The sequence below is a fragment of the Pseudomonas sp. GW823-FHT06B06 genome (assembly GCF_058795195.1).
This window is the reverse complement of record NZ_JBXAHO010000042.1, coordinates 1-54,112: the sequence shown is the minus strand read 5'-3', so window position 1 is coordinate 54,112 and position 54,112 is coordinate 1. Positions and strand designations below refer to the sequence as shown.

The 54,112-nt window shown below is 59.8% G+C and carries 48 protein-coding genes; 27 read left to right on the top strand and 21 right to left on the bottom strand.

Going from position 1 to position 54,112, the window contains the following annotated elements; all coding sequences use genetic code 11:
* Positions 1–199: 199 nt before the first annotated feature.
* A complete protein-coding gene (locus tag AC1Q8Q_RS27300; protein ID WP_020800725.1) occupies positions 200–1,168 on the bottom strand; it encodes a LysR family transcriptional regulator in 969 nt (322 codons plus the stop codon).
* Between the two features lie 181 nt (positions 1,169–1,349).
* Here AC1Q8Q_RS27300 and AC1Q8Q_RS27295 point away from each other — a divergent pair, with 181 nt between their 5' ends.
* From AC1Q8Q_RS27295 to AC1Q8Q_RS27280, 4 genes are all read left to right on the top strand, one after another.
* A complete protein-coding gene (locus tag AC1Q8Q_RS27295; protein WP_033044517.1) occupies positions 1,350–2,849 on the top strand; it encodes an efflux transporter outer membrane subunit in 1,500 nt (499 codons plus the stop codon).
* A gap of 139 nt (positions 2,850–2,988) precedes the next feature.
* On the top strand, positions 2,989–5,181 hold the full coding sequence (locus tag AC1Q8Q_RS27290) for an FUSC family protein (RefSeq protein ID WP_151140498.1): 2,193 nt from the start codon (positions 2,989–2,991) through the stop codon (positions 5,179–5,181).
* The gene (locus AC1Q8Q_RS27285) at positions 5,171–5,371 is read left to right on the top strand and encodes a DUF1656 domain-containing protein (protein ID WP_007896379.1); all 201 of its coding nucleotides are present in this window, start codon (positions 5,171–5,173) and stop codon (positions 5,369–5,371) included. The genes AC1Q8Q_RS27290 and AC1Q8Q_RS27285 overlap by 11 nt, the downstream gene beginning before the upstream one ends.
* Positions 5,372–5,395: 24 nt before the next feature.
* A complete protein-coding gene (locus AC1Q8Q_RS27280; protein ID WP_020800722.1) occupies positions 5,396–6,250 on the top strand; it encodes an efflux RND transporter periplasmic adaptor subunit in 855 nt (284 codons plus the stop codon).
* Between the two features lie 3 nt (positions 6,251–6,253).
* On the opposite strand, the gene AC1Q8Q_RS27275 is transcribed toward AC1Q8Q_RS27280, so the two are convergent.
* From AC1Q8Q_RS27275 to yaaA, 16 genes are all read right to left on the bottom strand, one after another.
* Positions 6,254–6,643, bottom strand: a complete 390-nt coding sequence (locus AC1Q8Q_RS27275) for a DUF4440 domain-containing protein (protein WP_168757258.1) — start codon at positions 6,641–6,643, stop codon at positions 6,254–6,256.
* 104 nt (positions 6,644–6,747) lie between these two features.
* Positions 6,748–7,572 (bottom strand): SDR family oxidoreductase, encoded by an 825-nt coding sequence (locus AC1Q8Q_RS27270; protein WP_151140504.1) that lies wholly within the window; start codon positions 7,570–7,572, stop codon positions 6,748–6,750.
* 33 nt (positions 7,573–7,605) lie between these two features.
* A complete protein-coding gene (locus AC1Q8Q_RS27265) occupies positions 7,606–8,070 on the bottom strand; it encodes a hypothetical protein (RefSeq protein ID WP_033044341.1) in 465 nt (154 codons plus the stop codon).
* Positions 8,071–8,361: 291 nt separating this feature from the next.
* Positions 8,362–9,813, bottom strand: coding sequence for a mannose-1-phosphate guanylyltransferase/mannose-6-phosphate isomerase (locus tag AC1Q8Q_RS27260; protein ID WP_020796872.1), 1,452 nt, complete (start codon positions 9,811–9,813; stop codon positions 8,362–8,364).
* 219 nt (positions 9,814–10,032) lie between these two features.
* On the bottom strand, positions 10,033–10,689 hold the full coding sequence (locus AC1Q8Q_RS27255; RefSeq protein ID WP_042955313.1) for an alginate O-acetyltransferase AlgF: 657 nt from the start codon (positions 10,687–10,689) through the stop codon (positions 10,033–10,035).
* 17 nt (positions 10,690–10,706) lie between these two features.
* Entirely contained in the window at positions 10,707–11,882 is a 1,176-nt protein-coding gene (locus AC1Q8Q_RS27250; RefSeq protein ID WP_020796870.1) for an alginate O-acetyltransferase, read from the bottom strand.
* An 11-nt stretch (positions 11,883–11,893) separates the two neighbouring features.
* The gene (locus tag AC1Q8Q_RS27245; protein ID WP_020796869.1) at positions 11,894–13,459 is read right to left on the bottom strand and encodes an MBOAT family O-acyltransferase; all 1,566 of its coding nucleotides are present in this window, start codon (positions 13,457–13,459) and stop codon (positions 11,894–11,896) included.
* Between the two features lie 199 nt (positions 13,460–13,658).
* Positions 13,659–14,783, bottom strand: coding sequence for a mannuronate-specific alginate lyase (locus tag AC1Q8Q_RS27240; RefSeq protein ID WP_020796868.1), 1,125 nt, complete (start codon positions 14,781–14,783; stop codon positions 13,659–13,661).
* Between the two features lie 8 nt (positions 14,784–14,791).
* On the bottom strand, positions 14,792–16,255 hold the full coding sequence (locus AC1Q8Q_RS27235; RefSeq protein ID WP_020796867.1) for an alginate O-acetyltransferase: 1,464 nt from the start codon (positions 16,253–16,255) through the stop codon (positions 14,792–14,794).
* A gap of 10 nt (positions 16,256–16,265) precedes the next feature.
* The gene (gene algG / locus AC1Q8Q_RS27230; protein ID WP_492615735.1) at positions 16,266–17,870 is read right to left on the bottom strand and encodes a mannuronan 5-epimerase AlgG; all 1,605 of its coding nucleotides are present in this window, start codon (positions 17,868–17,870) and stop codon (positions 16,266–16,268) included.
* A gap of 26 nt (positions 17,871–17,896) precedes the next feature.
* Positions 17,897–19,387, bottom strand: a complete 1,491-nt coding sequence (locus tag AC1Q8Q_RS27225) for an alginate export family protein (protein WP_020796865.1) — start codon at positions 19,385–19,387, stop codon at positions 17,897–17,899.
* On the bottom strand, positions 19,384–20,763 hold the full coding sequence (gene algK / locus AC1Q8Q_RS27220; protein ID WP_020796864.1) for an alginate biosynthesis TPR repeat lipoprotein AlgK: 1,380 nt from the start codon (positions 20,761–20,763) through the stop codon (positions 19,384–19,386). The genes AC1Q8Q_RS27225 and algK overlap by 4 nt, the downstream gene beginning before the upstream one ends.
* A gap of 138 nt (positions 20,764–20,901) precedes the next feature.
* The gene (locus AC1Q8Q_RS27215; protein WP_020796863.1) at positions 20,902–22,071 is read right to left on the bottom strand and encodes an alginate biosynthesis protein Alg44; all 1,170 of its coding nucleotides are present in this window, start codon (positions 22,069–22,071) and stop codon (positions 20,902–20,904) included.
* A 36-nt stretch (positions 22,072–22,107) separates the two neighbouring features.
* Positions 22,108–23,589, bottom strand: a complete 1,482-nt coding sequence (alg8, locus tag AC1Q8Q_RS27210; protein ID WP_492615734.1) for a mannuronan synthase — start codon at positions 23,587–23,589, stop codon at positions 22,108–22,110.
* A 169-nt stretch (positions 23,590–23,758) separates the two neighbouring features.
* Positions 23,759–25,075, bottom strand: a complete 1,317-nt coding sequence (locus AC1Q8Q_RS27205; RefSeq protein ID WP_020796861.1) for a nucleotide sugar dehydrogenase — start codon at positions 25,073–25,075, stop codon at positions 23,759–23,761.
* Between the two features lie 820 nt (positions 25,076–25,895).
* Entirely contained in the window at positions 25,896–26,675 is a 780-nt protein-coding gene (yaaA, locus tag AC1Q8Q_RS27200; RefSeq protein ID WP_168757260.1) for a peroxide stress protein YaaA, read from the bottom strand.
* Between the two features lie 254 nt (positions 26,676–26,929).
* Here yaaA and AC1Q8Q_RS27195 point away from each other — a divergent pair, with 254 nt between their 5' ends.
* The 6 genes from AC1Q8Q_RS27195 to AC1Q8Q_RS27170 all read left to right on the top strand — a co-directional run bounded on the left by AC1Q8Q_RS27195 (position 26,930) and on the right by AC1Q8Q_RS27170 (position 32,270).
* On the top strand, positions 26,930–28,054 hold the full coding sequence (locus tag AC1Q8Q_RS27195) for a polysaccharide deacetylase family protein (protein WP_492615733.1): 1,125 nt from the start codon (positions 26,930–26,932) through the stop codon (positions 28,052–28,054).
* 336 nt (positions 28,055–28,390) lie between these two features.
* The gene (locus AC1Q8Q_RS27190) at positions 28,391–29,785 is read left to right on the top strand and encodes a PhoH family protein (protein WP_020796858.1); all 1,395 of its coding nucleotides are present in this window, start codon (positions 28,391–28,393) and stop codon (positions 29,783–29,785) included.
* Positions 29,786–30,018: 233 nt separating this feature from the next.
* Positions 30,019–30,492 carry a cyclic pyranopterin monophosphate synthase MoaC gene (moaC, locus tag AC1Q8Q_RS27185; RefSeq protein WP_020796857.1) on the top strand — a complete coding sequence of 158 codons (474 nt, stop codon included), beginning with the start codon at positions 30,019–30,021 and terminating at the stop codon, positions 30,490–30,492.
* The gene (moaD, locus tag AC1Q8Q_RS27180; RefSeq protein ID WP_020796856.1) at positions 30,489–30,731 is read left to right on the top strand and encodes a molybdopterin converting factor subunit 1; all 243 of its coding nucleotides are present in this window, start codon (positions 30,489–30,491) and stop codon (positions 30,729–30,731) included. Before moaC ends, moaD begins: the two co-directional genes overlap by 4 nt.
* Positions 30,732–30,734: 3 nt before the next feature.
* Positions 30,735–31,187 carry a molybdopterin synthase catalytic subunit MoaE gene (gene moaE / locus AC1Q8Q_RS27175; RefSeq protein WP_033042207.1) on the top strand — a complete coding sequence of 151 codons (453 nt, stop codon included), beginning with the start codon at positions 30,735–30,737 and terminating at the stop codon, positions 31,185–31,187.
* 306 nt (positions 31,188–31,493) lie between these two features.
* Positions 31,494–32,270 carry an ABC transporter substrate-binding protein gene (locus tag AC1Q8Q_RS27170; RefSeq protein WP_020796854.1) on the top strand — a complete coding sequence of 259 codons (777 nt, stop codon included), beginning with the start codon at positions 31,494–31,496 and terminating at the stop codon, positions 32,268–32,270.
* 21 nt (positions 32,271–32,291) lie between these two features.
* On the opposite strand, the gene AC1Q8Q_RS27165 is transcribed toward AC1Q8Q_RS27170, so the two are convergent.
* Entirely contained in the window at positions 32,292–33,227 is a 936-nt protein-coding gene (locus tag AC1Q8Q_RS27165) for a DMT family transporter (protein WP_083348248.1), read from the bottom strand.
* A gap of 121 nt (positions 33,228–33,348) precedes the next feature.
* On the opposite strand from AC1Q8Q_RS27165, the gene AC1Q8Q_RS27160 reads away from it, so the two are divergent.
* The 7 genes from AC1Q8Q_RS27160 (at position 33,349) to cyoE (ending at position 40,504) form a co-directional block, all read left to right on the top strand.
* On the top strand, positions 33,349–34,242 hold the full coding sequence (locus tag AC1Q8Q_RS27160; protein ID WP_020796852.1) for a LysR family transcriptional regulator: 894 nt from the start codon (positions 33,349–33,351) through the stop codon (positions 34,240–34,242).
* Between the two features lie 107 nt (positions 34,243–34,349).
* A complete protein-coding gene (locus AC1Q8Q_RS27155; RefSeq protein ID WP_033038505.1) occupies positions 34,350–34,859 on the top strand; it encodes a disulfide bond formation protein B in 510 nt (169 codons plus the stop codon).
* An 815-nt stretch (positions 34,860–35,674) separates the two neighbouring features.
* The gene (gene cyoA, locus AC1Q8Q_RS27150) at positions 35,675–36,610 is read left to right on the top strand and encodes a ubiquinol oxidase subunit II (RefSeq protein WP_033038503.1); all 936 of its coding nucleotides are present in this window, start codon (positions 35,675–35,677) and stop codon (positions 36,608–36,610) included.
* 3 nt (positions 36,611–36,613) lie between these two features.
* On the top strand, positions 36,614–38,644 hold the full coding sequence (gene cyoB / locus AC1Q8Q_RS27145) for a cytochrome o ubiquinol oxidase subunit I (RefSeq protein ID WP_020796848.1): 2,031 nt from the start codon (positions 36,614–36,616) through the stop codon (positions 38,642–38,644).
* A 3-nt stretch (positions 38,645–38,647) separates the two neighbouring features.
* Positions 38,648–39,271, top strand: a complete 624-nt coding sequence (locus AC1Q8Q_RS27140) for a cytochrome o ubiquinol oxidase subunit III (protein WP_033038499.1) — start codon at positions 38,648–38,650, stop codon at positions 39,269–39,271.
* Positions 39,271–39,606 (top strand): cytochrome o ubiquinol oxidase subunit IV, encoded by a 336-nt coding sequence (gene cyoD, locus AC1Q8Q_RS27135; protein ID WP_007916940.1) that lies wholly within the window; start codon positions 39,271–39,273, stop codon positions 39,604–39,606. The genes AC1Q8Q_RS27140 and cyoD overlap by 1 nt, the downstream gene beginning before the upstream one ends.
* A 10-nt stretch (positions 39,607–39,616) precedes the next feature.
* Positions 39,617–40,504 carry a heme o synthase gene (gene cyoE / locus AC1Q8Q_RS27130; RefSeq protein WP_020796846.1) on the top strand — a complete coding sequence of 296 codons (888 nt, stop codon included), beginning with the start codon at positions 39,617–39,619 and terminating at the stop codon, positions 40,502–40,504.
* Between the two features lie 98 nt (positions 40,505–40,602).
* Here the strand turns inward: cyoE and AC1Q8Q_RS27125 are convergent, their stop codons facing one another.
* Positions 40,603–42,021, bottom strand: coding sequence for an aminotransferase-like domain-containing protein (locus AC1Q8Q_RS27125; RefSeq protein WP_492615732.1), 1,419 nt, complete (start codon positions 42,019–42,021; stop codon positions 40,603–40,605).
* A gap of 148 nt (positions 42,022–42,169) precedes the next feature.
* Here AC1Q8Q_RS27125 and AC1Q8Q_RS27120 point away from each other — a divergent pair, with 148 nt between their 5' ends.
* The 10 genes from AC1Q8Q_RS27120 (at position 42,170) to AC1Q8Q_RS27075 (ending at position 51,478) form a co-directional block, all read left to right on the top strand.
* On the top strand, positions 42,170–43,267 hold the full coding sequence (locus AC1Q8Q_RS27120) for an MFS transporter (RefSeq protein ID WP_020796844.1): 1,098 nt from the start codon (positions 42,170–42,172) through the stop codon (positions 43,265–43,267).
* Between the two features lie 42 nt (positions 43,268–43,309).
* Positions 43,310–44,590, top strand: coding sequence for an ATP-grasp domain-containing protein (locus AC1Q8Q_RS27115; RefSeq protein ID WP_083348251.1), 1,281 nt, complete (start codon positions 43,310–43,312; stop codon positions 44,588–44,590).
* A 48-nt stretch (positions 44,591–44,638) separates the two neighbouring features.
* The gene (locus AC1Q8Q_RS27110) at positions 44,639–45,133 is read left to right on the top strand and encodes a RidA family protein (RefSeq protein ID WP_020796842.1); all 495 of its coding nucleotides are present in this window, start codon (positions 44,639–44,641) and stop codon (positions 45,131–45,133) included.
* An 84-nt stretch (positions 45,134–45,217) separates the two neighbouring features.
* On the top strand, positions 45,218–45,703 hold the full coding sequence (locus tag AC1Q8Q_RS27105; protein ID WP_020796841.1) for a cupin domain-containing protein: 486 nt from the start codon (positions 45,218–45,220) through the stop codon (positions 45,701–45,703).
* Positions 45,704–45,913: 210 nt separating this feature from the next.
* Entirely contained in the window at positions 45,914–46,570 is a 657-nt protein-coding gene (gene yfcF / locus AC1Q8Q_RS27100; protein WP_020796840.1) for a glutathione transferase, read from the top strand.
* Between the two features lie 34 nt (positions 46,571–46,604).
* A complete protein-coding gene (locus AC1Q8Q_RS27095; RefSeq protein ID WP_492615731.1) occupies positions 46,605–47,957 on the top strand; it encodes a KamA family radical SAM protein in 1,353 nt (450 codons plus the stop codon).
* Positions 47,958–47,988: 31 nt separating this feature from the next.
* The gene (locus AC1Q8Q_RS27090) at positions 47,989–48,861 is read left to right on the top strand and encodes a branched-chain amino acid aminotransferase (RefSeq protein WP_168757267.1); all 873 of its coding nucleotides are present in this window, start codon (positions 47,989–47,991) and stop codon (positions 48,859–48,861) included.
* Positions 48,862–48,882: 21 nt separating this feature from the next.
* The gene (locus tag AC1Q8Q_RS27085; RefSeq protein ID WP_083348252.1) at positions 48,883–49,641 is read left to right on the top strand and encodes a TauD/TfdA family dioxygenase; all 759 of its coding nucleotides are present in this window, start codon (positions 48,883–48,885) and stop codon (positions 49,639–49,641) included.
* 62 nt (positions 49,642–49,703) lie between these two features.
* On the top strand, positions 49,704–50,663 hold the full coding sequence (locus AC1Q8Q_RS27080) for a diiron oxygenase (protein ID WP_168757268.1): 960 nt from the start codon (positions 49,704–49,706) through the stop codon (positions 50,661–50,663).
* Between the two features lie 14 nt (positions 50,664–50,677).
* Positions 50,678–51,478 carry an N-acyl homoserine lactonase family protein gene (locus AC1Q8Q_RS27075; protein ID WP_020796835.1) on the top strand — a complete coding sequence of 267 codons (801 nt, stop codon included), beginning with the start codon at positions 50,678–50,680 and terminating at the stop codon, positions 51,476–51,478.
* 92 nt (positions 51,479–51,570) lie between these two features.
* Here AC1Q8Q_RS27075 and AC1Q8Q_RS27070 read toward each other — a convergent pair whose 3' ends face one another.
* Both AC1Q8Q_RS27070 and AC1Q8Q_RS27065 read right to left on the bottom strand, forming a co-directional pair.
* On the bottom strand, positions 51,571–53,001 hold the full coding sequence (locus tag AC1Q8Q_RS27070) for an aminotransferase-like domain-containing protein (protein ID WP_492615730.1): 1,431 nt from the start codon (positions 52,999–53,001) through the stop codon (positions 51,571–51,573).
* Positions 53,002–53,200: 199 nt separating this feature from the next.
* Positions 53,201–53,905, bottom strand: a complete 705-nt coding sequence (locus AC1Q8Q_RS27065; RefSeq protein WP_020796833.1) for a hypothetical protein — start codon at positions 53,903–53,905, stop codon at positions 53,201–53,203.
* Between the last annotated feature and the right edge of the window lie 207 nt (positions 53,906–54,112).

The window sequence follows — 54,112 nt, the reverse complement described above, 5'->3', positions numbered from 1 at the left end:
GCCTTTTGGTTCCTTTTTGCTGGGCCGGCACTCCGGCGTTTGAAAAAGGGACTCGCCGTAAGGGCGAAACCATAAGCGGCCGTTACCGCAGCAATGGATATCCCCCCAATCCAGTCCTTAAATACAACCCCATGCTTAAGTGAACAGCAGCTTTACGGACCAGGTCCGGGTTTTTAATCGCCATTCGTTCAAGTACGTCTCAGTTTGCCACTCGCGCCCCGGCGAGACTGCCGCTCAATTCATACGCCGCCAATTCCGCCTGATGCGCCGCCAGCAGCTCCGGCAACGACCCGCGCAGGTACTCCACCCAAGTCTTGATCTTCGCATCCAGGTACTGCCGCGACGGATAGATCGCGTACAGGTTCAGCTCCTGCGAGCGGTACTTGGGCATCACCCGCACCAGCGTGCCGTTACGCAAACCGTCGATCGCGGCGTACAGCGGCAGTACACCGACGCCCATGCCACTGGTGATCGCGGTTTTCATCGCATCGGCCGAGTTCACCAGAAACGGCGAGCTGTTGATGGTGACCATTTCCTGCCCGTCGGGACCGTCGAAAGCCCATTTTTCCAGGGGGATGACCGGGCTCACCAGGCGCAGGCACGCGTGGTTCAGCAGGTCGCTGGGTTTTTGCGCGCAACCGTTGGCTTTAACGTAGGCCGGCGACGCGCAAACGATGCTGTAGGTGATTCCCAGGCGCTGGGAGACGAAGCCCGAATCCGGCAGTTCGCTGGCGAGCACGATGGACACGTCGTAGCCCTCGTCGAGCAGGTCCGGCACTCGGTTGGCCATGGTCAGGTCGAAGGTCACGTCCGGGTGAGTCTTGCGATAGCGTGCGATAGCGTCGATCACGAAGTGCTGGCCGATGCCGGTCATGGTGTGCACCTTGAGCTGCCCGGCCGGGCGCGCGTGGGCATCGCTGGCTTCGGCTTCGGCTTCTTCCACGTACGTCAAAATCTGCTCACAGCGCAGCAAATAGCGCTTGCCGGCTTCCGTCAGGGCGATGCGTCGTGTCGTTCGGTTGAGCAGACGGGTTTGCAGGTGGGCTTCCAGGTTGGAGACCGCGCGCGAGACGTTGGCCGTGGTGGTGTCCAGTTGCACTGCGGCGGCGGTGAAGCTGCCGGCCTCGGCCACGTAACTGAAGGCGCGCATGTTTTGCAATGTGTCCATGGGGTGCTCTCGGGTTCGATGGCAAATTGTGACACGAAGTTTCAGGGGCGGAGACCCCTACAAAGGGATTATCGCGTTAACGGTAACAAAGATTCACAGGAATCCCAGCTTATCGCGTTGAAAACCCACCCCTAGAATTGCGCCGTCCCTCCTATGTTCCCCACCTCAGGAATTTTCAGCAGTGCCGCGTCGCATCAGCAGAGCGCTTCAACCCCTCAGTATTCTGGCTTTAACCCTGGTAATCAGCGGCTGCATCGGAACCGGAGGTATCGCCCCGCAGGGCAAGGCGCTGGAGGCTGATTCGCTGGCCACCGACGAAGCCATCCAGAGCGCCGCGCAGGATGCGCATTGGCCCACCGCTCAATGGTGGCAGGCTTATGGCGATCCGCAACTGAATCGCTGGATCGACCTCGCCGTGCAAGGCAGCCCGACCATGGCCATGGCCGCCGCGCGGGTGCGTCAGGCCAATTCCATCGCCGGTGTGGCCGAGTCGGCCGAGTCGTTGCAGATCAACGGCCAATCCACCCTCAAGCGCCACAACTGGCCCACCGATCAGTTCTACGGCCCCGGCGATCTGGCCAACAGCACGACCTGGGACAACAACGCCGCGCTGGGCTTCAGTTACGCCCTCGACCTCTGGGGTCGTGAAAGCAATGCCACCGAGCGCGCCGTGGACATGGCCCACATGACCGTCGCCGAAGCGCGTCAGGCGCAGCTCGAATTACAGAACAACATCGTGCGCGTCTACATCGAGCTCTCGTTGCATTACGCGCAGCGGGACATCGTCGAAGCGACATTGAAGCAACAACAGCAAATCCTGGATCTGGCGCACAAGCGCCTGAACGGCGGCATCGGGACCCATTTCGAAGTCAGCCAGGCCGAGACGCCCCTGCCGGAAACCCATCGCCAGATCGATGCTCTGGACGAGGAAATCGCCCTGAGCCGTAACCAACTGGCCGCACTCGCAGGCTTTGGGCCGGGGCAGGGGGCGCAATTGCAACGGCCGACCCTGTCACTGGGTGCAGCGCTCAAACTGCCGTCGTCGTTGCCGGCGCAGTTGCTCGGGCAACGTCCGGACGTTGTCGCCAGCCGCTGGCAAGTGGCGGCGCAAGCACGGGGCATCGACGTGGCGCATGCAGGCTTCTATCCCAACGTCGATCTGGTCGGCAGCCTGGGCTACATGGCCACCGGTGGCGGGGCGCTGGAGTTCCTGACCGGCAGGAAGCTCAACTACAGCGTCGGCCCGGCGATATCCCTGCCGATCTTCGACGGCGGCCGTTTGCGCGCGGAGCTGGGCGAGGCTTCGGCGGGTTATGACATTGCCGTGGCCAAGTACAACCAGACCCTGGTCAATGCCCTGAAGAACATCTCTGACCAGTTGATTCGTCGCGAGTCCATGGACAAGCAGCAGGCCTTCGCCGCCGAGTCGGTTGCCACTGCACAGAGAACCTATGACATCGCGACGATCGCTTATCAGCGCGGGCTCACCGATTACCTCAACGTGCTCAATGCGCAGACGCTGTTGTTCAAGCAGCAGCAGGTGCAGCAGCAGGTGCAGGCAGCGCGCCTCAGCGCCCATGCCGAGTTGGTGACGGCGTTGGGCGGCGGGCTCGGTGCAGGCAACGATGTGCCGAAAGACAGCCAGACCGCTGCACCGAAAACCCCGGTCCTTTTGCGTTGAACATAACCCCAGTGGGAGCGAGCCTGCTCGCGAAGAGGCCTTGTCAGTCAAAGAAGTTGTCGCCTGACACACCGCTTTCGCGAGCAGGCTCGCTCCCACAGGTACTGAGTCTGACCTTTTATCCAATGAGCAGGATCTGATGACGCCCTTGCCCGCACCCTTGCGCTGGCTGTACTCCCTTGAATGGCGCCGGGGTTTCTTCGACTGGGCACGCAGCGACGGCGTGACCTGGGTCTACATTTTCAAGGTATTGATCGCAGCCTTCCTGACCCTGTGGCTGGCCATGCGCCTGGAATTGCCGCAGCCGCGAACGGCGATGATCACCGTGTTCATCGTCATGCAGCCGCAAAGCGGCCAGGTGTTCGCCAAGAGTTTCTATCGCTTTCTGGGCACCTTGGCCGGTTCGACGGTGATGGTGGCGTTGATCGCCCTGTTTGCGCAGAACACCGAACTGTTCCTCGGTTCGCTGGCGATCTGGGTGGGTATCTGCTCGGCCGGCGCGGCGCGTTGCCGCAACTTCCGCGCCTACGGCTTTGTGTTGGCCGGCTACACCGCCGCGATGGTCGGGTTGCCAGCGCTGGCCCATCCAGACGGTGCGTTCATGGCGGCGGTCTGGCGGGTGCTGGAAATCTCCCTGGGGATTCTCTGCGCGACCCTGGTCAGCGCCGCGATCTTGCCGCAAACCGCCAGTGCCGCGATGCGCAATGCCTTGTATCAGCGCTTCGGGGTATTTGCCCTGTTCGTCACCGATGGTTTGCGCGGTCGCAGTCAGCGCGAGGCCTTCGAGGCCGGTAACGTGCGCTTCATCGCCGAAGCGGTGGGCCTGGAAGGGCTGCGCAGCGTCACCGTGTTCGAAGACCCGCACATGCGTCGGCGCAACGGTCGGCTCAGCCGCTTGAACAGCGAGTTCATGGGGATCACCACGCGTTTCAACGCCTTGCACCAGTTGCTCGAACGCCTGCGCAGCAGTGACACCGATCACGCCGTGGCGGCCATCAAACCAGGCTTGCAAGACCTCGCCGAACTGCTCGATGGCTTTAGCGGCCGTGCGCTGACCAGTGCCGACGCGGCGCGCCTGGTCACTGCGCTGACAGCCTACAAGGCCGGTTTGCCGGCGCGGGTACGAAGCCTGCGCGCGATCTTCCAGGAGGGCGGTCCGAGCGATGCCGAGCTGCTGGACTTCCACACGGCGTACGAATTGCTCTATCGCTTCGTCGACGACTTGCACAGTTATGCACAGACCCACGCATCCCTGGCCGATCACAGCCATGAACGCGAGCGCTGGGACGAACCGTTCACACCGCAAACCAACTGGCTGGTGTCGGCCGCCTCGGGGATTCGGGCCGCATTCATCCTGGTGGTGCTGGGCAGTTATTGGGTGGCGACGGCATGGCCGAGCGGGGCGACCATGACATTGATCGCCGCCGCCACCGTCGGCTTGTCCGCCGCCACGCCGAACCCCAAGCGCATGGCGTTCCAGATGGCCTGCGGGACGTTTCTCGGGGCGCTGATCGGTTTCGTCGAGATGTTTTTTATCTTCCCCTGGATCGACGGCTTCCCGTTGCTGTGTGTGATGCTCGCACCGGTGATCGTGCTCGGTTCATTCCTGAGCTCGCGGCCGCAATATGCCGGTGTCGGCCTCGGCTTGCTGATCTTCTTCAGCACCGGTTCGGTGCCGGACAACCTCACGGTCTACAACCCGTACACCTTCATCAACGACTACATCGCCATGGTGCTTGGCATGCTGGTGTGCGCGGCGGCCGGCGCGATCATTCTGCCGCCGAACAGTCGCTGGCTGTGGCGGCGCCTGGAGCAGGACTTGCGTGGCCAGGTGGTCTACGCCATCAGCGGCAAGCTCAAGGGGCTGGCGTCGCGTTTCGAAAGCCGCACCCGCGACCTGGTGCATCAGGCCTACGGCTTCGCGGCGGGGCAGCCACAGGTCCAGCGCGATCTGCTGCGCTGGATGTTCGTGGTACTGGAGGTCGGGCACGCCATCATCGAGTTGCGCAAGGAGCAGGCGATCCTGCCGGTGCATCCGGCGTACGCCGAGTCCCAGCCATGGCGCCAGTCGATCCGTGTGATGGGCCGTTCGCTGGTGCGGCTGTTCCTGCAACCGGGCCAGAGCAATCTGGAGCGCGCCCTGATCGCCGTCGATCACGCCATCAGCCGCGTACAAGCTACCGACGAACCCTTTGCCCCGCACTTCGACACGTCGGCGCTGCGCCGGGTCAAGAGCTACCTGCACTTTATCCGCACCTCGTTGCTCGACCCGCAATCACCGCTCACCGCCTACGCCAATACCAAGCCCAAAGGACTTGAACATGCCTCGTGAAATCGCCTTCCACGGCGTGTACATGCCGACCATGACCCTGATGTTTTTCATCGCGGCGGCGTTGGCCTGGGCACTGGACCGATTTTTGTCCGGCTTCGACCTGTACCGCTTCTTCTGGCACCCGGCGCTGCTGCGCCTGAGCCTCTTTACCTGTCTGTTCGGCGCCCTGGCGCTGACTGTCTACCGTTGACTCTCTACCACTGAGAATGCCCTGATGAAAAAGCTTTTCAGCCTACTCGCGACCTTGTTGGTGCTGGCCCTCGCGATATGGATCGGTCGCTCCCTGTGGGAGCACTACATGAACACCCCCTGGACCCGCGATGGCCGGGTGCGCGCCGACATCATCAACGTTGCCGCCGATGTCACGGGCGAAGTAGTGAACGTGCCCGTGCGCGATAACCAGTTGGTGAAGAAGGGCGACTTGCTGATGCAGATCGACCCCGAGCACTACCGCCTCGCGGTCAAGCAGGCGCAGTCATTGGTGGCGTCGCGCAAGGCCACCTGGGAGATGCGCAAGGTCAATGCCCATCGCCGCGCCGATATGGACAACCTGGTGATCTCCAGGGAAAACCGCGACGACGCCAGCAACCTCGCCGACTCGGCCCTGGCCGACTACCAGCACGCCCAGGCCCAACTGGAAGCCGCCGAACTCAACCTCAAGCGCACTGAAGTGCGTGCAGCCGTCGACGGCTACGTGACCAACCTGAATGTGCATCGCGGCGATTACGCGCGCATCGGCGAAGCGAAGATGGCCGTGGTCGACATGAACTCGTTCTGGGTCTACGGCTTCTTCGAAGAAACCAAACTGCCCCACGTGCGCGTGGGCGATAAGGCCGACATGCAACTGATGAGCGGTGAAGTGCTCAAGGGCCATGTGGAAAGCATCTCGCGAGGCATCTACGACCGCGACAATCCGGAAAGTCGCGAGCTGGTTGCCGACGTGAATCCGACCTTCAACTGGGTGCGCCTGGCGCAGCGCGTGCCGGTGCGGATTCACATCGATGAAGTGCCGGAGGGCGTGCTGTTGGCGGCGGGGATTACCTGTACGGTGGTTGTCAACGCATTGTAGGTTTCAACAAAACGTCTCATGCAGATGCCGCCAAAGAATCTTGCCTTCTACCTTCTCGAACACCACGGTCGAGCGGCGATCGGAATGCAGGCCGGTGGCATCGGTCTGTTGTTCTCGGTAACTCACGATTGCGCCGCCGTTGTGCAAGGCAATGCCGCTCAACTCGCCAAGTTCGATGCGCAACCCAAGCTTCTTGCCTGCGGCCATCAGGAACAACTCGTTCAACGCATCGAAATCCAGCACCCGGCCCAACGGCGAGACCATGGAAAACTGTGGCGAAAAACGCCTTAGTAATTGTTCGAGTTCGGCCGGGTCGCGTTCCTTGGCCAGCCATTGTTCGATGGCGACGTGCGCCTGGATCACTTCGTCGAAGTATTCGTTGTAGTCGGTCATGTTTGATTCCTTGAATTCTGTGGAGTCTGTTTTGGCGCCTTCGCGAGCAGGCTCGCTCCCAGAGGTCATGCACAGGGCTTGCCCGCGAAGGTGTCGACCCGGGCTCAGAGCTGCCCGCGCAAGCCGAACCGCTTCATCAACGCCGACTCCAGCAAGCCCTTGGGCAACAACCCTGCCATCAACGGCAATGCCCGGCTGCCATTGCCCAATCGAAGCAGGCGCGGTGGCTTGCTCTGCTGCACGGCCTTGAGCAATCCGGCGGCAAACTCACTGGCCGGTGTCGGGTTGTCCTGGGAGGCCTTGGCCCGTGCCCGGATACCTTCGCGCAACGGGAACCACGGCGATTGTTCGCTGATCAACTGCTCGGCTTCGTGGCCGGCATTCTTGGCGAAACTGGAGGCGATGGCACCGGGCTGGACTTCCATGACCCGCACCCCAAAGGGTGCCAGTTCCATGCGCAAGGCATCGCTCAGGGCATGCACCGCGGCTTTGGACGCGCAGTAAGCACCTGCAAACGGCGTGACCAGCACCCCCGAAACGCTGCCGATGTTCACCACGATGCCTTTGGCCCGTCGCAACACGGGAAACAACGCACGGGTCACGCCAACGATGGCGAACACGTTGGTTTCGAACTGACGCTGCATCGCCTGCACACCGCCATCGAGCAACGGCCCCATGGCGCCGTAGCCGGCGTTGTTGACCAGCACATCGAGGCCGCCATGTTGCTGGTTGATGCGTTCGCTCAACTGTTCGAGTGCCTGGCCATCGTTGACGTCCAGTTGCACGGCGATAAAACCGGCCGCGGTCAGCGCTGCGACATCTTCAGCCTTGCGGGCGCTGGCCCAGACTTCGTAGCCAGCAGCCTTGAACGCATCGGCGAGGGCGCGGCCGATGCCGCTGGAACATCCGGTAATCAACGCAACGGGCATGGCGCGGTCCTTGTGCGGAAAGGTAAGGTGAGGTCAGTCCGAGAAACTACCCTGCAAACGCTCGGCGCGAAACTCCAAAGTTTCCGGGCGATAGCCGGGCCGCAGGGGCGGCAGCGGCAAGCAGTCTTCCCAGTTGCCACCGGCCTGCAATTCGCCAGGTCCGCGGTAGCGTGGGGCGGTGTACTGATTGTCGGCGAGATTGACCGTGTCGCCCGGTGCATAAGCGGCAACACGCCAGCGCAATTCGGTCAGCGGTACATCGTTGCCGTTGTTCAGGGTCAGTTGCAGCGGTCGGTCTGCCGGGCAGTGTTGCGGTGCGTAGCTGATGCGCAATTCCAGGCGCTCCAGTTGCTTGAGCTCGCGGTGGTCCATCCAGATGACCCAGGTAGCGACGATGCCCAGGCCCAAGGCAGCCGCCATGGACACCGGCAAGGCCTTGGCCGGATAGCGCAGCAACAGGATCAGCCAGGTGATGACCAGCAGGACACCGATGAACATGATGCGCAAACCTCGGGGGGATAGAGGGTCATCCTACCTAAGCGTGGGGGAGGTTGGCGATGGGTGAGATTTGCGGTGGATGTGCTGGCCCCTTCGCGAGCAGGCTCGCTCCCACAGTGGACCGGAGTTGACCACAAAGTTTGTGACCGACTCAAAACCCTGTGGGAGCGAGCCTGCTCGCGAAGGGGCCAGGTCTGACAACACAAAACCCCGGAAAAAAAAGCCCCCGCCCAACTCACTGCGGATAGGGGACGCAGTGAACCGGGCGGGGGCTTTTATTTCAGCGCTCGCTTACTGCGCGATGGTCTTTACCGAAACGCCACTCTCGATCGGCGCGGTGCGACCGTAGATATCTTCAAAGCGCTGGATATCGTCTTCGCCCAGATAGCTGCCCGATTGCACTTCGATGATCTCAAGCGGAATCTTGCCCGGGTTGCGCAAACGGTGAACCGAAGCGATCGGAATGTAGGTCGACTGGTTTTCGGTCAACAGGAACACATTCTCATCGCAGGTCACTTCAGCCGTGCCGCTGACAACGATCCAGTGCTCGGCGCGGTGGTGGTGCATCTGCAGCGACAGGCACGCGCCCGGCTTGACCGAGATGTGCTTGACCTGGAAGCGCCCGCCCATGTCCACCGAGTCGTAGGAGCCCCATGGACGATAGACTTCGCAGTGGTTCTGGGTTTCGCTGCGGCCCTGTTCGTTGAGGGTGTTGACCATCTGCTTGACGCCCTGGACCTTGTCCTTGTGGACAATCATCATGGCGTCCTTGGTCTCGACCACGACGATGTTTTCCAGGCCGATCACCGAGACCAGCTTGCCGTTGCCGTGGATCATGCAATTCTTGCTGTCCTGGATCACCACGTCGCCTTTGGTGACGTTGCCATTGGCATCTTTTGCGTTCACTTCCCACAACGACGACCAGCAGCCGACATCACTCCAGCCTGCAGTCAATGGCACGACGCAGGCGCGCTGGGTCTTTTCCATCACCGAATAGTCGATGGAATTGTCCGGGCAGCAGGCGAACGTGGCTTCGTCGATGCTGACGGTGTCGGCGTCTTGAGCGCTGCGCTCCAGGGTCAACAGGCAGGTGTCATAGATATCCGGGTCGTGTTTCTTCAGCTCTTCGAGGAAGCGGCTGGCGCGGAACAGGAACATGCCGCTGTTCCAGAAGTAACCGCCGGACTGGACATATTCGGTGGCGCGTTTGACGTCCGGTTTTTCGACGAAGTGCGAAACGCGGCTGACGCCTTCGGGCAGCAGCGAATCGTTGGTCGACTTGATGTAGCCATAACCGGTTTCCGGTTTGGTGGCCGGTACGCCGAACAGCACCATTTCGCCGTTTTCGGCGGCGACGGTGGCCAACGCCAGGGCGCGTTGCAGGGCTTTCTGGTCTTCCAGCACGTGGTCGGCCGGCAGTACCAGCATCAGCTCGTCGCGACCTTCGTTGACCAGCATCATCGCGGTCAGGGCCACGGCCGGCGCAGTGTTGCGGCCGAACGGTTCCATCAGGATGCGCTGGGTTTCCAGTTTGCGAGCGGCCAGTTGCTCGTTGACGATGAAGCGATGGTCCTTGTTGCAGACCACGATCGGTGTGTCCATACCGTCGAACACCAGGCGTTCCAGGGTTTGCTGGAACAGGGTGTGCTCGCCGGTCAGGGCCAGGAACTGTTTCGGGAATTGCTTACGGGAAAGCGGCCAAAGACGTGAGCCACTACCACCTGACAAGATCACCGGAATCATGTTTGTTACTCCTTGAAAATCGTTTGGTTAGAGCTACGAACGCTGTGTCGTTTCACTCTTGTTCTTGTTCCGTGTCCAAAGGCTGACTGTCCTGGGTAGGAGCTGCCGAAGGCTGCGATCTTTTGATCTTTGACGTTCTTGAAAATCATTGAAGATCAAAAGATCGCAGCCTGCGGCAGCTCCTACAGGGGACTGTGTTTCATCCTCTGGAAAAAATGATTAGCGCGTCGATACCGGGCGTTTTACCCAGACCGGCGACAGGCTGCTGCCGCTGCCGGTGACGTACAGCACCGCGGCTTCACCGCGTTCCAGGGCGACTGGCTTCACGTCGCCAACTTTCGTTGCGCCATCGTATAGCGCCAGGCTGACCTTCACCGGGTTGATTTCACGCTCGCCACGGCCCTTGGCGGCCACGTTCGGGACCACGTCGGTCTTGCCGTCGGCGGTTTTCAGGGTCAGCGCCTTGTCGCTGAGGTTCTGCACGCGTACCAGGGATTTCTGCTTGTTCCGGAACGGCGGCTCTTCGATCAGTTGCGGGGCGCCGCTGGCGTTGTTGACCAGGGTGTAATAGTGGTCGCCGGCCAGTTTCACCGGCAGCGTCTGGCTGCCGACCTTGGCGCTGTAGTCACCGCCCGGCATGAAGCTGAAGTCGCTGCTGGACAGTGGCGCGACATCGCTCAGGTTGGTGCTGCCGACGGTGGCGCTGACTTCGGCGTTACTGGCATTGTAGATGCGCACGAAGGACGAGCCTTTTGGTGCGGTCGGGCCGTACAGCGCGGCGTCGCCAGCGGCGAACGCTTGCATCGAAAGCACGCTCATACCAGCAACCAGAGCAAAAGTCTTGGCGAGACGGCGAGGAGTAGTCTTGAAAGTCATGGTAGTACCTCTCTCTTTCAGTTTTGCGCCCGGTCGGGCGTCTCGGATTTAGTGTTTGCGGCTACGTTTTGTTGGCGGGCACCGGCTTGTTTAAGCTCTGCGACCCACTGCGGGTCGGCGTCGCCGATTTCGTTGTTCACAGGCAGATAACGTTCAGGAAACTCCCAGATCAGCACTTGTGGCGGGCTGTTCTTGAATGCGTCGCTCTTGAGGTAGCTGAGCATCGGCAGGATCGGGCCGTGGCCGTCTTCGGCGTAACTGACCACGTCGCTGCGCAGGGCTTGTTTCAGCGCGCCGACGAAGTTCCAGTTCGGGTTGGCGCTGTAGCTGGTGCCGATCAGCGCAACCGGTACTTCGGTGTTGGCGAACAGGGCATCGTCACCAGCCGGCTGGTCTTGCGCGGCAACGGTGTTGCGCTTCTGCAAAGGCTCTTGCGCCGGCATCAGGTTTTCGAACAGCGGGTCCAGCGGCAGGAACAGGCGCAGGTCGCCTTTGTGGGTGATTTTTTCCGCAGGCTCGGTGACGAAGTCTTGCGGTTCGCCGCTCAGCGGGTACTTGTCGGCAATGGTCTTGGCCAGGCGATCGGCGGCAACCTCGGCGCCTTCCGGAGTCCAGTGGGTGTCGGTGCGCAGGAACACTTGCTTGCCGTCGTTTTTGGCCGCTTGCAAGGGGCCCAGCAAATCAGGGGCAAGGATGCGGTTAGCGGCCAGGCGCTTGTGGAAGTCCTGGTAAAGGTTGGCGTGGATGCTGGCCGGTTTCGCCTCACCCAGGTGTTCCGGGTACAGGCGCACCTTGGCCGGAACCACCGCCATCACCAGTTTCACGCCTTTGTCCTTCAGGGTTTGACGCACGCCTTCGACCAGCGCGTAGTTGCCTTGCAGGTTCAGCTCTTCGTTGACGACCGGATGGAATTCTTCATCGCTGTACAGCCACTGGTCGCGACCGAGCACAACGCCAGGACGACCTTCGTTGAACAGTTTGAAATCCAGCGCGGCCCAGAGGTTGGTGCCCAGGCGCTTGATCGGGAATTCCTCGTCGTAGTGCGTCTCCACGGCCTTGGTCCAGCGGCCGTTGAGCACTGTCGCATCGGCGTTGGTGCTGAAGCCGAGGAAGCTGCGGACCGACCACAGGCCCAGGGCCAGCAGCGTCACCAGGAACAGGGCGATGTAGAAGATGCGTAATGAGCGGGTCATGGTCAGATCCCTCAGAACTGGAAGTAAAGGAACGGCGAGAAGCTTTGCGCCGAGAGTTTGAGAATCGAGGCGATGAACAGCAGCAGCACCAGGGCACGCATTGCGTAGCGTGACCAGTCAGCAGTCCAGTAGGCCGGTTGCACCTGGGCTTCGACGCCGACGGTGTAGCCAGGCTGGTGGATGCTCGCCGGGTTATCCCCAGGCACGGCTTTGATCGTGCCGGCTGTTGCGGCGGCCGGACCGTCTGCATCGACGTTCACCGCAGGCTTGGTCTTGACCGGTGGCTGATTGCTGTAGAAATCACGCAGGCCGAAGAACGCCAGGGTTACGTAGGCCACGATCAGGGTTGCGATCTGCAAGCCGGTGAGGCTGGCCTGGTTGAGTTCCGACAGCGACCATTCGCCGAAGCTGAACATGGCGCCGTACATGCGACCGGCCACGTGCAGGTTTTCCGCACGGAAGATCACCCAGCCCATCACCACCAGCAGGAAGGTCAGTGCCCAGCGGATCGGGTTGAAGCTGCGCGGTGAAGTGTTCAGGCCGATGGCTTTCTCGATCGCCAGCCACATGCCGTGCCACGCACCCCAGACGATGTAGGTGATGTTCGCACCGTGCCAAAGGCCACCGAGCAGCATGGTCAGGAACAGGTTGCGATAGGTGGTCAGCGTGCCTTTGCGGTTACCGCCCAGGGTGATGTACAGGTAGTCACGCAGCCAGGTCGACAGGCTGATGTGCCAGCGGCGCCAGAACTCGGTGATTGACTGGCTGATGTACGGCTGCTTGAAGTTTTCCATGAAGCGGAAACCCATCATCAAGCCTAGGCCGATGGCCATGTCGCTGTAGCCGGAGAAGTCGAAGTACAACTGCGCGGTGTAGGCGAGGGCGCCGAGCCAGGCATCACCCGTGGTCGGGTTTTGCAGGGCGAAGCAATGGTCAGCCACCACCGCGAGGGTGTCGGCGATGAAGACCTTCTTGATGAAACCCTGCATGAACCGCGTGCAGCCCTCGGAGAACTTGTCGAGGGTATGGGTGCGGTTGTTGAATTGGTCGGCCAGGTCGCGAAAACGCAACACGGGACCGGCGATCAGGTGCGGGAAGATCGCCACGAACGCTGCGAAGTCGATCAGGTTGCGAGTCGCGGGGGTATCACCACGGTAGACGTCGATGATGTAGCTGATGGACTCGAAGATGTAGAACGAGATACCGATCGGCAGCAGCACGTGGGTCAGGATGAATGGCTCAAGACCGACCGAGGTCATCATGGCGTTGATGCTGTCGACGCCGAAGTTGGCGTACTTGAAGTAGCCGAGGATACACAGGTCGACGGCAACGCCCAGCAGCAGCCAGCGCTGCGCCGGTTTGGTCCTGACGCCGGCGGCACCGACTTTCAGGCCGATCCAGTAGTTCCACAGCGTGACCGCCGCGAACAGTGCGAGGAAGTCCACACGCCACCAGGCGTAGAACATATAGCTGGCAATCAGCAGCAGCAAATTGCGATAGCGTTGCCCGCTCAAGTAGTACAAGCCGAGAAAGATCGGCAAGAACAAAAACAGGAACACGTTGGATGAAAACACCATCCCGATCTCTCCTTGTCTGAAACTACATTCAAGGGCCAACGGCCCCCCCAAACCCCCCGCAAAATCCGGAGAGATACATGATCGTTCCCACGCTCTGCGTGGGAATGCCTCAATGGACGCTCTGCGTCCGCTTCGGCATGTGACGCGGAGCGTCACGGGCTGCATTCCCACGCAGAGCGTGGGAACGATCAGCGTTGACTCAACTGCCTTTGTTACCCTTCTCGTTCGCCGGGTCATAGACCTTGGTCAGGTCACCGCCGAGGCGGAAGGTCTTGAACGGTTGCATCTTGTGCTTCTTCTCCAGCACATCCGGCGAGCAGGTGTAGAGCGTGCAGAACGGTTCGAGCCAGGCGAATTTCGAGTCGACCTTCAGGTCGGTCATGTCCTGTTCCTTGCCGTTCTTTTCTTCGAACTCGTCAGGATCTTTCACCCCGGCCAGCACGCGATCACCCAGGCGCTTGAGCGCGCTGTTGTTTTCCTGGCGCAGATCCACGCCATTGACCTGGGCGAAACTGGCGATCATCGCCAGCGGCGGCAGGGCGTAGTTGTGATAGGCCAGCGCCCGTTGCTGGCGCTTGAGTTCGTTGGGCAAGAATCCCTGGGCGTCGACCTGATTGACGCCGACCTTGTATTCCTTGACGGCCCAGTCGAACAGGTCGCGGCGGTTGGTGGCGACGGACGTTGCCATCACCGACCAGGCTGCCCAGTACGAGTGGTTGTTGGTTTTTTCCAGCGGCAGGTTGTCCCAGTCGCTGACCACCTGATCGGCCATCTTGCTGAACCAGGCCTCAATCAGCTGCGACTCCTGCTGATGGTTGGCCAGCGGACGGGAGTCGGAGAATTTCAGGCGGATGTACGAAGACGCCATGCTGCCCAATGCCCATTTGCGCATCGACTTGCCGGTGTGGTTGAAGTCCTTGGACATCAAGGCATCCGCCTTGGCCCATGCAGTCAACCAGTTCAACGTGCATTCCAGCTGTTCCGGACGACCATCGCGCATGAACTGCATGACGCGCTTGCTGGTACCGCGCTCGATCTTGGTGATGTCGGCGGTGCTGTCACGAAAGGCTTTTTCCGATTGCACGTTCAGCGTTGAACGCGCTTTGTCCGAGCCTTCGTACTTGCTGCGAAATTGCAGCGAGCCGGTGTACGGTGTCGGCATCGCATCACAGTCTTCGCTCTTGTCGCCGGCTTTGACTTTCTCGATGGGCGCGAAGTAACCCTGCGGCGGACGCAATGGCGCCGCGGCTTGAGTTGCGCCGGCGAACATCGCCAGGCTCAAAAGCGTCGGCGCCAACAGTTTTTTCAAGTTCGGATTTCGCATAGCAGACCTCATTGCCCGGCTGAAGCGGTACGTTGCCCAGCGTCCGGGAATACGTTGCGTTTGCAGACTTTCGCTTCGACTTTCTGTGGCGCGGCGCCTGCTTTTTCAGGCCCCTGGATTTCGACGGCCAGCAGATTCTGCGAGGCCCAGTCTTCGTCCGTGCGCAACTCGAAGGCGAAACGCCCGTCGGTGTCGGAAGTTTCCGGTTTTTCGATCTTGATGTCCTCGTGGCGCCCGTTCATGTACCAGAGGGTGGCTTGCAGGGTTTTCACCGAGGTGTCGGCGAAGCGGATGTCGACCTGGTGACTGCTGTTTTGCAGATTCAGGTTTTTGCTGTTGACCATCAGTTCGTTCTTGCCAGGTTTCAGGGTGGTGCTGCCGGACAACTGTGCAGCCTTGCCTTCGCAACCGTTGTCCAGCAGCGCCATCATCTGGCGGTAGATGGTTTCCTGGTCCAGGCGATAGAGCGGCGAGAATTCCCAGATGAGAATTTTCGGTGGAGTCTTCTGGAACTCGTCGCTGCCCAGGTACTGCAGCATCGAACCTTCCAGGCCGCCGCCGGGGAAGGCTACGTTGAGCACATCGGCGCCGATGGCCTCTTCGAGGAAACCGGAGAAGTTGTAGTTCTTGCCGCTGTGACTGGTGCCGACCAGGGTGATCTGCGGATTGCCGGATTCGCCGAACAGATCGCCATCACCTGCCTCACCCTTGGGTTCGGTGGTGAATTGATCCATGTACTGGACCGCATAGCTGGTGCCACAGAGTTGACCGGCCATGTTATGCAACGTTCCGTTCTTGCCCATGCGACCCGACTTGTGGGTCTCGAATTCGCGCTTGGGAATGTCGGCGAAGGCCGGAATCTGCTTGACCTTCTCGGCCACGATTTTCGCCGTGCGCTGCGCGCCATAAGGCGTCCAGTGCTGGTCGCCACGGAAGTAGAAGTCGTGGGCGGGCAGGGTCTCGGGCAGCTGTTCGTTGGTCAGCGGCGACAGGTCCGGCACCACGTAACCCATCTGCGCGAAGCGGCCGAGCATGGTCTTGTAGTTCTTCAATGCCTTGTCGAAGTCGAAGCTGGCTTTCTCTGCCGGGTTCAACTTGTTGCGGTTCACCAGGCCACGGGTGGGTTGATAAACCACCACGAGTTCCACGCCTTTGCTCTTGAACGCATCGTGCAGTTGCTTCATGCGCTTGTAGCCGGCGGGCGTGGTGTCGAATTCGGTGCGCAAGTCTTCCTGGGTACGAAACAACCAGTCGCCTTGAGCCTGCACCAGGGTGGTGAAGTTCTGCTGGTAGCGCGTGGTGTAGTTCTTCGGATCGTGGGCCGCGGGGCACAGGCTGCAGCACGGTTCGGCGCTGAATTTCGGTGGACTTACGTTACCGGCAGCATCGTCTGCTCGCACACCGCCGCTGGCGGCGAGAATGCCGGCGGTCAGGGCCGACAGGCTGAGTAATTTGATCAAGTGTGGGTGCATAAAATTATCCTCAGTCCCGCATTTCGGTCTGGCGTTCGACAGGGTCGATCAGCACGGCTTTCTGCTGGCGCACCAGCAGGTCGAGAATTTCATCCTGGCGCTCGCCGAGGATCCCCGTGAAGCTGATGCCGCTGGTTTTGGTCGGTGCGAGCATGGACACGCGATACAACTCGACGCTCAACGGCGAGTCGATGGACAGCGGGCCACTGCCGTTGGCCGCCAGTTCACCGCCGACCACGATCAGCGACACCTGGGCGTCGAACGGGTCGAGCTTGATGTCACGGTCGGTGTCGCTCAGGTCCTTGATGTGCCCGTAGACGCCGGTCAGGCCGTTGGCCATGGCGATGTTTTCGTAGAGGCGGATGTTCACGCTGTTACGAACGCGGATGCCATGGCGCCGGTTGCTGATCACCTTGTTGCCCCACAGCAGGTTGTCGCCACTCTCGTAGAGAGTGATGCCGTCGGTGTGGTTCTGGTAGATCTCGTTGTAGGCGATCAGGTTGTTGATGCTGTTACGGTCGATCACGATGCCCGACAACTTGTTGTCGTAGCTGCGGTTGTTGAAGATGAAGCTGTCGTTGACCTCACGGGAAATGATGATCCCGTGCTTCTTCTTCGTGCCATGCACCGTGTTGTCGGCAATGATCAGGCCATGGGAACGGTCATGCGGGTCAATGCCGTAGACGATGTTGTCCTTGTAGGTGTTGCCCTTGACCACGAAATCGCGGGTTTCGTAGCAGTAGAAGCCGTACCACATGTCCGAGAATTCGGAACCAATGATCCAGCCGGTCGGTTCAGGACGCTTGAGCACCTTCGCCATGTTCGGCGTGTACTGGGAAATACTCACACCGTAGGACTTACTGTTGGCGTAGCCGAAACTGGCCATCTTGCTGTTGGCGATGTAGGTCTCGGTGCCACCCCAGGCCAGCAGGAACGGGCGGAATTCCTTGGGCGACTTGAAGGCCGCCGGGCCGTTCGCCTTCTCGCTCCAGCCAGTGACCTTGGTATCACGCACGAACAACTGGCCGTCGTTGACCAGGAACGACCCGGCCTCCTGGGACAGGCGCAGTTCCTGGGTCTGTTGGTCGATTTCAAGGATGCCTTTCTCACCCACGACGATCGGCAATCTGGCCAGGAATACGCCCGGCGAAGTTTCGCTGAAGTACTGCTTGGGCAGCTTCTTGGCCAGGTCCTTGAGGTTCATGTAGCCGTCGTCGACGAAGATCGCCTGTGGGATGCCGTGCTGACGCACCACCCACTCGGCCATCTTGTTGTCGCCACCGATGAAGTCCTTCAGGGCGTTCTCTTGCATCATCCGGCGCACGCTGATCTTGCCGGCCTTTGTGCGCACGATTTTCGCGGCGATCGCCTCGGCGGTGTAGCCCGAGGTGTCCGGCAGTTTCGGCTTGGCCAACTCCAGCGGCGCGACCGGCGCGCTGCTGACGGTGTAGGTCCTGGCGTGTTGCAGTCCCTTGGCCATGGTGGCCGACTTGGTTGCTTGAGGCGCCGCCGACTCCACATTGGCCTGCGCTGCGTTGGCGAAGCTGGCCGCGCTGGCCAGTAGCAACGCGCCGGCCAACAGGCTGATCGAGCCTTTCATGGCTTGATGATTCATCTGGGAGACTCCCTTCGCAATGTGCATCAGAAGCGCCAGACCACGTCGACGAACGCGCGGTGCATGTACGAATCGACTTCTTTGCCATAGGCATCGCCCGGTTTGAACACACCGCCGCGGAAGCGCACCAGGGCCGAAGGTTCATCGATCTTCTGGCTCAACGCCGCCGGCAACAGGCCTTGCTTGAAGTACTTGGTGACTACCAGATCCATTTCCTGGCCGAGGTCTTTGTCGCCATCGTTGAGCGGCAGGGAGGTGCTGGACAGTACGGCGCCGGTAACGTCGTCGGTGTTGTTCTGCACTGCGTCAATGCCGTCGCTGGTGATCGGCTTGTTACCGTCGACACGCCAGAATTTGTGGTAGATCAGGCTGGCGTCGTATTCGTCGTTAAGCATCCATGAACCGAACAGCGTGGCCGATTGCATGTTGTTCATTTCGCCACGGAAGGCTTCGCCGAAACGGTGCACCCGCGAGCGGGTACCGGTGTAGTTCGAGCGGTTGCTTTCCAGGCCGTTCTGTTCGTAATCAGCGCTGGCACGGGCGTAGGCGGCACCGACCTGCCATTGCGGATCCAGGCGCAGGCGTACACCGAGGTCGGTAGCCCAGCCATCGACATTGCCGCTGCTCTTGGGTTGCGCGGGGGCGGTTCCATCGGCGTTCAGCGGGTTGACCGTATCGCGGTCGCCACTCATGCCGGTGATGCTGCCCCAGTAGTTGAAGGTGTTGGTGTTGCGCCAGTTATAGGCGTCGCTGTTGGCCTGCAGGCCCAGCCAACTGATGTCGCCGTTCTGTTTCTTGTCCAGCGAATCACTGGCAACCCCTGGCTGCGCGTAGTCCAGCTTGCCGTCATCGTGGGTGTGATGACCGCGGATGCCGGCCCAATGACCTGGTGTCCACTGGTATTCGGCATCGGCGTAGGCGTGCAGGCGGTCCTTGTCCTTGGGTGCCAGTTCCTTGAGATCGGTGCGGTACTCGCTGAAGCGTTCGGCGATACCGGCGTTGGCGCGCAACAGCGTGGTGTCGAAGGTCCAGTTCAGGGCTTCGATGTTGGTGTCACGCCATTGACCGTCATCGTTGTTCAGACGCTGGCGACCGAGTTTGAGGATCTCGCCGGGGTAGGGCGTGAAGCCGCTGTAGCCGACCCAGAACTCGCGCATCGCCAGGTAGTTCTTCTTGGTTTTGCGGTCGCTGTTGTCGGTATTCTGCGTGCCATCGCTGGCGGATTCCTGCAAGGTGTCGGTCTCGATGATGTCTGTTGACGTCACGGCCTGGCCCATGGCGTACGCGCTCCACGCGCCGCTCTCGCCATACACCCAAGGGCGCAAGTCCAGGCCCAGGCCGTTGACGTCGCCGCCACTCTGGGTGCCGAGGTCACGGTCGTCCTCGGACTGGCCGGTGATTTTCACGTCCAGGCCGTAGTTCTTGGTTTCTTCTGTCATCGCCGCCAGTGTCGGGCAGGACCAGATCAGCGCGAACGTCAGGCCGATACCGGCCTTCATGAATGGATTCAACTTCATAGGGATTCCTCGCCGTCTTCTTCTTGCAGGGCGTGCAGTTGCAGCGTGTTCTGGCTCAAGTTGCCGCGAACGGCCTGTTCCTGTTTCAACAGGCGTTGGGCCTGGGCCAGCTGCGCAGGTGGCAGTTGGGCTTCAAGTGTTTGCGCAAGCTCGGTGGCTTGCGGGGTGTTCTGGGCCTTGGCGAGCTGGCTGAACACGTACGCATTGAGTGGGTCAGGCTTGGTGCCTTTGCCTTGGGAAAACAGTTGGGCGATGGCGAAGTCGGCACTGTTCTGGCCATTGCGCGCAGCGGTCAGCAGGTGGTCGAGGGCCTTCTGCGGGTAGACCTTGCCCAGGTAGCCTCGGCGATAGATCTGGCCGAGGTAGTAATCGGCGGCGATTTCGCGGCCGACTGCTTTCTGGAAGTGTTCCTCGGCGACCTTGGCGTCGGCCGGGACCATCTTGCCTTCGTAGTAGAGCTTGCCCAGCAGCAGCTCGGCGCGCGGTTGGTCAGCGGCGCGGCCGTTGTCCAGGTACTTCATCATCTGGTCGACATCGCCAAGTTCCGGGAAGTCATAGAGCAGTTGCGCCAGGCTGACCCAGGAAGCGGGGTAGCCGGGGGCGATCTCTTCGAGCAGCGACTGCGCGGTTTTTTCGTCGGTCTTGCCCAGGCTCGCATCGCCGAGCACGCGAGCCACACTGTCCACCCGCTGGGCGGAGACGGTGCCGCGACTGTGCGCCGCCTGCATCTGCTTGATCAGCTCGGCCTGTTGTTCCGGTTTACCTTGTTTCTGGTAGACCGTGGCCAGTTCGACGTAGCAGATGTCGGTGGTGTTGAGCGCGGCTTTGCAGACCGTTTCGACTTCATCGAGATGCTGGTCGTAGGTGCCTTGGGTGCGATAGAGCAGCACCTGCGCCAGACCCGCTTCCGGTTTGCCTTCGGCGCGCCATTGGCTGATCTGCTGTTGCGCATTGACGTTGGGGAAGCTGTGCGGATATTGCAGATACAGCATCGCCAACGGGATCAGGGTGTTGCCTTCACCGGCGGCCGAGGCCTTTTTCAACAGGCCTTCGGCTTCGTGCTGTTCAGCTTCGGTTGAACCAGGTTTGGCCACCAGCAGGCGACCCAGGCGTGCCTGGGCACGCGGTGAAACGCTGGCGGCGGCGCGGTAGGTCGCCTCGGCCTGTTTCATCTGCGCCGGGTCGCGGCTGTCGACCTGAATATCGGCCAGGCCGACCTGGGCTTCGCTGTAGCCCAGCTCCGCCAGTTGCTGGTAGTTCGCCGCCGCGGTGGCGGTATCGCCACGCTTGAGCGCTTCGTTGGCCAGGCGTTGGTCGGGCAGGCCGGCGCAACCCGCCAGGCTGACTGCCAATGCTACTGCACACAGAGATCCCATGTGGGAGCGAGCCTGCTCGCGAAGCAGACCACTTGGTGCATCAGACAGACCGCGCTGAGCCCTTCGCGAGCAGGCTCGCTCCCACAGGGCTTTTGGTGTTCTGAGGATTGGTGGAATCGTCACAGGCATGTCCTCCGGTTACAGACCAGCAGCCATGGCTTTATCGATCAGCCAGTTCAGGTTAGGGCCACGGTCGCTGTTAACTTCCACGGGACGGCCGGCCAGGTTGCTGCCCAGGGCTTCGTCAGGCTGGATCAGTACGCGGATGTCGGAGGACAGGTCGGCGCTTTTCAGGCTGGTGCTGCTGACGATTTTGCCGGTGCGGGTCTTGTCTTCGCCGGCGATCTGGAAGCGCACCGGAGTGCCCGGCAATACGTCGCTGAACTGGCGATAGGAGAAGCGCGCCTCGACGTTGGCTTCGGTGTTGCGTGGCACCAGCTGGAAGATCACGTCACCCTTGCTGGCGTATTGACCGTTGGACACCATTTGCTGGGCCACGATGCAATCGCAAGGCGACGTCAGGGTGCCCGTCATTTGCTTGCCGAAGAGCTCTGCAACCTTGGCCGGGGCCAGTTGATCGTCTTCCAGGTGACCTTTGAGCACGTCGAGCATGCTGGTGCTGAAGGTTGCCAGCGGCGCGCCTTTGGCGGCAACGCCATCAGCTTTCACCAGGCTCTGCACGGTGCCGTCGCGGGGCATGGTGATGTTCACACCCGGCACGCTGACAATGCCCGCCTGGGCGTGGCTGACAAAGTACATGCCGTACACCGACTTGAAGATGAAGCCGAACGCCGCCAGGCCGACGACAAAAATCCCCAGGCTGAAGGTCACCGCTTTCATGCGCCCGAAGGCGCTCATGCCGTGACCGCCATCCTTGTTCTTGCGCGCCTTGGTGAAGTTGTCGCGCTGCAGGGTCGCCAGCACTTCGCCGATGGTGACGATGTCGCCGGCCAGGTGCGACGTGATCAGGTGGCGCAAGGTCGAAATGTCTTGCGGCTCCAGGTTCTGGAACTGGCAACCGGTGCGACCGGTCTCGCGATCGCAGGAACGTACCTGCAATTCCACGTCCATGGCCAGGCCAAGGTTGTCGATGACGAATTGCAGTCGGGCCTTGTACTTGTCGCCGACTTTCAGTGGCAGTTGCCCGGCGTTGAAGGCCAGGCCACCGGCGGAAAGGTCGATCACTCGCGCCTCGACCGGGGTCCGGTCAGGGCCGAAGAAACGCAGCTTGGCCGGGATTTTCACGCGGGCGTGTTGGCGCTGGGCTTCGGATTCGTGCACTACGTTGGCGTTGACGGCGGTATTCATAAAGGCGATTTCCTGGTTAATTCAAAAAGGGGGCGGTCAGACCATCATCAGCAGCACGGCGACAAAGATGCTGCCGGCGGAGAAGGTCATGGTCCGAGACGACCAGGTGTTGAACCAACGTTGAAAGCTGGCGAGATCACGGGTCAGGGCAGTGGGCTGGCGAGTCCAGGACTGTTGGTCGAGGCGGAAGAACACGTAGATCTTCACCAGTGCGCCAACGATCTGGTTGTAATAGAGAATCGCTGGGTAGGCTGGACCGATCCGGTGGCCGGAGCACGACAGCAGCAGGGTCAGGATCAGGCGGGTGATGCCGATCCACAGCAGGTACACCAGGATGAACGCGGTGCCGTACTTGAAGCTGGCGATCAACGCCACGGTCAGGCCCAGCAGGGAGGTCCACATCGACACGCGCTGATCGAACAACACCACGGATGTGAACGCACCGAGGCGCTTGACCCCCAGGCCGAGTGCGCGGGAGTTCTGCCGCAGGTTGTTGCCGTACCAGCGGAACATCAGCTTGCGACTGGCCTTGATGAAGCTCTTTTCCGGAGGATGCTCGACGGTGTTGATCGCGGCATCAGGCACGTAGAAGGTGTCGTAGCCCAGGCGCATCAGGCTGAACCAGCTGGACTTGTCGTCGCCGGTGAGGAACTTGAAACGACCCAGGCGCCAGTGTTGCAGCGAGTCGCTTTCCACGTCGGCGATGAATTCCGGGTTGGTGACCACGGTGGCACGGAACACCGACATCCGCCCGGTCATGGTCAGCACGCGCTTGGACAGGGCCATCGAGCACATGTTGATGTGACGCTGGGCGAAACGCAGCTTGTGCCACTCGCTCATGATGTAGCCGCCGCGCACTTCGCAGAATTCGTTGGTGGTCAGGCCACCGACGTTGCCGAACAGCTGGAACCACGGCACGGTCTTGCGCACGACGCCTTCGCCGAGCACGGTATCGCCATCGATCACGGCCACCACGGCGCGGTCGTCCGGCAGGTGACGGGAGATGGCGCGGAAACCGAAAGCCAGGCCATCGCGCTTGCCTGTGCCGGGAATGCGCACGAAGTCGAGCTTCACCCGGGCAGGCGGATTCATCCGGCTCCACAGACTCTTGACCAGCAGTTCATCGGACATTTCGACGATGGAGCAGACCACGGTGGTCGGCAACTCGCAGTCGATCGCTTCGCGGATCACTGAGCTGTAGACCTGCGCGGTGGTCAGGGCGTCGATACGGAAACTGGTGACCATCAAAAATACGTGGGACGGGTCCGCCGCCTTGCCCAGCTTGTGCACTTTGCGCCGCAGGTGCGGATAGACCACGTACAGGAACAGCATGCCGCGCAGGAAGTGCGTGGCACCCATCGAGTAGCGCCAGATACCGACGATACCGATCAGGAAAATGAAGTCCTTCGACTCGGAGTCGAACGTGGACACAGGCAGCGCCATGGCGATGCCCATCAGTAAACTTAGATAAAACAGCCAACCGGCGGCCTGGAGTAGGCCGTTCTTTAGCCTGTGCATAATCGGAATCCTAAAGTCAGTTGCAAGTCTCGCGCCCCTGTAGGAGCCGGCTTGTCGGCGATGGCGATCTCAGGTACGCCATCGCTGGCAAGCCAGCTCCTACAGATTTGCGATGATCTGTAGGAGCCGGCTTGCTGGCGATCAGCTTGAAGCGCTTACAACCCGCCGGTTACCAGCAAATGCCTTCAGCCCGGCCATCCGTGCTGGTGGCCTTGGACATGAAGCCGACCAGGTCGATCACTTGCTTGCCGTGCGGGACGTTCTGCACCAGGGCGCGGAATTTCTCGTCACGGTTGCCGAGGATGATCACGTCGGAGTTGTTGATCACCGCGTCGAAGTCGGAATTGAGCAAGGACGAGACGTGCGGGATCTTCGACTCGATGTAGTCCTTGTTCGCACCGTGGACACGGGCGTACTCGACGTTGCTGTCGTAGATGCTCAGGTCGTAGCCCTTGCCGATCAGCATTTCTGCCAGGTCAACCAATGGGCTCTCGCGCAGGTCGTCGGTGCCGGCCTTGAAGCTCAGGCCCAGCAGCGCGACTTTGCGTTTGTCGTGGCTGGACACGATGTCGAAGGCGTTCTGCACCTGGGACTCGTTACTGCGCATCAGCGAGTTGAGCAGCGGTGCTTCGACGTCCAGGGAACCGGCGCGGTAGGTCAGGGCGCGCACGTCCTTGGGCAGGCAGGAGCCGCCGAAGGCGAAGCCTGGGCGCATGTAGTACTGGGACAGGTTCAGGGTCTTGTCCTGGCAAACCACGTCCATCACTTCACGACCATCGACGCCGACGGCCTTGGCGATGTTGCCGATCTCGTTGGCGAAGGTCACCTTGGTGGCGTGCCACACGTTGCAGGTGTACTTGATCATTTCGGCAACGGCGATGTCCTTGCGGATGATCGGCGCGTCGAGTTCTTCGTACAGCGATTGCAGGACGTCGCCCGAGGCCTTGTCGAACTCGCCGATGACGGTCATTGGCGGCTGGTCGTAGTCGGCGATCGCGGTGCTTTCGCGCAGGAACTCAGGGTTGACCGCGACACCGAAATCGACACCGGCCTTCTTGCCGGAGCAGTCTTCGAGAATCGGGATGACAACGTTTGCCACGGTACCCGGCAAAACGGTGCTGCGGACCACGATAGTGTGACGGGTAGTCTTGTCGCGCAGGACAAAACCAATCTCGCGGCACACGGCCTCGATGTAGTTCAGTTCCAGGTCGCCGTTCTTCTTGCTCGGCGTGCCGACGCAAATCATCGACAGGTCGGTATCGCGAATCGCCTCGGCGAAGTTGGTCGTGCCGCGCAGACGGCCAGTCTCGATTCCCTGCGCCAGAAGTTCGCCCAGGCCCGGTTCAACGATCGGCGATTTGCCGGCATTGATCATATCGATCTTGTCTTTGGCAACATCGACGCCAACGACGTCATGGCCCCGTGCAGACAGGCAACCGGCACAGACGGCGCCAACGTAACCCAAACCAAATATGCTGATGCGCATCGCAATTACCTCTCTATTATCAAGCCTGTTTTCATCGAGCCATTAATTGGCCGAAGTTAAGGGTGTTCAGCGGTCATAGTGCACGGGCAACTACGGCTTATAGGCGCCACAGTGTCGCGTGCAGGCATTCAAAGTTTCGAGTGTCTAAGCAGTTCACTCAAAGTGTGCGCAACTAGGCCTTATTGTTCTGATGTGCCTTGCCATGCAGCCGGTCTTCCAGTCAGAAGACAATGGGCAAAGGTCTTGCGCGCTCAAAGCCAGGCCGTGAGGCCTGTAAATCAAGCGGTTGGGTGCTCAGGGAAGCACGTTTATAGGGGGCGCAGCCTTGGCCTTGTAAGGGATAGTGATATGCGTATCTCCAGTCCTTAATGTGTTGCCCAAATCAGAGATCAGTCTGCCAAAGTTAATGTGACAACTTGGCTGCGTAGATCTCTTCTCTGCGTAAGTTATCTCGTACACGCATTGAGAGATTCGTTACAGGTGGTATGAGCTACGCATTTGGACATAGTTCCAGCCCACCCATCGCGAATTTTGAAATTTCTTGAAATATTGAGAAAGATGGCACTGCTCTCATATTGATAGCACTTGCGATTTGGCCCTTTATATATTGGCTCAATGTCCTGTCTGGTAGTTTTGTGCCACTACTGAGAAAAATTTTCAGTGCCACTACAAAAAAAATCACTGACGTCCAGTGAAACAAAAGTTAGCAAATTGGGTGTTGGTTTTTTGGCGTCAAAGGATCGACGAATGGGGCGGGGGATTGTCGGACGATCAGGCATCGGTGCGCGACAGTTCATGAAGTCGTGCACCGATCAGTTGCTTACTCTGAAGTGTGGTCGCGCAGGAACACCAGACTGTCTGGTTTAGACTGTTCGGCACTGTACCGATAGCCTTCAACGTCAAACTTTTTCAAGTCTGCCGGATCGTTGATGCGCTCTTCGATGATGAAGCGGCTCATCATGCCCCGGGCCTTTTTCGCGTAGAAGCTGATGATTTTGTACTGACCGTTCTTCAGGTCCTTGAAGTCAGTGTTGATGATGCGTGCCTTCAAGGCGCTGCGCTTGACCGCCGAGAAATACTCGTTGGAGGCCAGGTTGAGCAGCACGTCATCGCCCTGATCGGCCAGGGCTTCGTTCAACCATTCGCTGATACGTGTGCCCCAGAAGGCATACAGGTCCTTGCCCCGGGCATTGGCCAGCTTGGTGCCCATTTCCAGGCGGTACGGTTGCATCAGGTCCAGGGGGCGTAGCAGGCCATACAGGCCGGAAAGCATGCGTAGATGTTGCTGGGCGTAGTCGAAGTCGGCTTCGCTGAAGGTTTGTGCATTGAGCCCGGTGTAGACGTCGCCTTTGAAGGCCAGCAAGGCCTGCTTGGCGTTGGCCGGGGTAAAGGCGGGTGTCCAGCTGCCAAATCGGGCGGCGTTGAGCCCGCCGATCTTGTCGGAAACGTGCATCAACTCGCTGATCTGCGCCGGGGTCAGGTCGCGCAATTGCTGGATCAGTTCCTGGGAGTGGTCGAGGTACTGCGGCTGGGTAAAGCGCTGGGTCGCCGGCGGTGTTTCGTAATCAAGGGTCTTGGCGGGGGAAATCACCATCAGCATGAAGTCGTCTCCTTTAATCGTGGCGGCGATTCTAGGGGGTTGTCATCGTTGACTCCAGCTATGGGTGTGATAGGTGATCGGTGGTGTCATGGGACAAGATCGCAGCCTCGCTTCGCGAGACAGCTCCTACGGGACCGCGTTGGCGTGAAATCGGAACATGCATTCCTGTAGGAGCTGTCGAGCGAAGCGAGGCTGCGATCTTTTGATCTTCCCGCGATATAGTGCCGCCCGGGTTTTGTTATGGAGACATCCCATTGCGTATCGTTTTTCTGCTCAGCGCCTGGCTGCTGAGCTTCGGCGTCATGGCGGCGCCAGGTGCAGTGGCCACGCTGGATCGCAGCACCTGGCCGGAAAAGCTCGACAACCCGACCCTGTTCGATGTCGCGTCGCGTGCCGAAATCCTCATGTTCGCCCGTGTGCTGCTGGCCAGTGAATCCCTGGACGAAGCGGCACTGGCGCAACGCCTGGGCCTGCGCACGATCAACCTGGAGTCGGTCAATCGTGTTCGCCAGCGTCTATGGCAACGCCTGTTGGCCAACTACAACTTCGCCCAACAGAGCTGCGACCAGGATGCCTCCTTCTGTTTCCTGGTCGAGGACATGGCCACCTTGCGCGAGCAGGCGGGCAAGTTCCAGCTCAGCGAAGACAGCTACTACATACGCTGGGCCGAACCAAGTCGCCTGTTCCACACCCAGTACCTGGATGAGCAACTGCGCAAGGCGGCACTGTTTCCGCAAACCAGCAGTGAAGTCGATCATTTTGGAGACTATGAGCGCAATGGCGACGCGATGCATGACCGGCTGTTCCTGTTGACGTTCGACAGCGCCGCCAATGCCGTGCCGGACAATACCGACTGGGTCGCCGGGTACTTGCGCAAGGCCAACCTGAGCGGCACGTTCTTCGTGCTCGGCAAGGACCTCCAGGCGCGCCTGGGCGAGCGCCCGGGGACCAGTCTGCAAGCGAACTGGTCAAACCAGTGCGTCGGTGTGCAGGGCTGGGAGTTTCGCTCCCACAGCCATTGGCAGGACTGGCAGGACTCGGTACGCCGCAGCGTCGAGCCGGCCAGGAACAAACTGCCGGAGAACTTCGTCCCCCTGTTTCGCCCGCCCGACGGCCAGCGTCGCGCCGACGCCGGCGCTTTCTTCAAAGCCCAGGGGTTGCAGGTCGCCTTGTGGGATATCGATGCCCAGGACGGCGCGGGCAAGCTCAAGGGCAGCCAGAGTGCGCAACGGGTGTTGACCCTGATGCTGCTGTGGCGCCATGGGGTAATCAATTTCAATGTGAAACAGGACGGGGTGAAAACGGCGTTGCCCTGGCTGATCACGCAAACGGCGCAAAGCGGGATCGGTTGGGAAGACTGTCAGGAAGGGTTCCGCTGAAAACGGCCAAAGCCCGGAAACATTGGGTAAGTGGCGATTTTTGAGGGGGTTTTGCTGCAGGTTGATCTCCGACTGTAAACAAGTGATGGCAGTCCGCCAAGGGCTTTTCGTCACTCTGCAAAATAAACTTCAAAAAAGCGTCAAAGTGCTTTTTTCTGTCATGGGTTTTGGAGTATTACGAAGACAGACCGCCGAAACCTGCAACACAGGTGGCGTCTTCCAAGACCCCGCATGTATGCAGAACACTTGAGTCCCCGCAGGTGTATTCGGTAGTCACTTCGAGGCGCAGCACCGCCAAGGTATTGCGTCCACTGGCTCTGACAAAGGTGACCGAGTATGGATGATCACGGACGTAGCTCTTCTTCCAACCAGCCAATCCTTTATGTACTCGATACCAACGTATTGATTCACGATCCAAACGCGCTGCTTAACTTCGAAGAACACCACGTCGCGATCCCGATGACCGTGCTTGAGGAACTCGACAAGCTCAAGAGTGGGCATCACAGCGTTGCCGCCGAATGTCGCCAGGCCATCAGGCTGATCGACAAGACCCTGGGTGATGCCTCGCCCGAGGACGTCGAGCAGGGCGTGCCGATCCAACGGGGCAAGAGCGGGCCCAAGGGATTGCTGTCAATTCTGATGAGCAAGCAGGCTGAACCCCACATCGTTCTGCCTGAGCATCTGAATGACAACAGGATCATCAACCAACTGATCGACCTGCACGCACGCGAGCCGAAGAAGCCCGTGGTGCTGGTCACCAAAGACATCAACATGCGCCTCAAGGCGCGTGCCTGTGGGATCGCGGCCGAGGACTACAGCACCGACCAGTTGGTCGACGACGTGTCGCTGTTGCCTAATGGCTACCACAACATGAGCGGCTCCTTCTGGGACCGGGTAAGCAAGGTCGAGACCCGTCAGGACCACGGTCGCACCTGGCACCAGGTGCAGTTGATCGACAATCTGCCAGCCGTGCATATCAACGAATTCATCATCGATGAGCAGGGTTTCGTCGGCTGGATCAAGGAGATCGAGGAAGACAAACTGCTGATCCTGGACCTGCACCAGGAGCCCCTGCTGCACCAGGAAGCCTGGGGTTTGAAACCGCGTGACATCTATCAGAGCCTGGCGCTGTATGCCTTGCTTGATCCGGACATCCACTTGGTCAACCTGTCCGGTGCCGCAGGTTCCGGTAAAACCATCCTCGCGCTGGCCGCGGCCATCGAGCAGACCATGGTCAGCAAGCGCTACCGCCGCATCATCGCCACCCGCAGCGTGCAAGGCCTGGACCAGGAAATCGGCTTCCTGCCCGGCACCGAAGCGGAAAAAATGGAGCCTTGGCTGGGCGCTATCACCGACAACCTCGAAGCCTTGCACATGGATGACGAAAGCACCCATGGCAGCGTCGACTACATCCTCAGCAAAGTGCCGTTGCAGTTCAAATCCCTCAACTACATCCGTGGCCGCAGCTTCCAGCAGAGCCTGATCCTGATCGACGAATGCCAGAACCTCACACCGCACCAGATGAAAACCATCATCACCCGTGCCGGTGCCGGCTCCAAAGTGGTGTGCCTGGGTAACCTGGCGCAAATCGACACCCCTTACCTGTCCGCGACCAGCTCCGGGCTGACGTACCTGACCGAGCGCTTCAAGGACTTCCCTAACGGCGTGCACATCACCCTGCAAGGGGTGCCTCGTTCGATCCTGGCCGAATACGCCGAATCGCATCTGTAGCCACTTCACCCAGACCGGGCGGCCCCAAAAGCCGCCCGGTTTTCCATGCCCGACACAATTCCCCATTGTGGGAGCGAGCCTGCTCGCGAAGGTGTGTCAGTCGACACAGAGGTGCCTGATACGCCTTCGCGAGCAGGCTCGCTCCCACAGTGTTCTGTGGTGATCCGATAATCTCGCGTGCGGAAATCTGACCCACAGGTTTACAATCGGGACTCCTGATCAGGAGTAACCCCGTGCTGACTCATCTCGATTCCCAAGGTCGCGCCAATATGGTCGACGTCACCGAAAAAGCCGTGACGTTCCGTGAAGCGACGGCCCAAGCGCTGGTGCGCATGCTGCCCGAAACCTTGCAAATGATCGTAAGCGGCGGTCATCCCAAGGGCGATGTGTTCGCCGTGGCCCGCATTGCCGGCATTCAGGCGGCGAAAAAAACCAGTGACCTGATCCCCCTGTGCCATCCGTTGATGCTGACCGGGGTCAAGGTCGAGCTCAGTGCCGAAGGCGAGGACAGCGTACGCATCGTCGCGCGCTGCAAATTGTCCGGGCAGACCGGGGTCGAGATGGAAGCGCTGACGGCTGCCAGTGTCGCCGCCTTGACTATCTATGACATGTGCAAGGCCGTGGATCGTGGCATGACCATTGAAAGTGTACGGCTACTGGAAAAGGTCGGCGGCAAGAGCGGTCATTTTCAGGCGGATCCATCATGAACGTCACCGTGAAGTTTTTTGCTCGATATCGTGAAGCGCTGGGGTTGGACTCGATGAAGGTTCAAGGCGACTTCGCCACTGTCGATGACGTCCGCGCACTGTTGGCCCAGCGTGAGGGTGCCGAGGTATTGAGTGAGCAAAACCTGATGTGCGCCCGCAACGAAGACCTCTGCCAGCTCGATGAGCCGGTGAGCGATGGCGATGAAGTGGCGTTTTTCCCTACCGTGACCGGGGGCTGAGCCATGGCCATTCGCGTGCAATCGACCGCGTTCGATCCCGGTGCAGAAGTCAACGCCATGCACGATGCAAATGTCGGCGTCGGGGCGGTGGTGAGTTTTGTCGGCTATGTGCGCGACTTCAATGATGGCCTGGATGTCGCCGGGATGTTCCTCGAACACTACCCGGGCATGACCGAAAAGGCCCTTGGCAAGATCGCCACCGAGGCCGAGCAGCGCTGGCCCTTGCTCAAGCTGGAAGTGCTGCATCGCATCGGTGCCCTTGAGCCCGGCGAACCGATTGTCTTTGTCGGCGCCGCCAGCGCCCACCGCCAGGCGGCATTCGACGCCTGCGCCTTTGTCATGGACTACCTGAAAACCCGCGCACCGTTCTGGAAGAAGGAAAACACCAGCGACGGCCCGCGTTGGGTCGAGGGGCGTGACAGCGATCATGCGGCGGCGGATCGCTGGAAGCAGTGACTCCGACGACTTCTGCAAGTACGCCTTCGCGAGCAGGCTCGCTCCCACAGGGGATTTTTGTCGAACACAGAATGTGTGTTCTTCAAAGTTCAAATGTGGGAGCGAGCCTACTCGCGAAGGGGCCATCTGCAACATCCGATTTTCTCTTGACTCACCTCCCGACCAGAGGGTGATTTAAGAGCGCGGGCCGGATTGACGCCTAATACATAAAAGTCCAGTATGGATTTATAAGTACAAAAAAGGCTTCTCCCGTTTCTGCTCTTCTTCCATCTTGCCAAACCAACAACAACCCGCGAGAGAACGAACATGAAGAAATTCCCCCTCATCACCGGTCTGGCCCTGAGCTTGTTGGCGTGCAGCAGCGTGTTTGCCGCCGAGAAAACCCTGCGTATCGGCATCGAAGCGGCCTACCCGCCGTTCGCCTCCAAGACCGACAAAGGCGAAATCGTCGGTTTCGACTACGACATCGGCAATGCCCTGTGCGCGCAGATGAAGGTCAAGTGCGTGTGGGTCGAGGGCGAGTTCGACGGTCTGATTCCTTCCTTGAAAGTGAAGAAAATCGACATGGCGCTGTCGTCGATGACCATCAATGAAGACCGCAAGAAGTCGGTGGATTTCACCCACAAGTACTACTTCACCTCGTCGCGCCTGGTCATGAAGGAAGGCGCAGTCGTGGATGATCAATACAACAGCCTCAAGGGCAAGACCGTTGGCGTGCAACGGGCAACCACCACCGACCGCTACGCGACCGAAGTCTTCGAACCCAAGGGCGTCAACGTCAAGCGCTACAGCAACAACGAAGAGATCTACATGGACCTGGCAGCCGGTCGCCTCGATGCCATCTTTGCCGACACCATTCCGCTCAACGACTTCCTGTCGATGCCGCGCGGCAAGGGCTACGCATTTGCCGGCCCGGAGCTCAAGGACCCGAAATACGTGGGTGAGGGCGCGGGGATTGCGGTACGCAAGGGCAACACCGAGCTGGTATCACAGCTGAACGCCGCCATCGACGGCATTCGCGCCAATGGCGAGTACCAGAAGATTTCGCAACAGTACTTCAAGTCCGATATCTACGGCGACTGATCGATCGCTCCCGGGGCTTTCTCACGAAAGCCCCCGGTGCGCTGCAGATTCCCTGGATTTCGATGGTTTCAGGTTGAGGGCAAGTACGCTCGTCAGCACGATGATCATCCCGATGACGACCATGATCGAAGGGCGTTCAGCCAGGGCCACCGAGGCCATCAGCATGGCGGTGGGCGGAATCAGGTAAAGCGAAATGGACGCGCAGCTCACGTTGCTGTGCGCCAGTACATATGCCCAGGCGAGGTAAGCAAGGGCACTGGGGAAAATCCCCAGGATGAGCACCGCCAGATTGACCGATGCCGGGGCTTTCTGCACTTCACTCCACAACCCCGGTGCATACACAAGCAATAGCGTGGTGCCCGACCAAATGGTGTAGCACACCATTGTCAGCCCGTTGTAGCGATGGGAATGGCGTTTTTGCATGGCGAAATAAACACTCCAGGACAATGCCGCCAGCAGAATCAGCAACCCATGGGCATCCAGTTCACCAAAATCACGATCCCCCGTGACCACGACAGCGGCACCGAGCAAACCGCCCAGCACGCAGACCCATTGCCAGTGGTTGACGCGCTCCTTGAGCACGAAATGCGCCAGTAACGTGCTGAACAGTGGCGTGGATTGTGCGAGGACACTCGCGGCGCCGGCGCTGACCTCTCGTTGGCCAAAGTTGAGGGCGATGTGGTGCAGACTCACAGCAAAGAATCCCAGGACAGCCAACAGCGGCAGGTCTTTCAGGCGAGGCAGGGAAATACCCATCACCCCTGCGACCCCGGCCATGAATGTCGAGGCGATGAGAAAGCGGATCAGCGCCAGATGACCGGGCTGGTAAGCCTCTAACCCGATGTGGATGCCAATGGGCGAATAGGCCCAGCAAAGGATGACGAAAAAAGCCGCCAGGACGATTCTAGCGCCAGGGCTTTTGGCGAAAGACTGGATCTTGCGCTGGATAAAATCCATAGACTGCCTGATTCCCCAAAGTGTGAAGGTGCGACTGGATGGCTCTCGCTCGAATTATCAAAACCATCCAGATTCACTACAAGTGACTTAAACTGACTCAAGCATTCACTTTGGGTGAGATATGGAGCTGTCCCAGCTGCGCATGTTCAACACGGTTCACCATCTCGGCAGCATCGCGCGTGCGGCTGAGGTGCTGCATTGCGTACCGTCCAATATCACTGCACGCCTCAAGTCCCTGGAGCGTGAACTCGGTACGCCGCTGTTTTCTCGCGATGGCCGAGGATTGCGGATCACGCCGGCCGGTGAAGTGTTTCTCGATTACACGACGAAAATCCTCGGCCTGGCCGAGGAAGCGTGCAGGGCGTTGGCCCCCGACGGTGCGCCAAGCGGTCCTCTGCGCATTGGTGCCATCGAGTCCAGTGCCACGGGACGCTTGCCGCGACTATTGGCCAAGTACCACGCGCTCTACCCAAAGGTGATGCTGGAGCTGAGCACCGGCACTTGGGCTCAATTGCTCGACGACACGCAACATCGTCGGCTGGATGGGGCGTTCGTAGCGGTGAACGTTGAACGCCCGGGACTGCAGCGGGAAGTGATGTACCGCGAAGATCTGATTCTCATCGCGTCCTCCTCCCACGGGCCTTTGCGCCAGGCGGCGGATCTGCAGGGCAAGGCGATTTTCATGTGGCCCCCGGGCTGCCCGTACCGCTTCGCACTGGAACAGTGGCTGCTGCGCCATGACCAGGTGCAACCGATTGTCAGCATCGCCAGCTATGGCACCATCGTTGGCTGTGTCAGTGCCGGTGCGGGCGTCTCGCTGGTACCCCGTGGAATCTACGAGCAGTATTGTCTCGGGGCAGGCTGCCAGGGATATGAATTCCCGGAACTGACGAGCATCGACAACCTTTTTTACTGGCACGAGAACGCAGGTCGGCACCCGGCTCGTGAGGCGTTTGTGAAGTTGCTGCAGGCCGAGTTCTCGGGGCCAGGGTCGTTACAGTTAATGTCTTCTTAACCGACCTGTCGTCTATTCCCACGATACCCGCTTGCACGCGCCAGGCTCTCAAAGGTCAAGGCCAGCGTGTAAACTGGCGGGCAATCGAAAGTCAAAAGGGAAACACGATGAGCGAGGAAACGATGCGTCTGGGCCGTGAGCGGCGCTACCTGGTGCTGTTGGGCATCATCTGCCTGGCGCTGATCGGCGGTGCGTTATACATGCAAGTGGTTTTGGGCGAGGCCCCGTGCCCATTGTGCATCCTGCAGCGTTACGCGCTGCTGTTGATCGCGCTCTTCGCTTTCATCGGTGCGGCCATGCGCACCCGACGCAGCATCACGGTGCTGGAGACCCTGGTGGTCATTTGTGCCCTGGCGGGCGTCGCGGTGGCCGGGCACCACGTCTATACGCAGTTCTATCCGGCCGTCAGTTGCGGCATCGATGTGCTGCAACCGATCGTCGATGGCTTGCCGCTGGCGAAGATCTTCCCGCTGGGTTTCCAGGTAGACGGTTTCTGCTCCACGCCTTACCCACCGATCCTGGGGTTGTCCCTGGCGCAATGGGCGCTGCTGGCCTTCGTGCTGGTGGTGGTGCTGGTGCCGCTGCTGACGCTACGCAATCGAAAGGCGCTGCGCTGAAGTCATCCGATTGATGCCAAACGCCCCGGTCCTCGATGAGAGGGCCGGGGCGTTTTTGCGTTTCAGGGGGCAGGCAAGGACACCCTGATGCACGGCAATCAGGGGTGCGACAAGTCTGCGACATGTTGTCACATCGCGAGTGTCGCAGCGCGCTTTCGGGTGCCGGATTGGTGCAGTCTCCTGTAATGAAATTGGTGTGTTAGAGTGCCGCCGGTTTTTCGCCGGCCCAAAAGGAAGCAGGCAGTTTTAACAGGTTGTGGCGATTTGCCGAAGCCCTTGTCTCATCGGGGCCAGGGCGGCATTCAGGGTCGTTTCCGCGCCTTCGATACTGTCTGAATTGCGGGTGGTAGCCCTACTTTTTTTGGTGTTTTTGTTGAGAATCAATTTCGATAAGATGCGCCACTTTTACAGAATTGGGTCAGGATTGTTGCGGGCTGGGATAAAAATTATTTCGGGATAAGACATGGTTTATAAAACGCTACATATCTACAATCGCCCGCACTGAATTCCCGGCACTGCTCACCCTGGCTCTGGTGCATGAATGGCACGAGGGTGTCGAGAGGCCTTCGGGCTTGATGCGACGCCCAGGTGTCGGTGCCTCCAACTATCCGCACCAAATGGAATTGGGCTGTAACAAGGCCTTTGACCACGAATTCGAATAAGAACTCACTGCTGGCCCAGGATTTGTCGAAACGCCTCTGACGCTCGACGGGCAAGCCCTTATTCAATCCAAGAAAAATGCCAACCCTTGGCAGGGTGAAGTGTTGGCGATCAAAACCCAACTGCATTGCGCAAGCTGCTTTAGAGGTCGTGAGATGAGTAAAAACAGGTACCCCAGACTACTAGGCTTATTGCCGCTGCTCGGCACGTTGTTGCTGGGAGGCTGCAACATGACCTTGCTCAATCCCACGGGCCAGGTTGGCCTGGAACAGCGAAACCTGATCATCACCGCAACGCTGCTGATGCTGTTGGTTGTGATCCCGGTCATCGTGATGACCTTCCTGTTTGCCTGGAAATACCGCGCATCCAACACCAAGGCGACCTACACGCCTAAATGGAACCACTCCACCAAGATCGAGATCGCGGTGTGGACTGTTCCGGTGTTGATCATCATTGCCCTGGGTTACATCACCTACAAGTCGACCCACGAGCTGGACCCGTACCGTCCGATCGAATCCGACGTGAAGCCTGTGACCATCGAAGTGGTCGCGCTGGACTGGAAGTGGCTGTTCATCTACCCGGAACAAGGCATTGCCACGGTCAACAAGATCGTGTTCCCGGCGCACACGCCAATCAACTTCAAGATCACCTCCGACGCCGTGATGAACTCGTTCTTCATCCCGGGCCTGGGCGGCCAGATCTACGCGATGGCGGGCATGCAGACCAGAATGCACCTGATCGCCGACCGCAACGCTGAAATGGACGGCATCTCCGCCAACTACAGCGGTGCCGGTTTCACCGGTATGAAATTCAAAGCGATCGCAACTTCCCAGGAAGATTTCGACGCCTGGGTAAGTGAAGTCAAAAAGGCACCTAAACAGCTTGAACAAGCTGAATACGCAGCCCTTTCCAAGCAGAGCCAGAACAACCCAGTCGAGCTCTACTCCTCGGTGACGCCGAACCTGTTCCAGATCATCGTCGACAAGTACGAAGGCATGAAACCAGGCCCGAAGGTCAAGCACGAGAAGAAAGAGAAAGAAGTGGCCGCTACGGACATGAACTCGCATTCAGCTGCCGGGGCAGAGGAGTAAACGATGTTTGGTAAATTAAGTTGGGAAGCGGTCCCATTCCACGAGCCGATCGTGATGGTGACCATCGCCATGATCGCGCTCGGCGGTCTGGCACTGTTCGCGGGTATCACTTACTTCAAGAAGTGGACCTATCTGTGGACCGAGTGGTTGACCTCGGTCGACCACAAGAAAATCGGCGTGATGTACATCATCGTCGCCATGGTCATGCTGCTGCGCGGCTTTGCCGACGCCATCATGATGCGTACCCAACTGGCCATGGCCACCGAGGGTTCGCCTGGCTACCTGCCACCTGAACACTATGACCAGATCTTCACCGCCCACGGTGTGATCATGATCATCTTCATGGCGATGCCATTCTTCACCGGCCTGATGAACCTTGCAGTGCCGCTGCAGATCGGCGCGCGTGACGTTGCCTTCCCGTTCCTGAACTCCCTGAGCTTCTGGCTGCTGGTGTCCGGCGTTGTACTGATCAACCTGTCCCTGGGCGTCGGCGAATTCGCCAAGACCGGTTGGGTTGCCTATCCGCCACTGTCGGGCCTGCAATACAGCCCTGGCGTGGGGATGGACTACTACATCTGGGCGCTACAGCTATCCGGCCTGGGTACGACGCTGACGGGGGTCAACTTCCTGGCCACCGTGCTGAAAATGCGTACCCCTGGCATGAAGCTGATGGACATGCCGATCTTCACCTGGACCTGCACCTGGGCCAACGTCCTGATCGTGGCTTCGTTCCCGATCCTGACCGCTACCCTGGCACTGCTGACCCTCGACCGTTACATGGATTTCCACATTTTCACCAATGAACTTGGTGGCAATCCAATGATGTACGTCAACCTGTTCTGGGCCTGGGGCCACCCTGAGGTTTACATCCTGATCCTGCCGGCATTCGGCATCTTCTCGGAAGTGATCTCGGCCTTCACCGGCAAGAAACTGTTCGGCCACCACTCGATGATCTACGCTTCGGGCGCGATCTCGGTACTGGGCTTCATGGTTTGGCTGCACCACTTCTTCACCATGGGTTCGGGTGCCAGCGTCAACGCCTTCTTCGGCCTGGCGACGATGCTGATTTCCATCCCGACGGGTGTGAAACTGTTCAACTGGCTGTTCACCATCTACCAGGGCCGTCTGCGTTTCACCAGCCAAGTGCTGTGGACCCTGGGCTTCATGGTGACCTTCGCCATCGGCGGCATGACCGGCGTACTGCTGGCCATCCCGGGTGCTGACTTCGTTCTGCACAACAGCCTGTTCGTGATCGCGCACTTCCATAACGTGATCATCGGCGGTGCGGTATTCGGCTACATCGCAGGTTTCGCGTTCTACTTCCCGAAAGCGTTCGGCTTCAAGCTGCACGAAGGCTGGGGTAAAGCAGCGTTCTGGTTCTGGATTTCGGGCTTCTTCGTCGCGTTCATGCCGCTCTATGCACTGGGCTTCATGGGCATGACCCGTCGTCTGAACGCCACCACCAACCCTGAGTGGGTGCCGTATCTGTACGTCGCCATGTTCGGTGCGGTGATGATCGCCTTCGGTATCGCCTGCCAACTGATCCAGCTGTACGTCAGTGTGCGTGACCGCAAGAAGCCAGAGAACATGTGCGAACACGGTGACCCGTGGAATGCCCACACTCTGGAATGGTCGACCTCGTCGCCACCTCCGTTCTACAACTTTGCCGTGCTGCCTAAGGCTGACTGCATCGACCCGTTCACCGAAGCCAAGGAAAACGGCACCGCGTACAAGGCTCCGGCCAAATACGAGCCGATCCACATGCCAAACAACACCGCTACCGGTGTGGTCATGGGGGCTCTGCTGACCGTGTTCGGTTTCGCGATGATCTGGCACATCTGGTGGCTGGCAATCGCGAGCCTGGTAGGCACTGTCGTCTACTTCGCGATCCACGCTGCACGTGACGACCAGGGCTATATGGTCCCGGTTGAAACGATCGAGCGCATCGAAGCCGAGCAGCACAAGCGTCTGGTAGCGGCAGGGAAAATCCCGGCCACCGCCACCCGTGTTGAAACCTCGTTGGAACAGGCTTAAACCATGTCGAACTTAGTGACCAATGTTGGACACGCCCATGGTGACCATGGGCACGATGACCACCACCACGACTCGGGCGAGATGACCGTATACGGTTTCTGGCTCTACCTGATGACCGACTGCATTCTGTTTGCGTCGATCTTCGCGGTGTACGCGGTACTGGTTAACAACGTAGCGGGTGGCCCGTCGGGCCACGACATCTTCGAACTGCCATACGTACTGGGCGAAACCGCTCTGCTGCTGTTCAGTTCGATCACCTACGGCTTCGCCATGCTGGCGTTGTACAAGGGCAACAAGAAGGCGGTGCTGACCTGGCTGGGCATGACCTTCCTGTTGGGCGCAGGCTTTATCGCGATGGAGATCAACGAGTTCCACATCTTGATCTCCGAAGGCTACGGCCCTAGCCGTTCAGGCTTCCTGTCCGCGTTCTTTACCCTGGTCGGTACTCACGGTCTGCACGTGTCCGCCGGTTTGATTTGGATGGCGATCATGATGTATCAGGTGCAGAAAAAGGGCCTGACGTCGACCAACAAGACCCGTCTGAGCTGCCTGAGCCTGTTCTGGCACTTCCTGGACGTGGTGTGGATCTGTGTATTCACCGTTGTTTACCTGATGGGGACTCTGTAATGGCTAATGCACACTCCCATGACAGCCATGATGCTGGCCACGGCAGCGTAAAGTCGTACGCCATCGGCTTCATCCTGTCGGTGATCCTGACCGTCATCCCGTTCGGTCTGGTGATGTACCCGAGCCTGCCGAAGGCCACCACGCTGGCAATCGTTCTGCTGTTCGCAGTGATCCAGGTGATCGTTCACCTGTATTACTTCCTGCACCTGGACCGTTCCATCGCTCAGCGTAACAACGTGATCGCTTTCGTCTTTACGGCCATCGTGATCGTGCTGCTGGTTGGCCTGTCGCTGTGGATCATGTTCAGCATCCACACGTACATGATGGCGAAGTGAGGTAGACCCGATGTCGCTCAAGCACTTTATCCAAATCACCAAACCGGGGATCATTTTCGGTAACGTGCTTTCTGTGGCAGGCGGGTTCTTCCTGGCCTCGAAAGGGCATGTCGATCTGGCCGTGTTTCTGGCAGCCATGATCGGCACTTCCCTGGTCGTCGCCTCCGGTTGCGTGTTCAACAACTGCATCGACCGCGACATCGACATCAAGATGGAACGCACCAAGAACCGAGTGCTGGTCCAGGGCCTCATCTCCCTGAAACTGGCCCTGATCTATGCGACCGTCCTGGGTGTTCTCGGCGTTGCGTTGTTGTACAAAGTAGCCAACCCGTTGGCTGCTTTGTTCGCCGTGATCGGCTTCGTGATCTACGTCGGCTTCTACAGCCTGTACCTCAAGCGCAAGTCGGTTCACGGCACGCTGGTGGGCAGCCTGTCTGGCGCCATGCCGCCGGTGATCGGTTATGTCGCGGTGAGCAACACCTTCGACATGGCCGCACTGACCCTGCTGGTGATGTTCAGCCTGTGGCAGATGCCGCATTCCTACGCCATCGCGATCTTCCGCTTCAACGATTACCTGGCCGCATCGATCCCGGTGCTGCCAGTGAAGCGCGGAATCCAGGTGGCCAAGAAGCACATCCTGATCTACATCCTGGCCTTCCTCGTGGCGACCTTGATGCTGACCTTCAGCGGCTACGCCGGCATGAGCTACCTCGCCGTCGCGGCAGCCATGGGCATGTACTGGTTGTACATGGCCTGGACCGGCTACAAGGCAGTGGATGACACGGTCTGGGCACGCAAGCTGTTCGTGTTCTCGATCTTCACCATTACCGCGTTGAGCGTGATGATGTCCCTGGACTTCAAAGTGCCGACCGAGCTGCTGCTGACGTACGCGCCTTAAGGTTTGGACGCTGCATCGAAAAGCCCCGCCTTCGAGAGAAGAGCGGGGCTTTTTGTTGGCCGAAATGTCATCTGTGGCGAGGGGATAGCGGTTGTCGGTTATTTGTGTGGCTTGTCCAGTAACCGGAAAAACCGCTCCCGCACCTGCACATGATCACCGTGCGCCACGTTGAAACGCAGAAACCGATTGCCGTCCGCCGCTTTGCTGAGCATGGTCCCCGGCGCCAGCACCAGGTCTATTTCCAGGCCTTTGCGGGCCAGTGCCTCGGCTTCAAAGCCATCGGGAAGCCGCGTCCAGATGTACAAGCCTTCTCCAGGCAACGACGATACCGAACACCCGGCTTCGCCCAGCCACGCCGCCACCCGGCTGTTCGACTCATAGAGCCGGTCCACCGTACGACGCATGTGCTTGGCATAGCTGCCATCGCTGAGCATGGTGCAAATAATCTGCTCGGCCATTTCCGAGGTCATGCCACCGCAGGCCATTTTCAGGGTCACCATCCGCGCCGCGAGTTGTGGGGACAGCACCGCGAAGCTGACGCGGCTGTTGGCGGTCAGGGTCTTGGAGAAACCAGAGACGTAAGACACGTTGTCCAGCCCGCTCGCGGCCAGGCGCGGCGTTCGGCGTTGCTGCATGTCGCAGTACAGATCATCTTCGACGATGTGGAAATTGTAGCGATGGCTCAGTTCCACCAAGCGGTAGACCTGCGCCGAGGTGAACGAGTGCCCGGTCGGGTTGTGCAGTGCATTGTTGGTCAAGTAGAGCACGGGACGGTGGGCGATCAGCAACTGCTCCAGGGCATCAAGGTCCATGCCGTCGCAATCGCGGCGGATGGTGATGACCTTGGCGCCGTGCCAGGCCAGGTTGGTGTGCATCGTGAAGTAACAGGGATCATCGAGCAGCACCGTGTCGCAGGGCTTGACCAACAGGCGCATCAGCATGTCGATGGCTTGTACGGTGTTGGCGGTGGTAATGATCTGGTCGACGGGCGCTTCGATGCCCAGGGTCGACATCTTGACCCGCAAGGCCTGGCGCAACGGCAGGTAGCCGCTGGCGTTACCGTATTCGCCCATGCGCAGTGACGTTGCGCGAAGTGTGCCGCGCACGGCCTTGAGCAACTCTTCGGCAGGCAACCATGAAGACGGCAGAAAACCGGCACCCGGACGCAGCGCACCGTTGTCCTGCAAGACTGCGCGACGGACCACGCTGAGTGTGTCCTGGGGCAACAGGTCGGGGCCGGCGTTGGTCTGGGCGGTGGTGCTCGAACGGTGCACGTAATGCCCCGAGCCCTGGCGTGACACCACCAGCCCCTTGGCCCGCAAGCGATCGAGAGCGTCGACCACCGTGGACTTGCCCACGTGCATCAGGTCGGAGAGTTCGCGAATCGGTGGCAGCCTGGAGCCGTGGGGCAGTCCACCCTTGCTGATCGCCACCGTCAACTGATCGACGATCTGCTGCACCAGCGGCACACCCGGCTGGAACTCGATAGCGGCGATCACTGCTCGCTGAGCGTGCATTTTACTGGTCTCTCCGGCAGTAAAGTTCGTTCGATTCTATACGAACTTGCTCTGATCAAGACAAGCATCTCTTTCTACCATCGCTTTACAGACTTTCTGGATGGTCGGCCTATGCCGGTCGATCCATGCCAGGTTCGTGAGGTGTTGCATGAGTGTCGAAACAACGGTCGTCGTGGCGAAACCGGTGATCAACCTGCGGTTGTTCACTATCCGGATCATCACTGCCGTGTCGCTGTTCGCGGTGCTGGGCAAGGCCAACGTCTGGCTCGATACCGCCACCAACAGCATCCTGGCCCTGGGTTATCGGGCCTTGTTGCTACTGTTGCCATTGACGTTGCTGGTCCTCGGTCGCCGCTCCTTGAGCGTCACGCTGCTGTGCGCCGCCCTCGGGCTGATATTACTGGCGGTCACCAGCAACCAGGGAGTGGTCATGTTTGCCGCGGCGTTGTTTGCCTACGGCATTGCAATTGCCGGCTACCTGATCAAGAGCGAGGCGGCCCAGACCAAGGAGGGCGCCGCCTACAACCGCGTCGCCATGAACATGGGCAGCCTGCTGGCAGGGTTGATCCTGTTGTCGCCGTTGCTCACCCCGACCCTGTTTTTCCTCGGCGCCGCCGGGTTTGTCCTGTTGTGCCTGCCGATCGCCATGGGCGCGACGTTCACCTGCGACCCCGTGGTTGCCCGTCCCGCCAGCCAGGATGGCAGCGGCTGGCGCAACAAGCTGCCGTGGGTCATCGCCGGCGTCATCATGGGCATCAAGCTGTTCGGCGTGTTCTCGATCCTGCCCCAGGCGATCCTGCTCAAGACCGGCGAGCTGCCGGCCTGGTATGGCCTGATGCTGATCCTCAACAGCGCCGTGGTGGTGTTCGCGCAAGTACCGGTCATGAAACTGATCGAGAGCACCGGGCGCTTCAAGGTGCTGACGGTGATCGCAATCATCGTCGGCGGTTTTGCCGTGCTGTCTTCGCCTGCCGCGTTCCACGTCGAAACCCTGGTCGGCGCACTGATCTGGGTGGCGCTGCTGTCCATCGCCGAGTGCGCCTTCAGTCACCTCGATTACTTCTCGGTCAAGCAGAACAACATGTTCGTCAAGGAAGTGTCCCTGGGCGTCGGCGCGGGGTTGACCGTGTTGATCATGCGGGTCGCGCCACCGCCCTACAACGCATTGGTACTGGCGGCCATCGGCGCTGGCGGGATCCTGGCCTGGTACTGGCTCAACCGTCGATCAATCGCATTGCATGACTGAGTCATCGCTGTTCCGGTTTTAACTTTGCAAGTCGGGGGCATTATGAATACGACTTCATGCGTAGTAGTGGTGGGGTACAACGGCAGTCGGGTTCACGATATCCAGAAGCTGCGTGACCTGTGCAAGTCGCTGTACGACGCCAGGCTGATCCTGCTGGTCGAGCAGGTCCAGCCCCATGACGACCAGGTGGCGGATCACGTTTGCAGCACTTCACTGGCCGAACAAGACGTTGCGTCATCCCTCGAACTGGTGGTGGGGTGCCTGAATGCCGATCGCTGGAAGCTGATCGGCGTGCTGCCGTTTTCCGACCGTGGCGTGCTGCTCGGTGCGGCGCTGGCCAGTCATTTCGGCTTGCCCGGTATTTCTCCCGTCGAGGCCAGGGCCGGGTTGGATAAACAGATTTTCCGCCAGCTCGAAGCGTCGGCCACCACGGCTCCCGAAGATTACCGGCCGGTGGTTTCCAGCCGTATCGAAAGCCTGCCGGAACTGCGTCAGCGAGTGATCGAACTGGGCGGCAAGGCTTTCATCAAGCCAGCCTGCGAAGGTGCAAGTCGAGGCTGCCGGGTCATCCGTCACCCGTCCGAATGCGACGACGCGTGGCAAGCACTCAAGCCCTATCGCGAGGGCGGCATCGTGCTCGAGGAACTGATCCAGAATGCCCGGGAATACAGCTGGGATTCTGTCGCCGGGAGCACCTGGATCACCGAAAAAACCACCACCGACGGTGCCTACCGCGCCGAGATCCAGCAAGTGGTGCCCGCACCGTTGGCGCCTGAGGTGCAGGCTCGACTGAAGGCTGCCGGCCAGCACATGGCGGGGTTGGTTTCCCAGGACAACGGTGCCTGGCACAACGAAGTGTTCTACAGGGCCAATCATCGCACCTCGGCCGTGGAAACCAACATGCGCCCCGGTGGCATGCACATCTGGGACCTGGCGCGCCAGGCGTTCGTCGATTTCGACCCGTGGGAGCGTTGGGTCCGCTGGGCCGTGGAAGGCCAGGTCGATAGCCAGGACCCGGTACCTCGCGGCTACTGCGGCATACGCCTGCTGCGGGCGACCACGGGCGGCATCCTGCGAGATGTACCAGACATCCCGTCCCTGGCCCGCTCGCTGAATATCGATCTGCTGGATTCGGTGGTGAGCAAACGCATCGGCGAACCGGTCAGCGCGCTGGTGAAAGACAACTTCTCGTTTATCGGCCACATCGTGTTGTTCAACGAAGACTACGAGCGGCTCAGCCATGACCTGTTACGCCTGGCCGAAACGATTGAAACGAACATCGGGATCACCAGCCTGGCGTCTTCTGCAAAGGCGGTGTGTTGAGTGTCAGGGATCGATGTTTTTTGCAGTATTGATCAAGAGGTTCGGTAAATGATTGAGCACATGACTTGTGACGAGCGCTTCATCGCGCTGGCGAAGGAATTCGACTACGACATCTACGGTGAAAACAGTGTAGGTGGGCATTACGCTCCGCTGATCCGTCATCACGACGAGTTGTATGTCAGCGGCATGGTGCCGCGCGTGAATGGCAAGATCCAATTCCCTGGGCGCGTCGGCCTGGACCTCGACATGGCGGATGCGCAAGCGGCCGCCAGCCTCTGCGCGATGCGCGGGTTGGCGTTGATCGTCGACGCCATCGGTTCGCTGGACAAGATCAAGTCGTTGATAAGGATCACGGTGTATGTGAAATCCACGGCAGATTTTGTCGACCTCAGCGATGTGGCCAACGGCGCCTCGGATGTTTTCAGTCACGTACTCGGCGATGCCGGGAAACATACGCGCACGACCGTCGGTGTTTATCAATTACCAAAAAATGCGGCAGTAGAAGTGGACATGATCGTAGCGTTGCGACCTTCGGCGTTATAAGTAAGGGGTGTTCGGCTTTACAGCGATTAATTGTTCGCCTAAGGTCGAGTGACTCAACGCTGAAGAATAAGTTGGAAGACGAGCATGAATAACGTTCAAGGTGCGTTCTTTTCCTATAAGGACTTTCGTCAAAGTCTGGTTCGCCAGCCGATCAAGCCACGGGTGTGGAAGGAAGTTGAACTAACGGGAATACGTCAGAGCCTTGAGGACAGCGATGTCGATATTGTCGCGCTGGCCCACGACAACAGCCTCGATGGCTGCTCGCTGACGCCTGGCATGGCCGTGTCCATGCAATGGTTGATACCGGGCGCGCAGCTCCAAGGTCATGATCATTCGTGGTGGCACCTGTTCATCATCCAGAGCGGTAACGGCACCTTGACCCTGGGGGATGCCGAGGCCGTGTGCGTCGGCAGTGGGGACGTGCTGCTGGTGCCGGCCTGGACCCGCCACGGCTTCGTCAACACCAGCACCACCGAGCCGCTGGCCATGCTCAATATCAGCAATATGCCCCAGGCGCTGCTACTCGCCAATTGCACCGACAACGTCGGCCTGATCCCCCGCCAGCTGTAAATCCCCCTTCATTACACACGAGGGAGTCCGCGTTCGCGGACTCCCTTTTTTCGTTTCTGTCGTGCCCTCGATAAGCCCTTGGCGATGCGAATTTTCGAATTTCTGTATCGATGCAAACGGATAATTTCTGTATCTGTTCAGCGTTCGATCAACTTACTACGATCGACTCGAATGCAACGGATTAATGTGCTTAGTGCAAGGGAGCGTTCCATGGAAAATAACAGGATTAAACTTTATGTCGGCGCGGATTTTGTCAGCGCGTTTGCGATGTCAGCGTTTGTAGCGCTCAAGGAGAAGCAACTTTCATTTGAACTTGTCACGCTGGATTTAAAGGCGCGAGAGAACTATCAGGCGAAATATCGAGATATTTCACTTACCTGCAAGATTCCTACATTAGTTCACACAGGTTTTGCGCTTTCAGAGTCTTCCGCCATCGCCGAATACCTCGAGGAACTCGCGCCAGGGCATGCACGGCTTTTCCCCCAGGACCTCCAGCAGCGCGCCCGGGCCCGTCAACTCCAGGCCTGGCTGCGCAGCGATTTGCTGGTGATCCGCAAAGAGCGCCCGTTTGACCTGGTGTACTTCGGCAAGAAGGACGCGCCGCTCTCCGACGATGCCAAGGCCGCGGTCGAACGTCTGTTCTTCGTCGCCGAGCGCTTGTTGGAGGAGGGCGCCGAGCACCTCTTCGGCGACTGGAGCATTGCCGATACCGACCTGGCGATCATGCTCAATCGACTGGTCGCCAATGGTGATCAAGTCCCGGCGCGACTCGCCGCCTATGTCCGTCGCCAGTGGGATCGCGACAGCGTTCGGGCATGGATGGACATAGAGCGCAAAGCGCCGGCCATCGCACCCGCGGTGGTTTAAGGCGACCGTCAGGGCAATCACCAGGAGCGCTGCCATGCAAGGACTGTCGGAGCACGAACGCTACAAACCCTACAACGCTCGCACCATTCGCGACACACCGTATTGGCACAGGCTGACGCCGCAGTTGCAGGAAGCCATGACGGTCGTGGCCCGGGTCATGCCATTTCGCACCAACGAATACGTGCTGGGAACGCTGATCGACTGGAACAACATCCCGGACGATCCGATCTTCCGCATGACCTTTCCCCACAAAGACATGTTGCTGGTCGATGAATATGACTCGCTCAAACAACTGATCGAGCAGGATGACGCCGCTGCGATCAAGCGCCGGATCGAGGCGATCTGGCTGCGCATGAACCCCCACCCGGCCGGGCAACTGACGCACAACGGCGCGACCCTCGACGGAAAAGTCTTGCCGGGCATTCAGCACAAATATCGCGAGACCGTGCTGTTTTTCCCCGGTGCCGGTCAAACCTGTCATGCCTATTGCACCTTCTGTTTCCGCTGGGCGCAGTTCATCGGCGAGGAGGAGCTCAAGTTCAACGCGCGGGAATCCCAAGAGCTGCTGAGCTACCTGCGTGTGCACACGGAAGTGACCGACGTACTGGTCACCGGTGGCGATCCCCTGATCATGAACACCCGCTCGCTGGCCGGGTACATCGAGCCGCTGCTGGAGCTGGCGCATCTCAAGAGCATCCGCATCGGCACCAAGTCGGTGGCGTACTGGCCGCAGCGGTTTGTCAGCGACAAGGACGCAGACGAGTTGCTCGAGCTGTTCCGGCGGATCGTCGCGGCGGGTAAAAACCTGTCGATCATGGGGCACTACAACCACCCGGTAGAGATTCGCCAGGACATCGCCCGGCACGCCGTCGAACGTATTCGCTCCACGGGCGCGACCCTGCGCATGCAGGCGCCGGTGATCCGCCATATCAACGAAAACCCCGCCGATTGGGCGGATCTCTGGACCGAAGGCGTACGGCTCGGTGCAGTGCCGTATTACATGTTCGTCGAGCGCGACACCGGCCCCAGCCACTACTTTGCGATGCCGCTGGCCCGGGCGTTCGAAATCTTCCAGGCAGCGTACCGCACGGTCTCGGGCCTGGCGCGAACGGTGCGCGGGCCGTCGATGAGCACCTTCTACGGCAAGGTCTTGATCAATGGCATCGAGACCGTCGCCGGGGAAAAAGTCTTCGTGCTGCAGTTCCTCCAGGCCCGGGACCCGCAATGGGTATTGCGGACCTTCTATGCGCGCTTCGATTCGCAGGCGACCTGGTTCGATGAGCTGCGCCCGGCCTTTGGCGAACGAAGCTTTTTCTTTCAGGCCGAAGCTGAGCTGTTGCTGGCGCCAACGCCTGAGTTGATACCGGTCCTGCTGCAAACGGCCTAGGACGACACTTGATTATTGGGGAGACAAGGACATGAGCGGTATCCCGTTTGATCAGCGCGAAGGATTGATCTGGCTCGATGGCGAATTCGTCGAGTGGTCCCAGGCGCGCCTGCATGTGCTGACTCACGGCTTGCATTATGCAAGCACCGTGTACGAGGGCGAGCGCGTGTATAACGGCAAGATCTTCAAGTTGCGCGAACACACTGAGCGTTTGTATCGCTCGGCACAGCTGATGGATTTTGCCATCCCCTTCGAACCCGCCGAGCTGGAAGCGGCCAGCCATCAATTGCTGCAACGCAACCAGGTGAACGACGGCTATTTGCGCCCGGTGGCCTGGCGCGGCAGCGAGATGATTTCCACGTCGGCGCGTTTCAATCGCGTGCATGTGGCGATCGCCTGCTGGCAATGGCCGAGCTATTTCGACCCGGCCGCGCGCATGGCCGGCATCCGTCTGAAGACCGCCACCTGGCGTCGTCCGCCTCCCAGCAGCAGTCCCTTCGAAGCCAAGGCGTCCGGGCATTACCAGATCGCCACGCTGAGCAAGCACGACGCCGAAAACACCGGCTACCACGACGCCTTGATGCTCGACTGGCGCGGCCATGTGGCCGAAGCCACCAGCGCTAACGTGTTCTTCGCCAAAGGCCGGACCTTGCACACGCCGGTGCCTGACTGCTTCCTCGACGGCATTACCCGCCAGACCGTCATCGAACTGGCCCGTGCCCTGGATTACCAGGTCATCGAACGCACGATATTGCCCACGGAACTGGGCGACTTCGACGAGTGTTTTCTCACCGGTACCGCCGCTGAAATCACCCCGGTACAGAGCATCGATGAGCAGCGATACCGACCGGGCACCGCCTGCAGTGAATTGATTGCCGCTTACACCTCAACCGTAAACGCCTGATAAACCGCCAGGAAACTCACCATGTCAGACCAAGGGATTGTTGCGTCCACACCTTATGTTTCGCTGGGCCATCGCCATGAAGAATTGTCGAATCGTGGCTGGACCGTGCTGACGCCAGGGGAATTTGCCCACGATGTCGCGGGAACACTGCATGAGTTCGGCCCGATCATTCCGCAGTTCAATGGCCAGATAGCTTTCGCCATCACCCGCAAGCCGGGCTACGAGGACTTGCCGTACTCCCAGAGCATGAACGGCATCGGCCCTCACACCGAAGCGCCGGTGTACGGCCCGCCACCGCGTTACCTGGCGTTGCATTGCCATAAACAGGCGACCTGCGGTGGCGGTCACACCGGGCTGGTGGACGGCTATGCGTTCTTGAGATCGCTTGAGCGATCCGAACCGGAACTGCGCAAGTGGCTCGACGATACGCCGGTGGAATTCGTCGCCACTGCCAAGCCCGGCGAACCGGCGCAAACCCGGGTCAGGGAATACATCCTGACACCGACCGAGGAAGGCGATATTTTCCGCTTCAGCTACAACCAGTTTCACTACGGCGATGTGAATCCGTCCAAGGAAGCCTTGCAGCAATCACAGGTCGCCGACAACGACTCGCCGCTTGCCAGGTTTGCGGTGCTCGGCGAAGCGTACTTCGTCGAACACAACATCCCGGTGCTGATTCCCGACGGATGCATGCTGATTTGGGACAACTGGCGGATGATTCATGCCCGCAGCCGATACACTGACCCGGCGCGCCACCTGACCCGCTACTGGCTGGCCTGATTTTTCCGTCGCCCTTCTTTTTCAGCGTACCCCCAGGGGTACGCGTTTACAGGTATCGCGTCATGCAAACAGCAATCGAGATCGCCCAGGTCGATCATCAACTGATCGTACGGCTCAATCAGGCCTGGATCAAACGCGCCGCAGTCTGCTCGCCGGACAAGGCCCATATCAACGAAGTGTTCGACCCGGCACGCCCGGATTACCCGGAGTGCATGGTGCCGTTTTTCCATCATCCGACATTCCAGGCCTTGAGTGATGAGCTCAAGAGCAAGGTGGTGACCTGGGGTTGGATCGGCTACAACCTGCGCACGGTCACCGCCGAAGAGCTCGTGGTGAACCCGGCGCTGAGCGTCATCGCCAATCAATACCTGGGCAAGGACGACTGGCATTTTCGCGAAGCGATGCAGCAGACCCTGATCGACGAGCACTACCACACGCTCATGCACCTGCGGGCCATCGAGCGGACCAAGCGCGATCGCGCACTGGACCAGGACCTGGAGTTGCCGCCGTCGGTGACTTACCTGCGCCTCAAGGCCCTGCGCGAGGAACTGCCCGAACCCTGGCAGCGCGACCTGGCGGCGATCACCTTCGCGGTAGTCGCCGAGATCAGTGTCAATGCCTATCTCGACCTGCTGGCGGACGACCCGACCATCCAGCCGCAAAACCGCCGCGTGGCCGAGCTGCACAACCGCGACGAATACGCCCACAGCAAGGTGCTGGCCGAAGTCGCCAAGGTGATGTACGCCAACATGCAGCCAGTCCAACGGGAATTTTTCGCCCGCAACCTGTCGGTGGCGCTGAGTGCTTTTATCGCCCAGGACTACTCGATGTGGGAGGCGATCCTCACGCAGCTCGGGGTCGAGGACGCGCAGGCAATCATTGCCGACACACGCGAGAGCAACAGGAACGCGACGATCATGCGCGACTACAGTGGCCTGCATAAGCTGGCGCAGGACCTGGGCATCAGCGAGCAGATCGACTTCGATTTTCGTCCGACCCTCAAAGCCACCGCAGCCGCCTGAACCTGGAGGTGCCCATGTCCGTTCCCATGTACGAAGTGTTCGCCCTGCGTGTCGGCGCCAACGCGCAGCGCACTGCCCGGGAGAACTTCCTCTACGACGCCTGCTGCGGCGATCCGAATGCGCCGATGCCGCTGGACTATTACTTCTGGGTGATTCGCAACGAGCACCAGGTGATCGTGGTCGACACCTGTTTTCAACCGGCCACGGCGGACCGGCGCAACCGGCAGATGTATCGCCTGCCGCAAGACTCCCTGCGGCAACTGGACATCGATCCGGCGCAGGTCGAGCACCTGATCCTCACGCACCTGCACTGGGATCACGCTGGCAACCTGGGGCTGTTTCCCAAGGCCACGGTGCATTTGCAGGAAGCGGAACTACGTTTCTGCACCGGACCGAAGATGACCCATCACACGGTGAACAAGACCTATGAGGTCGAGGATGTGATGTCGGCGCTGCCACCGCTGTTCGAAGGAAGGATGCGTTTGCACAACGGTACTGTCGAGGTGCTGCCGGGAGTGACACTGCACGCGGTGGGCGGTCACACACCCGGCAGCCAGGTGGTGCGGGTGAACACTGAACGGGGCTGGATCGTGTTGGCATCGGACGCGGCGCACTTGTGGGTGAACATTCGCGAGCGCAGTCCGTTTCCGATCATCGATGACCTGGCGCAGTCGCTCGAAGCGTTCAGTGAAATCGATCGCCTGGCCGACAGCGAAGACCACGTCATCCCTGGCCACGACCCGCTGATCGCCGAACGTTTCCCGCACTGGAACGACGATCCACACATCATTTGCCTGCACCAACCGCCACGTTGACCCTGTAGGAGCTGCCGCAGGCTGCGATCTTTTGATCTTGTTTTTTTAAGATCAAAAGATCGCAGCCTGCGGCAGCTCCTACAGGGTTCTGGTCAGCTCTGGCTCTTGAGGAGGCGGCCCAGGGTCTGCAGTGCCTCATCGATCCTCGGTGAATACGGCGCTCCACAGCCGATGCGCACAAAATTCGTGAAACGCTTGGCGTTGGAAAAGATATCCCCAGGTGAAATCTGGATGCCGAGGCTCAGCGCATCATGAAACAGCCCCATGGACGAATGCCGAGCCGGCAACTCCACCCATAGCAAGGTGCCGCCCTGAGGGTGGGTCACTCGGGTGCCCTCGGGAAAATAACGCATGATCGCCCCGCTCATTTGCTCGCGCTGCTGGGTCAGGGTTTTTCTCAAGCGACGCAGGTAGCGTTCGTAGGAGGGCGTACCCATGAATGCACTAACGGCCAGTTGCGACAGCTTCTCGCAGCCACGGGTTTGCGTGTGCTTGAGCATTTCCACGCGATCGTGCCATTTGCCAGCGCTGATCCAGCCCAGGCGCAGGCCCGGGGCGAGGGTTTTGTTCAGCGAAGCGCAATAGATCACATTGTCGGTGCGGTCCCAGTGCTTGAGGGTGGACAGCGGTTGCTCGGTGTCCACCAGGTCACCGTAGGTGTCGTCCTCGATCAGCACTGTTTCGTGCTCGGCACAGAGCTTCACCAGCCGTGCCTTGTGGGTGTCGGGCATGATGCTGCCCAGCGGATTGTGCAGGTTGGGCATGACGATCAGTGCCTTGATTGGCTCTGGCCCTTGCAGCAGGTGTTCAAGGGCCGGCAGGTGAATCCCGGCATGGGTCGAGGCCGGGACTTCCAGCACCCGCAGGTTCAGGCTTTCGAGAATTTGCAGCAGGCCGTAGAAGGTCGGTGACTCCACGGCCACGGTATCGCCGGGACGGGTCACGGCACGCAACGCCAGGTTGATCGCTTCGGTGGCGCCGTGAGTGATCACAATGCGTTCGGCCGTCAGGTTGGTTTTGACGGTCAGCATCCGGCGGGCAAGGACGTTGCGCAGTGCACTGTTGCCGCAGGTCGAACTCGTGGTATCGAACAGATGCTGGTCCAGGCGCAACGCCTTGATCATGTTGTCCTGCAAGGTCTTGAGCGGATAGAGCTGCGGCGCGCAATAGGCACTGGCGAAATTGACCTTCACCGTGGCGCGCTGGCTGGCCTTCAGGACCGAGGAAACCTTTTCATGGATGCCCACGTACACCCCACTCTCCAGTGCCGGGGGGTGGGCGATCGGCTTGGGTCCGGGCGCAGTGTCGGGCTGGCGAATGTAGTTGCCGGAGCGCGGTCGGGCTTCCAGCACGCCATGGTCTTCGAGCTCCCGACAGACCTGTACGGCGGTGGACAGGCTGACGGCGTGTTTTTCCATCATCAGGCGAATCGAGGGCAGGCGCTCGCCGGTCTTCAGGGTGCCGCTGCGGATTGCGTCCAGGTAGTGGTTGGCCAACTGACGGTACAGGGGTGGCGTGTTCATGATGACCTCAGCAGTCGCACCACTGAGGTCTTGGGCTGGAAAGTGAGTTGACGCTCCCCGCAGGCGGCCCCGTGGTGCAGGTGGGTGAAGGGAAGTGTTTCTCTGGCCTTGATACTGGAACACTAAACGCGGTTTTGCAGGAATCGCGGGCAATAAAAAGCCCCGCACGGGGGCGGGGCTCTGGGGATGCTGGCGGGGCTTACTGGGCGGCGATGCTGTAGCCGTCGAAGGCGGTCTGCTGTTGCAGGGCGGTGATGATGTTCTTGCGGTTCACGGCCTGTTCGGCGCCCTGGTTGTCCAGGAACGTCTCGCTTTGCAGCTCTGCCTCGTCGCCTTCGCCAACGAAGCTGAAACCGAGGAACTCAAGGGCTTCACGGTCGACGTTCAGGCGCGAGCGTGGGGTGCGCAGCGGCAAGGTGACGCTCATGCCGTCCTTGCTGATGGTGAACACTTCGACTTCTTTTTTCGCCTTGGCGGCTTTGCTCTTGCCGCCGCTCGGGCTGCTGATGGCCTGGTGCGTCTGGTTCAGCACCTTGAGGGCCAGGCCGTAGACGATTTCCTGGAAAGCCGGGTCGTCCTTGAAACTGGACAGGATGCGGCTGATCGGGAATTTGCTGCTCAAGTCTTCGAGGGCGGCGATGTCGGCGGCCTCGGCGTCCTTGAGTTGCTTGAGCTCACCCATCAGTTCGTAGGCTTTATCGTCGTCGAAGCTGTCATGGGCCTGGCGGATCGCGGCGCGTAGCTCGCGGATCTGCTCGCTTTCGCGGGTGGACTGGAAAGCGTCCAGGACCATCTCGCTGATGGTCTTGGCCTGGGGCACATGCTGTGAAAGATTGATGGAGTTTTCGTATTCCGCTTTGGACGACAAGGTGACTACGGATTCAGCGGTGTTGGAATCGGACATTGAAATTTCACTACTTCTTTGAACTTGAATAGGGGCGAGAAAGCCCGGGGGCTTTTTCAGGCCGACTAATCTATTGGACCGGGAAGCGGTTGTCACGGTCAACGGGCGGATGAGTTCAAGAGAGAGGCGGGAATCCTTGTAGGAGCTGCCGCAGGCTGCGATCTTTTGATCTTGAAAAATCAAGATCAAAAGATCGCAGCCTGCGGC

What these genes read in the sequence shown, in the direction of transcription:
- AC1Q8Q_RS27300 (WP_020800725.1), bottom strand. Translation starts at nt 1,168, where the DNA reads ATGGACACATTGCAAAACATGCGCGCCTTCAGTTACGTGGCCGAGGCC.
- AC1Q8Q_RS27290 (WP_151140498.1), top strand. Translation starts at nt 2,989, where the DNA reads ATGACGCCCTTGCCCGCACCCTTGCGCTGGCTGTACTCCCTTGAATGG.
- AC1Q8Q_RS27285 (WP_007896379.1), top strand. Translation starts at nt 5,171, where the DNA reads ATGCCTCGTGAAATCGCCTTCCACGGCGTGTACATGCCGACCATGACC.
- AC1Q8Q_RS27280 (WP_020800722.1), top strand. Translation starts at nt 5,396, where the DNA reads ATGAAAAAGCTTTTCAGCCTACTCGCGACCTTGTTGGTGCTGGCCCTC.
- AC1Q8Q_RS27275 (WP_168757258.1), bottom strand. Translation starts at nt 6,643, where the DNA reads ATGACCGACTACAACGAATACTTCGACGAAGTGATCCAGGCGCACGTC.
- AC1Q8Q_RS27270 (WP_151140504.1), bottom strand. Translation starts at nt 7,572, where the DNA reads ATGCCCGTTGCGTTGATTACCGGATGTTCCAGCGGCATCGGCCGCGCC.
- AC1Q8Q_RS27265 (WP_033044341.1), bottom strand. Translation starts at nt 8,070, where the DNA reads ATGTTCATCGGTGTCCTGCTGGTCATCACCTGGCTGATCCTGTTGCTG.
- AC1Q8Q_RS27260 (WP_020796872.1), bottom strand. Translation starts at nt 9,813, where the DNA reads ATGATTCCGGTGATCTTGTCAGGTGGTAGTGGCTCACGTCTTTGGCCG.
- AC1Q8Q_RS27255 (WP_042955313.1), bottom strand. Translation starts at nt 10,689, where the DNA reads ATGACTTTCAAGACTACTCCTCGCCGTCTCGCCAAGACTTTTGCTCTG.
- AC1Q8Q_RS27250 (WP_020796870.1), bottom strand. Translation starts at nt 11,882, where the DNA reads ATGACCCGCTCATTACGCATCTTCTACATCGCCCTGTTCCTGGTGACG.
- AC1Q8Q_RS27245 (WP_020796869.1), bottom strand. Translation starts at nt 13,459, where the DNA reads ATGGTGTTTTCATCCAACGTGTTCCTGTTTTTGTTCTTGCCGATCTTT.
- AC1Q8Q_RS27240 (WP_020796868.1), bottom strand. Translation starts at nt 14,783, where the DNA reads ATGCGAAATCCGAACTTGAAAAAACTGTTGGCGCCGACGCTTTTGAGC.
- AC1Q8Q_RS27235 (WP_020796867.1), bottom strand. Translation starts at nt 16,255, where the DNA reads ATGCACCCACACTTGATCAAATTACTCAGCCTGTCGGCCCTGACCGCC.
- algG (WP_492615735.1), bottom strand. Translation starts at nt 17,870, where the DNA reads ATGAATCATCAAGCCATGAAAGGCTCGATCAGCCTGTTGGCCGGCGCG.
- AC1Q8Q_RS27225 (WP_020796865.1), bottom strand. Translation starts at nt 19,387, where the DNA reads ATGAAGTTGAATCCATTCATGAAGGCCGGTATCGGCCTGACGTTCGCG.
- algK (WP_020796864.1), bottom strand. Translation starts at nt 20,763, where the DNA reads ATGGGATCTCTGTGTGCAGTAGCATTGGCAGTCAGCCTGGCGGGTTGC.
- AC1Q8Q_RS27215 (WP_020796863.1), bottom strand. Translation starts at nt 22,071, where the DNA reads ATGAATACCGCCGTCAACGCCAACGTAGTGCACGAATCCGAAGCCCAG.
- alg8 (WP_492615734.1), bottom strand. Translation starts at nt 23,589, where the DNA reads ATGCACAGGCTAAAGAACGGCCTACTCCAGGCCGCCGGTTGGCTGTTT.
- AC1Q8Q_RS27205 (WP_020796861.1), bottom strand. Translation starts at nt 25,075, where the DNA reads ATGCGCATCAGCATATTTGGTTTGGGTTACGTTGGCGCCGTCTGTGCC.
- yaaA (WP_168757260.1), bottom strand. Translation starts at nt 26,675, where the DNA reads ATGCTGATGGTGATTTCCCCCGCCAAGACCCTTGATTACGAAACACCG.
- AC1Q8Q_RS27190 (WP_020796858.1), top strand. Translation starts at nt 28,391, where the DNA reads ATGGATGATCACGGACGTAGCTCTTCTTCCAACCAGCCAATCCTTTAT.
- moaD (WP_020796856.1), top strand. Translation starts at nt 30,489, where the DNA reads ATGAACGTCACCGTGAAGTTTTTTGCTCGATATCGTGAAGCGCTGGGG.
- moaE (WP_033042207.1), top strand. Translation starts at nt 30,735, where the DNA reads ATGGCCATTCGCGTGCAATCGACCGCGTTCGATCCCGGTGCAGAAGTC.
- AC1Q8Q_RS27170 (WP_020796854.1), top strand. Translation starts at nt 31,494, where the DNA reads ATGAAGAAATTCCCCCTCATCACCGGTCTGGCCCTGAGCTTGTTGGCG.
- AC1Q8Q_RS27165 (WP_083348248.1), bottom strand. Translation starts at nt 33,227, where the DNA reads ATGGATTTTATCCAGCGCAAGATCCAGTCTTTCGCCAAAAGCCCTGGC.
- AC1Q8Q_RS27160 (WP_020796852.1), top strand. Translation starts at nt 33,349, where the DNA reads ATGGAGCTGTCCCAGCTGCGCATGTTCAACACGGTTCACCATCTCGGC.
- AC1Q8Q_RS27155 (WP_033038505.1), top strand. Translation starts at nt 34,350, where the DNA reads ATGAGCGAGGAAACGATGCGTCTGGGCCGTGAGCGGCGCTACCTGGTG.
- cyoA (WP_033038503.1), top strand. Translation starts at nt 35,675, where the DNA reads ATGAGTAAAAACAGGTACCCCAGACTACTAGGCTTATTGCCGCTGCTC.
- cyoB (WP_020796848.1), top strand. Translation starts at nt 36,614, where the DNA reads ATGTTTGGTAAATTAAGTTGGGAAGCGGTCCCATTCCACGAGCCGATC.
- AC1Q8Q_RS27140 (WP_033038499.1), top strand. Translation starts at nt 38,648, where the DNA reads ATGTCGAACTTAGTGACCAATGTTGGACACGCCCATGGTGACCATGGG.
- cyoD (WP_007916940.1), top strand. Translation starts at nt 39,271, where the DNA reads ATGGCTAATGCACACTCCCATGACAGCCATGATGCTGGCCACGGCAGC.
- cyoE (WP_020796846.1), top strand. Translation starts at nt 39,617, where the DNA reads ATGTCGCTCAAGCACTTTATCCAAATCACCAAACCGGGGATCATTTTC.
- AC1Q8Q_RS27125 (WP_492615732.1), bottom strand. Translation starts at nt 42,021, where the DNA reads ATGCACGCTCAGCGAGCAGTGATCGCCGCTATCGAGTTCCAGCCGGGT.
- AC1Q8Q_RS27120 (WP_020796844.1), top strand. Translation starts at nt 42,170, where the DNA reads ATGAGTGTCGAAACAACGGTCGTCGTGGCGAAACCGGTGATCAACCTG.
- AC1Q8Q_RS27115 (WP_083348251.1), top strand. Translation starts at nt 43,310, where the DNA reads ATGAATACGACTTCATGCGTAGTAGTGGTGGGGTACAACGGCAGTCGG.
- AC1Q8Q_RS27110 (WP_020796842.1), top strand. Translation starts at nt 44,639, where the DNA reads ATGATTGAGCACATGACTTGTGACGAGCGCTTCATCGCGCTGGCGAAG.
- AC1Q8Q_RS27105 (WP_020796841.1), top strand. Translation starts at nt 45,218, where the DNA reads ATGAATAACGTTCAAGGTGCGTTCTTTTCCTATAAGGACTTTCGTCAA.
- yfcF (WP_020796840.1), top strand. Translation starts at nt 45,914, where the DNA reads ATGGAAAATAACAGGATTAAACTTTATGTCGGCGCGGATTTTGTCAGC.
- AC1Q8Q_RS27095 (WP_492615731.1), top strand. Translation starts at nt 46,605, where the DNA reads ATGCAAGGACTGTCGGAGCACGAACGCTACAAACCCTACAACGCTCGC.
- AC1Q8Q_RS27090 (WP_168757267.1), top strand. Translation starts at nt 47,989, where the DNA reads ATGAGCGGTATCCCGTTTGATCAGCGCGAAGGATTGATCTGGCTCGAT.
- AC1Q8Q_RS27085 (WP_083348252.1), top strand. Translation starts at nt 48,883, where the DNA reads ATGTCAGACCAAGGGATTGTTGCGTCCACACCTTATGTTTCGCTGGGC.
- AC1Q8Q_RS27080 (WP_168757268.1), top strand. Translation starts at nt 49,704, where the DNA reads ATGCAAACAGCAATCGAGATCGCCCAGGTCGATCATCAACTGATCGTA.
- AC1Q8Q_RS27075 (WP_020796835.1), top strand. Translation starts at nt 50,678, where the DNA reads ATGTCCGTTCCCATGTACGAAGTGTTCGCCCTGCGTGTCGGCGCCAAC.
- AC1Q8Q_RS27070 (WP_492615730.1), bottom strand. Translation starts at nt 53,001, where the DNA reads ATGAACACGCCACCCCTGTACCGTCAGTTGGCCAACCACTACCTGGAC.
- AC1Q8Q_RS27065 (WP_020796833.1), bottom strand. Translation starts at nt 53,905, where the DNA reads ATGTCCGATTCCAACACCGCTGAATCCGTAGTCACCTTGTCGTCCAAA.